Origin of the sequence: Streptomyces sp. NPDC006711, assembly GCF_042869775.1 — a bacterium.
In the GTDB taxonomy this organism is placed as follows: domain Bacteria; phylum Actinomycetota; class Actinomycetes; order Streptomycetales; family Streptomycetaceae; genus Streptomyces.
The window spans coordinates 115344-171036 of sequence record NZ_JBIAGO010000014.1; the positions used below are offsets into that span (position 1 = coordinate 115344).

The 55693-nt window shown below is 69.5% G+C and carries 53 protein-coding genes and 4 pseudogenes (2 of these 57 only partly in view); 27 read left to right on the forward strand and 30 right to left on the reverse strand.

The window, feature by feature from the left end:
* Together ACFYM2_RS25095 and ACFYM2_RS25100 are read left to right on the forward strand one after the other, a co-directional pair.
* Nucleotides 1-169 carry the 3' portion of an MbtH family NRPS accessory protein gene (locus ACFYM2_RS25095; RefSeq protein ID WP_358997061.1) on the forward strand. Its footprint begins 35 nt before the window's first position, so the window shows 169 of its 204 coding nt (coding positions 36-204); the start codon falls outside the window, past its left edge; its stop codon occupies nt 167-169.
* A gap of 141 nt (nt 170-310) precedes the next feature.
* Nucleotides 311-877, forward strand: a complete 567-nt coding sequence (locus tag ACFYM2_RS25100) for a GNAT family N-acetyltransferase (protein ID WP_388459873.1) — start codon at nt 311-313, stop codon at nt 875-877.
* 39 nt (nt 878-916) lie between these two features.
* Here the strand turns inward: ACFYM2_RS25100 and ACFYM2_RS25105 are convergent, their stop codons facing one another.
* The 3 genes from ACFYM2_RS25105 to ACFYM2_RS25115 form a co-directional block, all read right to left on the reverse strand.
* Complete coding sequence (locus tag ACFYM2_RS25105; RefSeq protein ID WP_388839246.1) at nt 917-1324, reverse strand: hypothetical protein; 408 nt, start codon at nt 1322-1324, stop codon at nt 917-919.
* Complete coding sequence (locus ACFYM2_RS25110; protein WP_358997052.1) at nt 1293-1505, reverse strand: helix-turn-helix transcriptional regulator; 213 nt, start codon at nt 1503-1505, stop codon at nt 1293-1295. The genes ACFYM2_RS25105 and ACFYM2_RS25110 overlap by 32 nt, the downstream gene beginning before the upstream one ends.
* A gap of 213 nt (nt 1506-1718) precedes the next feature.
* Nucleotides 1719-2966: a hypothetical protein gene (locus tag ACFYM2_RS25115; RefSeq protein ID WP_388839248.1), complete on the reverse strand. Its 1248-nt coding sequence runs from the start codon at nt 2964-2966 to the stop codon at nt 1719-1721.
* Nucleotides 2967-3529: 563 nt separating this feature from the next.
* Here ACFYM2_RS25115 and ACFYM2_RS25120 point away from each other — a divergent pair.
* On the forward strand, nt 3530-5050 hold the full coding sequence (locus tag ACFYM2_RS25120; RefSeq protein ID WP_388839251.1) for an MFS transporter: 1521 nt from the start codon (nt 3530-3532) through the stop codon (nt 5048-5050).
* An 8-nt stretch (nt 5051-5058) separates the two neighbouring features.
* Here the strand turns inward: ACFYM2_RS25120 and ACFYM2_RS25125 are convergent, their stop codons facing one another.
* Nucleotides 5059-6174 carry a glutamate--cysteine ligase gene (locus tag ACFYM2_RS25125; RefSeq protein WP_388839255.1) on the reverse strand — a complete coding sequence of 372 codons (1116 nt, stop codon included), beginning with the start codon at nt 6172-6174 and terminating at the stop codon, nt 5059-5061.
* A 340-nt stretch (nt 6175-6514) separates the two neighbouring features.
* Here ACFYM2_RS25125 and ACFYM2_RS25130 point away from each other — a divergent pair, with 340 nt between their 5' ends.
* The 3 genes from ACFYM2_RS25130 to ACFYM2_RS25140 all read left to right on the forward strand — a co-directional run bounded on the left by ACFYM2_RS25130 (nt 6515) and on the right by ACFYM2_RS25140 (nt 7968).
* The gene (locus ACFYM2_RS25130) at nt 6515-7009 is read left to right on the forward strand and encodes an SAM-dependent methyltransferase (protein ID WP_388839258.1); all 495 of its coding nucleotides are present in this window, start codon (nt 6515-6517) and stop codon (nt 7007-7009) included.
* 331 nt (nt 7010-7340) lie between these two features.
* A complete protein-coding gene (locus tag ACFYM2_RS25135; RefSeq protein ID WP_388839261.1) occupies nt 7341-7643 on the forward strand; it encodes a hypothetical protein in 303 nt (100 codons plus the stop codon).
* A gap of 103 nt (nt 7644-7746) precedes the next feature.
* Nucleotides 7747-7968, forward strand: a complete 222-nt coding sequence (locus ACFYM2_RS25140) for a hypothetical protein (protein ID WP_388839264.1) — start codon at nt 7747-7749, stop codon at nt 7966-7968.
* Nucleotides 7969-7984: 16 nt separating this feature from the next.
* Here the strand turns inward: ACFYM2_RS25140 and ACFYM2_RS25145 are convergent.
* Nucleotides 7985-8732, reverse strand: a pseudogene (locus tag ACFYM2_RS25145) (IS5 family transposase).
* A gap of 221 nt (nt 8733-8953) precedes the next feature.
* Between ACFYM2_RS25145 and ACFYM2_RS25150 the strand changes: the two are divergent.
* Nucleotides 8954-9478 (forward strand): hypothetical protein, encoded by a 525-nt coding sequence (locus tag ACFYM2_RS25150; protein WP_358997029.1) that lies wholly within the window; start codon nt 8954-8956, stop codon nt 9476-9478.
* 748 nt (nt 9479-10226) lie between these two features.
* Here ACFYM2_RS25150 and ACFYM2_RS25155 read toward each other — a convergent pair.
* Nucleotides 10227-10856 carry a TetR/AcrR family transcriptional regulator gene (locus tag ACFYM2_RS25155; protein WP_388459865.1) on the reverse strand — a complete coding sequence of 210 codons (630 nt, stop codon included), beginning with the start codon at nt 10854-10856 and terminating at the stop codon, nt 10227-10229.
* Nucleotides 10857-10960: 104 nt separating this feature from the next.
* Here ACFYM2_RS25155 and ACFYM2_RS25160 point away from each other — a divergent pair, with 104 nt between their 5' ends.
* Nucleotides 10961-12028: an aldo/keto reductase gene (locus tag ACFYM2_RS25160; RefSeq protein WP_388839267.1), complete on the forward strand. Its 1068-nt coding sequence runs from the start codon at nt 10961-10963 to the stop codon at nt 12026-12028.
* A 61-nt stretch (nt 12029-12089) separates the two neighbouring features.
* Here the strand turns inward: ACFYM2_RS25160 and ACFYM2_RS25165 are convergent, their stop codons facing one another.
* The 5 genes from ACFYM2_RS25165 to ACFYM2_RS25185 all read right to left on the reverse strand — a co-directional run bounded on the left by ACFYM2_RS25165 (nt 12090) and on the right by ACFYM2_RS25185 (nt 17206).
* Nucleotides 12090-13049, reverse strand: a complete 960-nt coding sequence (locus ACFYM2_RS25165) for a class I SAM-dependent methyltransferase (RefSeq protein ID WP_388839270.1) — start codon at nt 13047-13049, stop codon at nt 12090-12092.
* Between the two features lie 82 nt (nt 13050-13131).
* Nucleotides 13132-14238, reverse strand: coding sequence for an NAD(P)-dependent alcohol dehydrogenase (locus tag ACFYM2_RS25170; protein ID WP_388839273.1), 1107 nt, complete (start codon nt 14236-14238; stop codon nt 13132-13134).
* The gene (locus ACFYM2_RS25175) at nt 14235-15707 is read right to left on the reverse strand and encodes an aldehyde dehydrogenase family protein (protein WP_388839276.1); all 1473 of its coding nucleotides are present in this window, start codon (nt 15705-15707) and stop codon (nt 14235-14237) included. The genes ACFYM2_RS25170 and ACFYM2_RS25175 overlap by 4 nt, the downstream gene beginning before the upstream one ends.
* Nucleotides 15708-15813: 106 nt before the next feature.
* Nucleotides 15814-16569: a (5-formylfuran-3-yl)methyl phosphate synthase gene (locus tag ACFYM2_RS25180; RefSeq protein WP_388839279.1), complete on the reverse strand. Its 756-nt coding sequence runs from the start codon at nt 16567-16569 to the stop codon at nt 15814-15816.
* Nucleotides 16570-16864: 295 nt separating this feature from the next.
* Nucleotides 16865-17206 (reverse strand): SCO0607 family lipoprotein, encoded by a 342-nt coding sequence (locus tag ACFYM2_RS25185; protein WP_388839282.1) that lies wholly within the window; start codon nt 17204-17206, stop codon nt 16865-16867.
* A gap of 249 nt (nt 17207-17455) precedes the next feature.
* On the opposite strand from ACFYM2_RS25185, the gene ACFYM2_RS25190 reads away from it, so the two are divergent.
* Both ACFYM2_RS25190 and ACFYM2_RS25195 read left to right on the forward strand, forming a co-directional pair.
* Nucleotides 17456-17905 carry a hypothetical protein gene (locus ACFYM2_RS25190; RefSeq protein ID WP_358997009.1) on the forward strand — a complete coding sequence of 150 codons (450 nt, stop codon included), beginning with the start codon at nt 17456-17458 and terminating at the stop codon, nt 17903-17905.
* A 259-nt stretch (nt 17906-18164) separates the two neighbouring features.
* Complete coding sequence (locus ACFYM2_RS25195) at nt 18165-18545, forward strand: FKBP-type peptidyl-prolyl cis-trans isomerase (protein ID WP_358997006.1); 381 nt, start codon at nt 18165-18167, stop codon at nt 18543-18545.
* Between the two features lie 308 nt (nt 18546-18853).
* On the opposite strand, the gene ACFYM2_RS25200 is transcribed toward ACFYM2_RS25195, so the two are convergent.
* Nucleotides 18854-20140: a hypothetical protein gene (locus ACFYM2_RS25200; protein WP_388839286.1), complete on the reverse strand. Its 1287-nt coding sequence runs from the start codon at nt 20138-20140 to the stop codon at nt 18854-18856.
* 621 nt (nt 20141-20761) lie between these two features.
* Between ACFYM2_RS25200 and ACFYM2_RS25205 the strand changes: the two genes are divergently transcribed.
* The 3 genes from ACFYM2_RS25205 to ACFYM2_RS25215 are packed head-to-tail and all read left to right on the forward strand — an operon-like array spanning nt 20762 to nt 21769.
* Nucleotides 20762-21088 carry a PadR family transcriptional regulator gene (locus ACFYM2_RS25205; protein WP_358997002.1) on the forward strand — a complete coding sequence of 109 codons (327 nt, stop codon included), beginning with the start codon at nt 20762-20764 and terminating at the stop codon, nt 21086-21088.
* A complete protein-coding gene (locus ACFYM2_RS25210) occupies nt 21085-21441 on the forward strand; it encodes a DUF1048 domain-containing protein (RefSeq protein ID WP_358996999.1) in 357 nt (118 codons plus the stop codon). The genes ACFYM2_RS25205 and ACFYM2_RS25210 overlap by 4 nt, the downstream gene beginning before the upstream one ends.
* Nucleotide 21442: 1 nt before the next feature.
* Nucleotides 21443-21769, forward strand: coding sequence for a DUF1048 domain-containing protein (locus tag ACFYM2_RS25215; protein WP_388839290.1), 327 nt, complete (start codon nt 21443-21445; stop codon nt 21767-21769).
* A 186-nt stretch (nt 21770-21955) separates the two neighbouring features.
* On the opposite strand, the gene ACFYM2_RS25220 is transcribed toward ACFYM2_RS25215, so the two are convergent.
* The 11 genes from ACFYM2_RS25220 to leuA all read right to left on the reverse strand — a co-directional run bounded on the left by ACFYM2_RS25220 (nt 21956) and on the right by leuA (nt 32615).
* Nucleotides 21956-22651 carry a VC0807 family protein gene (locus tag ACFYM2_RS25220; RefSeq protein ID WP_388839293.1) on the reverse strand — a complete coding sequence of 232 codons (696 nt, stop codon included), beginning with the start codon at nt 22649-22651 and terminating at the stop codon, nt 21956-21958.
* On the reverse strand, nt 22648-23277 hold the full coding sequence (locus tag ACFYM2_RS25225) for a TetR/AcrR family transcriptional regulator (RefSeq protein ID WP_388839296.1): 630 nt from the start codon (nt 23275-23277) through the stop codon (nt 22648-22650). The genes ACFYM2_RS25220 and ACFYM2_RS25225 overlap by 4 nt, the downstream gene beginning before the upstream one ends.
* Before the next feature lie 200 nt (nt 23278-23477).
* Nucleotides 23478-24299 (reverse strand): PAS domain-containing protein, encoded by an 822-nt coding sequence (locus ACFYM2_RS25230; protein ID WP_388839299.1) that lies wholly within the window; start codon nt 24297-24299, stop codon nt 23478-23480.
* Between the two features lie 68 nt (nt 24300-24367).
* Nucleotides 24368-25108 (reverse strand): SDR family NAD(P)-dependent oxidoreductase, encoded by a 741-nt coding sequence (locus ACFYM2_RS25235; RefSeq protein WP_388839302.1) that lies wholly within the window; start codon nt 25106-25108, stop codon nt 24368-24370.
* A complete protein-coding gene (locus tag ACFYM2_RS25240; RefSeq protein ID WP_358996984.1) occupies nt 25108-25344 on the reverse strand; it encodes an acyl carrier protein in 237 nt (78 codons plus the stop codon). The genes ACFYM2_RS25235 and ACFYM2_RS25240 overlap by 1 nt, the downstream gene beginning before the upstream one ends.
* A gap of 95 nt (nt 25345-25439) precedes the next feature.
* Nucleotides 25440-26618 (reverse strand): cytochrome P450, encoded by a 1179-nt coding sequence (locus ACFYM2_RS25245; protein ID WP_388839305.1) that lies wholly within the window; start codon nt 26616-26618, stop codon nt 25440-25442.
* Nucleotides 26606-27037: a hypothetical protein gene (locus ACFYM2_RS25250; protein ID WP_388459852.1), complete on the reverse strand. Its 432-nt coding sequence runs from the start codon at nt 27035-27037 to the stop codon at nt 26606-26608. The genes ACFYM2_RS25245 and ACFYM2_RS25250 overlap by 13 nt, the downstream gene beginning before the upstream one ends.
* 74 nt (nt 27038-27111) lie before the next feature.
* Complete coding sequence (locus ACFYM2_RS25255; protein ID WP_388839308.1) at nt 27112-28647, reverse strand: amino acid adenylation domain-containing protein; 1536 nt, start codon at nt 28645-28647, stop codon at nt 27112-27114.
* Between the two features lie 43 nt (nt 28648-28690).
* The gene (locus ACFYM2_RS25260; RefSeq protein WP_388839311.1) at nt 28691-29059 is read right to left on the reverse strand and encodes a cupin domain-containing protein; all 369 of its coding nucleotides are present in this window, start codon (nt 29057-29059) and stop codon (nt 28691-28693) included.
* A 202-nt stretch (nt 29060-29261) separates the two neighbouring features.
* A complete protein-coding gene (locus tag ACFYM2_RS25265; protein ID WP_388839314.1) occupies nt 29262-30491 on the reverse strand; it encodes an MFS transporter in 1230 nt (409 codons plus the stop codon).
* 327 nt (nt 30492-30818) lie between these two features.
* Nucleotides 30819-32615, reverse strand: coding sequence for a 2-isopropylmalate synthase (gene leuA, locus ACFYM2_RS25270; RefSeq protein ID WP_388839317.1), 1797 nt, complete (start codon nt 32613-32615; stop codon nt 30819-30821).
* 189 nt (nt 32616-32804) lie between these two features.
* Between leuA and ACFYM2_RS25275 the strand changes: the two genes are divergently transcribed.
* The 3 genes from ACFYM2_RS25275 to ACFYM2_RS25285 all read left to right on the forward strand — a co-directional run bounded on the left by ACFYM2_RS25275 (nt 32805) and on the right by ACFYM2_RS25285 (nt 35100).
* On the forward strand, nt 32805-33494 hold the full coding sequence (locus tag ACFYM2_RS25275; protein WP_388839320.1) for a FadR/GntR family transcriptional regulator: 690 nt from the start codon (nt 32805-32807) through the stop codon (nt 33492-33494).
* A 241-nt stretch (nt 33495-33735) separates the two neighbouring features.
* Nucleotides 33736-34329 (forward strand): DUF4291 domain-containing protein, encoded by a 594-nt coding sequence (locus ACFYM2_RS25280; protein WP_388839323.1) that lies wholly within the window; start codon nt 33736-33738, stop codon nt 34327-34329.
* Between the two features lie 207 nt (nt 34330-34536).
* Nucleotides 34537-35100, forward strand: a complete 564-nt coding sequence (locus tag ACFYM2_RS25285) for a dihydrofolate reductase family protein (protein ID WP_388459848.1) — start codon at nt 34537-34539, stop codon at nt 35098-35100.
* Between the two features lie 362 nt (nt 35101-35462).
* On the opposite strand, the gene ACFYM2_RS25290 is transcribed toward ACFYM2_RS25285, so the two are convergent.
* Complete coding sequence (locus tag ACFYM2_RS25290) at nt 35463-35810, reverse strand: hypothetical protein (RefSeq protein WP_388839326.1); 348 nt, start codon at nt 35808-35810, stop codon at nt 35463-35465.
* Nucleotides 35811-36140: 330 nt separating this feature from the next.
* Here ACFYM2_RS25290 and ACFYM2_RS25295 point away from each other — a divergent pair, with 330 nt between their 5' ends.
* Nucleotides 36141-38102 (forward strand): hypothetical protein, encoded by a 1962-nt coding sequence (locus ACFYM2_RS25295; RefSeq protein ID WP_388839329.1) that lies wholly within the window; start codon nt 36141-36143, stop codon nt 38100-38102.
* A gap of 519 nt (nt 38103-38621) precedes the next feature.
* A pseudogene (locus tag ACFYM2_RS25300) lies at nt 38622-38759 on the forward strand (saccharopine dehydrogenase); the annotation flags it as partial.
* A 159-nt stretch (nt 38760-38918) separates the two neighbouring features.
* On the opposite strand, the gene ACFYM2_RS25305 reads toward ACFYM2_RS25300, so the two are convergent.
* Nucleotides 38919-39590 (reverse strand): TetR/AcrR family transcriptional regulator, encoded by a 672-nt coding sequence (locus tag ACFYM2_RS25305; RefSeq protein ID WP_388839332.1) that lies wholly within the window; start codon nt 39588-39590, stop codon nt 38919-38921.
* Nucleotides 39591-39692: 102 nt separating this feature from the next.
* On the opposite strand from ACFYM2_RS25305, the gene ACFYM2_RS25310 reads away from it, so the two are divergent.
* Together ACFYM2_RS25310 and ACFYM2_RS25315 are read left to right on the forward strand one after the other, a co-directional pair.
* Complete coding sequence (locus ACFYM2_RS25310) at nt 39693-40508, forward strand: alpha/beta fold hydrolase (RefSeq protein ID WP_358996950.1); 816 nt, start codon at nt 39693-39695, stop codon at nt 40506-40508.
* A 108-nt stretch (nt 40509-40616) separates the two neighbouring features.
* Nucleotides 40617-41549 (forward strand): NADP-dependent oxidoreductase, encoded by a 933-nt coding sequence (locus tag ACFYM2_RS25315; RefSeq protein WP_388839336.1) that lies wholly within the window; start codon nt 40617-40619, stop codon nt 41547-41549.
* A 249-nt stretch (nt 41550-41798) separates the two neighbouring features.
* Here the strand turns inward: ACFYM2_RS25315 and ACFYM2_RS25320 are convergent, their stop codons facing one another.
* Nucleotides 41799-43400, reverse strand: coding sequence for a M4 family metallopeptidase (locus tag ACFYM2_RS25320; protein ID WP_388839338.1), 1602 nt, complete (start codon nt 43398-43400; stop codon nt 41799-41801).
* Between the two features lie 1232 nt (nt 43401-44632).
* Nucleotides 44633-44956, reverse strand: a complete 324-nt coding sequence (locus ACFYM2_RS25325; RefSeq protein WP_388839341.1) for a PLD nuclease N-terminal domain-containing protein — start codon at nt 44954-44956, stop codon at nt 44633-44635.
* Between the two features lie 130 nt (nt 44957-45086).
* Here ACFYM2_RS25325 and ACFYM2_RS25330 point away from each other — a divergent pair.
* A pseudogene (locus ACFYM2_RS25330) lies at nt 45087-46011 on the forward strand (LysR family transcriptional regulator).
* 177 nt (nt 46012-46188) lie between these two features.
* Nucleotides 46189-46296 (forward strand): annotated as a pseudogene (locus ACFYM2_RS25335) (transposase); the annotation flags it as partial.
* A 46-nt stretch (nt 46297-46342) separates the two neighbouring features.
* Here ACFYM2_RS25335 and ACFYM2_RS25340 read toward each other — a convergent pair.
* The 3 genes from ACFYM2_RS25340 to ACFYM2_RS25350 form a co-directional block, all read right to left on the reverse strand.
* Nucleotides 46343-46807 carry a nuclear transport factor 2 family protein gene (locus ACFYM2_RS25340; RefSeq protein ID WP_388839344.1) on the reverse strand — a complete coding sequence of 155 codons (465 nt, stop codon included), beginning with the start codon at nt 46805-46807 and terminating at the stop codon, nt 46343-46345.
* Between the two features lie 338 nt (nt 46808-47145).
* Entirely contained in the window at nt 47146-48642 is a 1497-nt protein-coding gene (locus ACFYM2_RS25345; RefSeq protein ID WP_388839347.1) for an MFS transporter, read from the reverse strand.
* A 113-nt stretch (nt 48643-48755) separates the two neighbouring features.
* Nucleotides 48756-50675: an anthranilate synthase family protein gene (locus tag ACFYM2_RS25350; RefSeq protein WP_388839349.1), complete on the reverse strand. Its 1920-nt coding sequence runs from the start codon at nt 50673-50675 to the stop codon at nt 48756-48758.
* A gap of 404 nt (nt 50676-51079) precedes the next feature.
* Here ACFYM2_RS25350 and ACFYM2_RS25355 point away from each other — a divergent pair, with 404 nt between their 5' ends.
* The 5 genes in view from ACFYM2_RS25355 to ACFYM2_RS25375 are tightly spaced (at most 46 nt apart) and all read left to right on the forward strand, a layout consistent with a single transcriptional unit that may run on beyond the window.
* A complete protein-coding gene (locus tag ACFYM2_RS25355; RefSeq protein ID WP_388839352.1) occupies nt 51080-52288 on the forward strand; it encodes a 3-deoxy-7-phosphoheptulonate synthase in 1209 nt (402 codons plus the stop codon).
* A 46-nt stretch (nt 52289-52334) separates the two neighbouring features.
* Nucleotides 52335-52550 carry a phosphopantetheine-binding protein gene (locus ACFYM2_RS25360; RefSeq protein ID WP_358996927.1) on the forward strand — a complete coding sequence of 72 codons (216 nt, stop codon included), beginning with the start codon at nt 52335-52337 and terminating at the stop codon, nt 52548-52550.
* Nucleotides 52550-53785, forward strand: a complete 1236-nt coding sequence (locus ACFYM2_RS25365) for a beta-ketoacyl synthase N-terminal-like domain-containing protein (protein ID WP_388839355.1) — start codon at nt 52550-52552, stop codon at nt 53783-53785. Before ACFYM2_RS25360 ends, ACFYM2_RS25365 begins: the two co-directional genes overlap by 1 nt.
* On the forward strand, nt 53775-54737 hold the full coding sequence (locus ACFYM2_RS25370) for a beta-ketoacyl synthase N-terminal-like domain-containing protein (RefSeq protein WP_388839358.1): 963 nt from the start codon (nt 53775-53777) through the stop codon (nt 54735-54737). Before ACFYM2_RS25365 ends, ACFYM2_RS25370 begins: the two co-directional genes overlap by 11 nt.
* Nucleotides 54734-55693, forward strand: partial view of a class I adenylate-forming enzyme family protein gene (locus ACFYM2_RS25375; RefSeq protein WP_388839361.1) — the 5' portion only. Its footprint extends 585 nt past the window's final position; the window shows 960 of its 1545 coding nt (coding positions 1-960); the start codon lies at nt 54734-54736; its stop codon lies off the right edge, out of view. The genes ACFYM2_RS25370 and ACFYM2_RS25375 overlap by 4 nt, the downstream gene beginning before the upstream one ends.

Here is a 55693-nt window from a genome sequence, read left to right on the forward strand (position 1 = left end):
CGACGAGGAGCAGTACTCCCTCTGGCCGATCGACATCGAGGTCCCCGCCGGCTGGCAGCCCGTCGGCAAGGAGGGGACCGAGTCCGAGTGCACCGCGTACGTCGACGAGGTCTGGACCGACATGCGTCCCCGCAGCCTGCGCGAGCGCATGGAGAACACCGGAGCCTGACGCCCCGTCAGGCGGGGCGGCGCCGGACCGGTACGCCCGGTCCGGCCCCCACCCCGCCCTCCCCCCACGTGAGCTCTCACCCACGGCCTCGGCGCCCCACCGCCCCCGGCCTGCCCGCGCGCCGACACCGAGGAGCCCGCCATGACCCCCGAACTGCACACCGCCCGCTTGCACTTCCGCCCCTACCGGCCCCAGGACGAAGACCACTTCGTCGCCCTGCTGCGCGACGAGGAGGTGTGCAGGTGGATGGGGCAGGAGCTCGTGCCCGAACCCGACCTGCGCACGCTCTTCACCGGAATCCTGACCGAGGTGTACCCGAAGCGGAGGTTCGACGTCTGGGGTGTGTGGCAGGACGGCGAGTACGTGGGTCACGCCGAGGTGAAGAAGACGGGCAACGTCCCCGGCCATGAACTGGTGGCCGCACTCCTGCCCGCGTACTGGGGCCGGGGCCTGGGCGGAGAAGTGGTCACGGGACTACTGAGACACGCGGGCGAAAACCTCGGTCTGAGCGAAGTCTGGGGCATGGTCGGCGCGGAGAACACCGCGAGCCTGGCGATGTGCGAGCGGCTGGGCTTCCGCTACGTCCGCGACGTGGTCGGTGACGACGGATCGATGACCAAGATGGTGTCGATCCCCACGATACGTACGTCGTCGCCGGCAGCGGTACCAGCACCCCAGGACGCCGCTAGTGGGACCTCACCGCACTGACCCGGGGCCCTGCCCTGTGCCGCCAGAGGCGAGGGCTTCTCAGGTGCGCCGGGACAACAGGGCCACGAACGCGAGGTAGGAAAGGGCGGCAGTGGCCACGAACCAGAAGTACGGATCGCCGCTCCGCCCGGATGCCAACTCGCCCAGGAAGGCACTGAGATTGCCCACGGTCAGTACGATGCCCGTGCCGGCCCAGGCCAGCCCTACGATCCGGGCGAAGCGCTCGTCGGGAGACTTCTTGGTGAGGCCCTGATAGGTCTCGCTCCGGCGTCCCAGCAGCGCTAAGACGAGACTGCACGCCGCCAGAATCCCCAACGTCACCAGGCCGAGGGCGAGGTGGCCGCCGACAGCCGCAGCCACGAGACAGGCCACCCCTACGGCGAGGAAGAATCCGGGGACGGCCCGCCCGGCTGTGTCAGGCGCCATCCGCTGTGCTGTCTTCGACATGAAACATCTCCTCGACGCTGACCTTGAAGAACCTGGCCATGGATATGGCTAGCGGCAGGGACGGGGTGTACCGCTCGGTCTCGATGGCGTTGATCGTTTGCCGTGAGACCCCGAGGGCTGTGCCCAACTGACCTTGGGAGAGCCCTCGTGATGACCGCAGTTCTCTGACGCTGTTCCGCACATGTAAAGCCTACTTGTCACCCCACAGGGGATGTCAAGCTTGCTTTACAGGGCGACGGGCCTCGCAGGGCGGCCCCCGGGCATCACACCCACGCCGCGGCCACGGGTGCCGGCCGTCGCAAGGCCGGGCTCGGGACAGAGACGCGGAAGGCCCCGCACGGGACCGGGAAGCCGGGGATCCACGTGCGGGGCCACGCTCACGGGCAAGGGACCGTCAGACTCCGGTCAGGGTGTACGTACCCGTACCGTCCTGCCGGCCGCTTGAGTACTGGCGGATCAACTCCCCGTCCGCGTACCGGTCGTGACCCATCATGGAGCCGGTGTACTTGTTCTGCACGCCGATCTTCGAACTGCCGGGCACGTCACGGTAGATGTAGAACCGCTGGAGGTCGTCCTGCGCGCAGGTGGCCGTGGTCAGATACGCCTGCTCCTGGTTGGCGATGTCCGACGGGATGGTCGCGCATCCGCCGTTGCCCCAGTTCCACAGGGACGCCTCGATGACCCCGTTGCGCTCCGTCACATTGCACAGCCGCCAGTTGTCCAGGTGGGCGCTGAAGAAGTTGGATTCACGCAGGCGGACTCCGTCGTTGGCCAGGAGTGGTGCGCTCCAGTTCAGAGGCTTGCCGGGCACGTCGATCCGGTAGACGGCGGGCTGGCAGTCCAGTGCGGTGGCCCGCGCGGCCGGGGCCGGGCTCCCGACGGCCTTCACGCTCTTCTCGGCGTTGCCGGCTTTCGTGGCTTCCTGCCTGGCCTTGTCGGCCTTCGCCGAGGGGACCGGCCCGGCCGCGTGCTTCGCGGTCGCGGTGGCGGAGCCGCAGTCGAGGAGGTCCTGCGCCTTGCGCATGATGCTGTTGGCGGGGACCTTGTCCTCGCAGCGCACCGCGCCTTCTTCGAGGGTGGTGAAGGTGGTGTAACTGCCCGAGTCGGTCCCCTCGACCCACTTCAGCGCCCAGCTGCCGTCGCCCTGTTGGACGCGGTTGCAGTTGAGGCTGCCGTACGTACCGGTGACCTTCTTGGTGCCCTTGTAGAGGCCGTAATAGCCGGGGTTGGTGAAGTTCCACGTGACGGACGTCGAAGCGCTGCTGGTGGAGGTGTAGTTCACCTGCACGTTCAGGCCGAGGCTCGCGCCGACTTTGCCGAGGGTTTCGACGCCGAAGCCGCCTTCGACGTTGCCGGTGACGCCGACGGTGACCGAGATGGTCGTCTGCACGGAAGTGTTGACGGTCTGCGTGCCGGTCGAGCCGCTGGTGACGTACCAGCCCTTGAAGTGGGTGATCGTCGGGGTCACTTCGGAGGACTTGATGTACGGGTGCCGTGTGCCGAGGTCGGCAGCCGTGCAGGCGCCGCCGGGCTCGGCCTGTGCGGAGGCGGCGGGTGTGGTGGGTGGCGCGGTGGGTGCGGCGGCGGCCGGTGAGACGGCGAGTCCCACGGTGACCACGGCGGCGGAAGCCGCGCAGGCCATGAGCGCTTTACCTAAGTGACTGACGTGTCTTGTGGGGCGCATCGGTGCCCTTTCCCCCTGGCGGTGTGTGTTCGGTCAAAACCTGAACGTAGCGGCCACGGGGGTGGTGGTGTGAGCCCGCAACGGGCCAAGGCGGATCATGGAGGGGCTTATTCCGCCCCTGCGCGCGAAGCCGTCGACCGGACCATCGTCGGCGGCGGGCGGGCGATGCGGCCGAACGGTGTTCGTCAGGTGCGGCGGCCGCGTGGTCCTGCGTCGCAGTTCACCCCCAAAACGGGTTTCATCCCGTGGCGGGCGGTCAGTACGCTGGGCTGGTTCCCCTACTGCCCCGCGCGGGCGTGCGTGCCCTTCGAGGTGATGACGTATATCCCAGGCCCAGTAGCCGCTCTTCCCGGGCTCTGCCCGCGGACCCCCGCCTGTGCTGACAGGCGGCTGGTGATGTCCGCTGTGAAGACGGTGTTCCCGACGGCCTGGGCTCCGTGACATTCTCCTGTGCGCAGTAGGCGTACACGGGCCTTGGCCTGCCCGTTCTCCCTACCGCTCCGAACAGGAAACCCCTCTCCGTGTCTCATGACACCCGCGACGACCGGACCCGCTCCGGCCGCAACCCCACCGAACCTTCCGCACGGCGTGCCGGCCGGATCATCCTCGCCGTGGTACTGGCAGGCGAGTTCATGGCCGTACTGGACGCATCGGTGGTCGATACCGCCCTGCCTTCCATTCGGGCGGACACCGGCGCTTCTGCCGCCGGCCTGCAATGGATCCACGCGGCCTACGCGCTCGCCCTTGCCGTCGGGCTGATCAGCGGCGGCCGGCTGGGCGACCGCTACGGCCGCCGACGGACGTTCCTTCTCGGCGCCGGCGTTTTCACCGCCGCGTCCCTGCTGTGCGCCCTCGCGGTCGGCCCCGCCACGGTGATCGGCGCCCGCGCGGTGCAGGGTGCCGGCGCGGCGGTCATGCTGCCGCAGGTCCTTGCCACCGTGCACGTGGCCTTCGAAGGCAGGGCCCGCGCCAGGGCGTTCGGCCTGTACGGGACCGTCCTGTCCGTCGGTAGCGCCGTCGGGCCCGTGTTGGGCGGCGTCCTGACCCAAGCAGACGTGTTCGGCATGGGCTGGCGTTCCATCTTCCTGGTCAACGTCCCCATCGGCGCCGCCACGGTCCTGCTCGGCCACCGGTACCTGGTCGAGTCCCGTGTCGCGCGAGCCGCGCGCCTCGACCCCTCGGGCATGGGCCTCTCCGCGCTCGGGCTGCTGCTGATCGCCTTCCCCCTCAGCGCGGGCGGCTCCCGGCACTGGCCGTGGTGGACGTTCCCGGTCATGGCAGCGGGCCTGACCGTACTGGCGGTCCTGATCTTCCGGCAGCGGGTCAGGAACCGCGCGGAAGGTTCATCGCTGAGGACGCCGGCCCTGTTCTCCGGCCGCTCGCTCTCCAACCGTCCGCTCCCCGGTCGTCCGCTCCCCGGTCGTCCGCTCCCCGGTCCGTTCTCCGCAGGCCTGAGCGCCCAGTTCGTCCTCGGTCTGCTGTCGGGCCTGTTCTTCATGTGCTGGACGCTCTTCATGCAGCAGGGCCTCGGCATGAGCCCGTCGCGCGCGGCGATCGGCTTCCTCCTGCTCACGCTCGCCGAGATCACAGGTGCCTGGCTGGCCACCGCCGCCGTCGGGCGCCATCAACGCCGCGTACCCCAGGCCGGCGCCCTGCTCGCCGCTCTGGCCCTGAGCGGGTTCCACTCGCTGATCACCGTGTACGGCACCGGGCTGTCGATGACCGGCATGGCCCTGCCCGTCCTGGCGCTGGGTCTGGGGCTCGGCCTGGTCGGTACTCCGCTCACCGACCTCGCTCTGGGCCGTGTCGAGGATGAGCACGCGGGATCGGCATCCGGCCTGTTCAACACCGCCACCCACCTCGGCATCGCCCTGGGCGTCGTCCTCACCGGGGTGGTGTTCTTCCCCCACGATCCCGACGCCGCCGCCCGTGGCACCGTCGTCGCCCATGCCTTCGCCGCCACCCTCCCGTACGTGACCGGCGGCCTGCTGTCCATGTGGGCTCTGATGTTCCTGCTGCCCCGCCACCGTGGGAAGCAGTGAGCTCTCCGTCAGGGCCCCGTCGAACCAGCCTGCGTTCCCGAGCCGGGCGGGGCAACGGTCTGCGTGATGAGGGTGTCGACGACATCCTCGTAGGTGTGTCGACGGGCGTGGGCGGCGCGCTGTCGTTGGGCACCAGTCCCAGTTCGTTCGATCCGGCGGAGCTGGGCGTCGACGGTCCGGGCGTCCGAGGGGTGGGCCGCCAGTGCGGGGGCGACCCAGTCCCGCAGAGCGCGGAGTTGGGCACGCGCCGGTTCGAGACGGTGGTGGGTGAGGTTGAGGGCGGTCCCGGTGAGACCGTCGCGCGCGGCACGCCAGCAGGCCGCGCGCAGCAGCTGCGGGTCGGGCTGGGGCGCGGGACGGCCACTCCTGGCTTCCCGCAGGGCGGTGGCGGCGGCAGCCCGGATGAGCGCGGTGAGCAACACCGTGTCGTCCACGGTCGGTTGCGTGTCGGCGATCCTGATCTCCAGGGTGGGGTGCGTGTGGGAAGGGCGGATGTCCCAGTAGATGCCGCCAGTGTCGGGGCAGGTCTGGGTGGCGAGGAGAGCGGCGACCAGGTCCTCGTAATGTGAGAGCGAGGCGAACAGCGGTGGCGGTCCGCTCACCGGCCACCGGTGGCGGGTGACGCTGCGCCAGCTGGCGTGTCCGGTGTCGCGGCCGGCCCAGAAGGGGGAGTTCGCTGTGAGCGCGGTCAAGGCGGGCAGCCATGTGCGCAGGTGATTGCTGACCGCGAGTGCCTGGCCGCGGTCGCCCAGGCCGATGTGGACGTGGCAGGCGCAGGCGACTTCCTCGTCGTCCAGCGCGCCGTGCGCGGCCGAACTGCGGGCATAGCGCTCGCCCGCCGTGAGGGGCGGTGCGCCGGGGGGCGCCAGGACCGGGGCACCGCTGGCCACCAGCCGCACCCCGTGGCCGGCGGCGGCCCGTGCCGCGACGAGTCGCGTCGTGCGGAGCTGTTTGGCCAGCGCCGTGAGGTCGGTGTGCGGGTCGGTACGGGTCTCGACCTGATAGGCCGTCAGTTCCGGGCCGATGCGGGGACCCAGTTCCGCTCGGGCGGTCGCGATGACCGCTTCGGCGTCGGGGGCCAAGGTCCTGGTGCGGGGATCGACCAGTAGAAACTCCTCCTCCACCCCCACAGTCAAGAGCCCGTCGGCGGCAGGGACGGGAGACGCGGGAGACGCGGGATCACTGTCCGTTGCGGCGGCATGATGCACGGCAACACCCTGGCACATACCGACGGCCGTGGCTGTCCCAAATCCCGCCGTGCGGACGGGACGTCCGCGAGGGCTCCATCCGCCGCCGTCGGCGCAGTGCCGCGAGGGCTGCGGGGGCCGGTCGGCGATCGCGTCGCTCAGGCTGTGATCCGTCGTGCGCGCAGACGGTTCCGTACGGAAGTGGGAACGGGCCGGCGGGGTGTTGTTGGCTCGTATGGGGCGCGTCGGCCCGGCCGTCGTGGGGAAATCACCTGCCATGACCGATGGCGCCGTGACCGCCGGCAGCAGTAGCGCTCCGGACCACGACGAGTCCACGCGCCGTTGCTACGAGACCGGCGACGTGGATGCCTTCTACGACGCGGTGTGGGGTGGGGAGGACATCCACGTCGGGATGTACGCGCATGCGCGAGAGCCGATCGCGGAGGCCTCGCACCGCACGGTGCGGCACGCCGCGAACCGGATCGCGGACCTGCTCGGCCCCGACGCGACGGTGCTGGACCTCGGATCGGGGTACGGAGGCTCGGCCCGTGCGCTCGCCGAGCGCTTCGGCTGTCATGTGGTGGCCATCGACCTCAGTGAGGAACACAACCGGCGACACCGCGCCGCCAACGCCCGGCGCGGCCTGGACCACCTCATCGGGGTGCAAACACGCTCGCTCAACGACCTGCCCGGTCAACCTGCCCGCTTCGACGTCGTCTGGTCCCTGGAAGTCCCTGTGCCACGTGACCGACCGGGCAGGCCCCCTGCGTGAGGCGGTATGTGTGCTCAAACCGGGTGGAGCACTCGTCTTTTCGGACATCATGGCCGCCCCCGCGACCCCTGTTGAGGCCGTACGACCCGCCCTGTCCCGACTGGGCGTGGAGAGCCTGGCGACACCGTCCTTCTACCTGGAGCGACTGACCTAACTCGGCGTGAAGACGCCGCCCAGCTGCGCCCACCGGGGCTTCAAAGAGAAGCCGACATCGGCACCTGGTTGGTTGCACAGGACGCAACGGTTATTGCGGCACATGCGGTTGCCCTTTAGATCCCTTGCCGACGGCGTAACTACCGTGCGCCGTACGGTCATTGATCGGGAAGATTCCTTGAACGGAAAGCTCACGACGACCAGACTCGCCGCAGCCGCGGCGACCCTGCTGGCCGGGGTGGCACTGGCCGTCCCGGCGTCGGCCGCCACTGCCGCGCCGGTGCGGGCAGGGGTGGCGGCGGACTCGTCCACCTACTACGTCTACGTCACCGGGATCAGCAGTTCGCTGGACGCTGCCCGGGCGAACGCGGACTACAAGCTTCCGCACGGCTGTTACTACGGCGGGGTGGTGGCCAGTGGCACCACCCCCGACAACAACATTTGGGTGACCGTCCAGGGCATCTGCTCCGAGGCGCAGTGACCCGGGGGCCGGTACCCGCGCGATGCTGACCCGGTGTGACTTAGGCACTGTCCTGGCGATCACTTGTCTGTACCAGCCAGGGGCGGGTCTTACGATGAAGCCCATGACGAGCACTCCGGAGTTCTGGACCATTCGCCACTTCTCGCAGGCCAATCCTGCAGGCCCGGGCTGCGACAACTTGCCGGCACTCTTGCGGAGGCTGGCCGATTCGATCGAAGCGTTGGGTCATGTTGAAGTTCAGGATGTCGTCATCGAGTCGGAGATGACCGAACACGGACCTTGGCGGTCAGGGACGGTCTACTACCATCTGCCCGAAGACGGCTGAGCCCGGCATCCGGCGCTCACGAGCGGAGCCGGACCGCGAGGGCCGCTGCGGTGACTGTGCCGAGGTAGATGTAGGCACGTTGTCGTACCTGGTAGCGACGGCGTGAAAGTTCTTCACCTTTGTTGATGGCCCGCTCGACGGTGTTGCGTTTCTTGTACCGCTCTCAACCCAGTTCGAGGAGGTGATGCGACGGATCCACGTGCCGCGCCTGGTTACCGGAAGGCCCCGTACGAAGCCGGTCAGTGTCACCCGGACAACGTGCCGACTGCAAGCGCCGACAAGGGCTACAGCAACGTGTGATGACCAGCGACAGGATGCGGCAGCGGCCGTCCGTGCTCAGGTGGAGCTTGGTGAAGCCGCCGCGCGAGCGGCCGAGCGCCTCACCTCCCGCCTCACCTCCGCCAGCGGGTCGACCAGGTTCGCCCAGATCCGAGTGGTTCTGACCGTCTGAGCGGAGCCCCCTATGGCTGGAGGTGGCGTATGTCGGGCGCCGGCCGCGTGCTGGTGGGCTCGAACGGAGGTCGAGTCGACGGAGACATCCCAGTCGACCGTACCGGCCGCGTCAGCCTGGGTGTGGATGTGCTGAGCAGCCGTTCCCACGTCCCGTCTGCCGACCAGCAGCGGTGCCGCTCATGGAAGGTCTTCCATGGCCCGTAGCGTTCCGGCAGGTTGCGCCACTGGACGCCCGTCCGGACCCGGTACAACACCCCGTTGACCACCTGCCGATGGTCCCGCCACCGGCTGATCGGCGCCCCTTGGGGCACGGCACTGGAACTCGGCGGTGAGGCCCCGTACTGCCCTCCACGACCGGTGCTGGTCGGGGGCTGAAGTCTGTTCCCCCGCGCGGGGGAGGAGGCAGGCGTGAGAGGTCGCTCTCGAGCAGGAGCGGGCAGCGACCTGGTGTGGATGTGGTGGTCGGCGAACCTTTGGAACAGTGCGTCGTGAGCAACCAGTGCTCCAACGCATGTGCCAGGAGGCCCAGTTCATGTCCGAGGTCACCGCTCCCACAGGAACCGACATCGCACCGCCCCCGCAACGGGCCGTCCGGGCCGCCTACGCGTCCGCCCTCTCCGCGACTGTCGGATTCATCCCGCTGCACGCAGTGTGGGCACTGGGTATTCCGCTGTGGGCCGACAAGGACAAGTTCCGGGACTGGTACGCCGAGGGAGGCGGGCCCTACCTCCTCGTCCTCAGCGGACTGGCCCTGTTGGGCGGCGTCCTGGCGTTGAGCCTGGTCCGGTCGTGGGGGCTGGTGTTCCCGAGATGGGTGCCGCTCTTGGCGGGACGCAGGGTCCCGCCGCGCATGCTGGCCGGTACAGCCTTCGGGGCTTCGGCTTTCCTGCTCCTGTACACCGGCTGGGCCGCCATTCAGACCGTGGTTCAGTGGAATGACGACAGCGTCTTCAGCTCGTGGATCACCATTTATGGGATCCCGCAGTTTCTGGTGTGGGCGATCGGCCTGCTCGTAGCGGCACGCTCGTACCGCAGCCGAACGACACGAGGGCGCTGACCCGGACTGCGGGGCCCCGGTCCGGCGTTGATGGCTACATGGGGCAGGCGGGCGTCACCAGCGTCTCGCCACGCCCGTGGATCCGACAGCGCCCGGTCCGATCTCCGCCCGCCCGGCCAACTCCAGTGTCGTGGTCCCCGGCACTCTGCGCTGATAACCTTCCGGGCGCAGCGCACCGCGCCGGGAGCCCCCGCGACCCGGGATCCGGATTCGCCTGCGCTCCATTCGACATCGACCGCCACATCCTGCGTCCATACCCGGCTTCGGATCGCTACGGTTCGGCGCCCGGCCCACGCCACTTCGGGATCCAGAGGCGGGTCCGTCTCACAGCGAGGGGCGAACACGGCGTAAGCCAACCCGAAACCAGCCCTCCGCGACGCGCGCCCTCGCCCAGTCGTATCTGGCACCCGGGTTGCCTCCCGACCTCATGCGTATCGCTCCGGACGTGAGCTCAGCTGCGAAGTTCCCCTTGTGTTGCTTGCCAGTGGAGCCGTCCTCGATCCGACCGGGCCGCGACGGCCGCGCACGTCCCACTCCGTCTCGCCCCGCCGGCGTACAACCTCCCTGGCGGACAGCTCAGTTCCCACTCACACGGCCCCTGGCGTGCTGTTCCAGTGGCCTTCGGCGGGCGGCACCAAGGTCGATGTCGGCATCCGTCGCGCAGGCAGCTGAAGTGCCCGGGGCCACTCGCTCGTTCCGCCGCTGGGCCTGGCAGTCCCAGAACATGCCGAGATGCGGGAAGCCGGAGTCACGCGCGACCTTCGTCGCCCAACACGTACACGCCCGCGCGCGCTGCGGCCACCGCGGCCTCGGCGGCCCGGTCTGCGGCGGCTTCGTCCAGATGGTTGCTACTGGTCAGCAGGCGGTAGTAGAGGGGGGCGGAGACGGCACGGATCACCTCGTGGGCATTCGTGCCCTCGGGCACCTCGCCTCGGTCGATGGCCTGTTGGACGCAGGGTGCCCACTCCTTGACGCGGATCTCGTAGAACCGATGCAGGGCATCGGCTGTCTTTGCCTCGCAGATGGCTGCGGCGATCACTGCCCTGAACAGCGCCCCTTGCCGCGGATCAGCCAACGTGCTTTGCACGAGCCGGGCATTGGCCTGGAGATCACCGAGCAGCGAGCCGGTCTCGGTACGCGGCAGTGACTGTTCGGCCATGTCGAGCAGCAAGTCGGCCACCAGGGCGGTCACCGTCCCCCAACGGCGGTACACGGTGGTCTTACCCACCTCGGCACGGCGCGCGATGTCGGCGAGATCCAGGTGGGCAAAGCCATGCTCTGCCAAGGCGTCCCCAGCTGCCTGCAGCACCGACGCCCGCACCCGTGCCGTGCGCCCGCCAGGCCGGATGGTCCCCGGATCCGGACCCTCAAAACCCATAACGGAACTCCAGTTTCGTTAATGACTCGCACCTGCTACGTTGGGTTCCACACTAACGGAACTTCAGGACCGTTAGATTCGTCGACGTTGAGAGAGGGTCAGTCATGGAATACAGGCGGCTGGGCACGTCCGGCCTCAAGGTCCCCGCACTGAGCTTCGGGACCGGCACCTTTGGCGGTCAGGGGCCGCTGTTCGGCGCCTGGGGCACCAGTGATGGGCTGGAAGCGCGCCGTCTCGTGGACATCTGCCTCGACGCGGGCATCACGATGTTCGACACCGCGGATGTCTATTCCAACGGTGCCTCGGAGGAGGTGCTGGGCCAAGCCCTCAAGGGCCGCAGGGGCCAGGTGATCGTGTCCACCAAGACGGGTCTGCCGATGGGTGACGGCCCAGGCGATGCCGGCTCGTCTCGCACTCGCCTGATCGCCGCATGTGAGGACGCCCTGCGCCGGCTAGGCACCGACTACATCGACCTGTTCCAATTGCACGCCTTTGACGCCGGCACACCGATCGAGGAAGTCCTGTCCACACTCGACGATCTCGTACGGGCAGGCAAAGTCCGCTACGTCGGGATCTCCAACTTCTCCGGCTGGCAGGCGATGAAGTCCCTTGCGATCGCGGAGAGATCCGGCCACCCACGCTATGTCGCTCATCAGGTCTACTACTCCCTCATCGGACGCGACTACGAATGGGAGCTGATGCCCCTCGGGCTCGACCAGGGCCTCGGAGCCCTCGTATGGAGCCCGCTCGGCTGGGGACGGCTCACCGGCAAGGTCCGCCGTGGCCGGCAGCTACCGGCCAACAGCCGACTGCACCACACCGCGGAGTACGGGCCGCCGGTCGAGGACGAACACCTCTACCGCGTCGTCGACGCCCTTGACGAGATCGCGCAGGAGACCGGCAAAAGCATTCCGCAGATCGCCATCAACTGGCTGTTGCAGCGACCGACCGTGTCCTCCGTCATCATCGGCGCCCGCGACGAGAACCAGCTCCGCCAGAACCTCGGTGCTGTCGGGTGGAGGCTCACGCCCGACCAGGAGGCGAAGCTCGATGCGGCAAGCGGCAAGACGGCGCCGTACCCGTACTTCCCGTACCAGCGCCAGGAAGGCTTCGCCCGCCTCAACCCTCCGGTTGTCACGCCTACCCCGCTGCATGACGTCAGCGTCATGTAACTGACGCGCAGAATCGGGCACATTGCAAACTCGGACCGGAGGGCGTTGCCTCGCTCAACTCTCACGCCCGCCCTTTGTGCGCGAAGACCCAACGATTGCCCTCCAGCGCGTCGTTGGGCTGGGGGAGGGGGCCCCGGCCGTGTTGGTGGGTGAAGTCGAAGGGGGTGTGCGTCGAGGTCGACCAGCCCTTTTCGGACAGGTGGCCCGCTGAGTCGGGTCGGGGTCCCCTGGCGAAGAGGTCGAGCAGGTCGATGCCGATCTTCTCGCGTGTCGCCACGTACAGCGGGCTGTCGCGGTACCGCAGCAGGTCCTTCTCCAGCTTGGCCTCGAAAGCGAAAGCGCTGCCGTCAGCGGACAACTGATGCACCGTGTCGATGAGTTGAGTCTCGGCCGGGCCGGGCAGATAGAAGAGCAGTCCCTCCGCCAGCCAGACGGCCGGTGCCGACGCGTCGAACCCGCCGGCGGTCAGCGCGCCCGCCCAGTCCGCGCGCAGGTCGACCGGCACCGGCACGCGCTTCACCTTCGGACGGGCCCCGAGGTCCGCGAGCACTCGGTGCTTGAAGTCGAGCACACCCGCCCGGTCGACCTCGAAGACCACACAGTCCGTCGACGCCCAGTCGAGCCGCAGCGCGCGAGTGTCCAACCCGGCGCCCAGCAGCACCAGTTGACGCACGCCCGCTGCCGTGGACGCGAGGACGAAGTCGTCCAGGACCCTGGTCCGCAGCCCGAAGTATCGGGCGAACCGGCCCCACAGCGGATCCTCGTCGCCTTCGGGCACCTGCTGGATCCGTATCGGCCAACCGGAGCATGACGGAGCGGCGCGCACGAAGTGTTCCGCGTAGGGGTCTTGGGCCAGGCTGTCGTCGCGGTGGCTCTCGATCGCCCGTGCCGCCGCGACCAGCAGTGCGGTCAACCCCACGCCCCCGTCAACGCCCTCGGTGTCCGTACGCGCCGAAGCCGCTGACCGGGGCGTCGGGACCGCCGTGTCGTCGTCGCTCCGGTGCGTCGTCGGGCCGGCCATGTGTCCTCCAAAAGGCGATGCGTGCACGGCCCGGAGGGCCGGACGTGGCTCAGGGGTTGTCGGCGGGGCGCACGGTTGCGGTTCAGTGGTGTGTGCGCTCCGGGATCAGGACGGGTTTGACCACGCGCCCCTCCGTGCAGTCGCGTTCGGCCTCATTGATGTCGGCCAGCGGGTAGGTGCGAATGAGCTCGTCGAACGGGAATCTGCCGCTCTGCCACAGTCCCGTGAGGCGGGGTATCAGCAGCGATGGCACGGCGTCGCCCGCACAGATGTGGCGGATGCACCGGCCCCGGTCCAGCGTGCCCGGTTCGAGGGACAGCGCGGCGGGGAGCCGGGCCACGAGGCCAAGGCTCCCGGTGGGGCGCAGGGAGAGGAGCGCGTCGTTGATGAGCGCGGGCGTGGCCGTGGTGTCCAGCGCGTACCGCGCGCCGCCGTCGGTCAGCTTCCGGATACGCTCCGGCAGCCCGGCCGACCCGGCGGGCAGCGCGAGCGCGCCGTACCGTTCGGCCAGGGCCAAGCGTCCGGGATGGCGGTCCACGGCGACGGTGAGGGCACCCGCGGCGGTGGCCGCCATCACCGCGGCGAGGCCCACCCCACCCGCGCCGAGCACCAGCAAGGTGTCGCCGGGGCCGACGGCGAAGGTGTTGAGGACGGCTCCGGCGCCGGTGAGGAAGCCGCAGCCGAGGGGACCGAGCAGTTCGACGGGCAGGGCCGGGTCGACGCGGACGGCATTGCGGGCGGCCAGCAGCGCGTACTGGGCGAACGAGGACTGCCCGAACCACCTTGGGGCCAGGGCCCGTCCGGCCGTGTCGGTAAGTGCTGCCGGATCCTCGGCACGGCCGCCGAAGAGGTTGAGGGAGGCGAAGGAGTCACAGTAGGCGGGTGCGCCACCGAGGCAGTTGTGGCAGTGGCCGCAGGAGTCGAAGCTGAGTACGACGTGGTCACCGACACCGATCGTGGTGTCCGGCCCGCCGCCCGTGGCCACGACCACCCCGGCGCCCTCGTGGCCGAGGACGGCGGGCAGCGGGCTGCGGCCGGCGGAGCGTCGTACCGCGAGATCGGTACGGCACATTCCGCAGCCCGCGATCTCGACCAGGATCTCCCCGACGGCGGGTGCCGCGCGCAGGGTAACCTCCTCCACTGTGAACGGATCCTCGTAGGAACGCAGTACGGCCGCCCGGAACCTCACCGCGAAGCCTCCTCGTCGCGCCGGTGGTCGTCGCGCCGGTGGTCGTGGGAACGGTGTTCGTGGGGGCGGTGGACGACGAACGGCCGGAGGTTGCCGTAGAGCCCCCAGGGGCCGCCGGCGACTCCGAGTCCGCTGTCCTTGACGCCGGCGAAGGGCTGGGCGAGGGACAGTTCCGCATGGTGGTTGATCCACGCGGTGCCGCATTCGAGCCGTTCGGCCACCGCTTCCGCGCGGTCGAGGTCGGTGCCCCAGACCGAGCCGCCCAGTCCGAAGCCGGTGCCGTTGGCCGCGTCCAGGGCTTGATCGAGGCTGCGGTAGGGCAGCACGGGGAGGACGGGCCCGAACTGCTCGTCGGTCACCACCGGGCTGTCGGGCGGGACGTCGGTGAGGACGGTCGGGGCGAAGAAGTAACCCGGCCGCTCCAGGCGTCGGCCGCCCGCCGCGGCCCGGGCGCCGGCGGCCAGGGCCCGCTGGACGAGATCGTCGACTCGGGCGAGCTGGGGGGCGTTGTTCAGGGGGCCGATTCGGGTGTCGGGGTCGAGCCCGGGCCCGACACGCACGTCCCTCGCACGCTGGGCCAGCGCTTCGACGACCTGGGCGTGGAGCCGGACCGGGACGTAGACGCGTTTGACGGCCATGCAGACTTGCCCGCAGTTGCGGAACGCGGCCCAGAAGAGGCGGTCCGCGATCCGGTCCACCTCGACGTCGTCCAGCAGGATGGCCGCGTCGTTGCCGCCCAGTTCAAGGGTGACCCTGGTGAGGGAGGCCGCAGCCGACGCGGCGACGCTCCGTCCGGTGGCCACCGAACCGGTGAAGGTGACGTGGCGGATGCCGGGGTGGGAGGCCAGCTGGGCCCCGAGGGGTTCGCGGCCGGTGACGACGGTCAGGACGTCTCGCGGCAGGGCGGCGGCGAGGACCGAGCCGAGCAGGCGGGTCGCGAGGGGGGTGAAGGGGGACGGCTTGAGGACCACGGTGTTGCCGGCCGCCAGTGCGGGCGCGAACTTCGCGGCGGCGAGCTGCAGGGGAAAGTTCCAGGGGACGATCGCCGCGACCGGGCCGATCGAGCGCCAACGAACCTCGCTGGTCACCGGCCGCCCGTCGCGGATCGGTCTGCTGCCGGGGTCGGTGAGGCCGGCGAAGTACCGTAGCCGGGCGGCCGTACGGGCGATCTCCGCGTGCGACTCGGCGAGCGGCTTGCCCTGCTCCCGGCTGAGTAGTCGGGCGAGAGTGTCACCGGCGCCTTCGACGGCATCGGCGGCGGCCAGCAGCGCGGCGGCACGGGCGTCCGGGTCGGCCCGCCAGCCCCTCCAGGCCGAGGAGGCCCGTTCGACGGCGGCGTCCAGTTCCTCCGGACCCTGGGCGGGCGCCTCTTCGAAGGCCTCACCGGTGGCCGGATCGACGACGGCGAAACGCGGCGCGGCGGGCCCCGGCGAGCTGGATGGAGTGGCTGCGCGTGGGGGCGTGGACACGGGTGGGTGCGTCGGTGCGGGTGGGTGCGTGGATGCGGGTGGGTGCGGTGATACCGATGTCTGCGGGGGCGGGTGCATGCCGGTGTCGGACGTCGCCATGCGCGGGTCAGCCCGCCGTGGGGACGCCGGCGGCGTGCTCCCGGGCCTGCCGGTCCATCTCCGCGCGGAAGGCGGCCACCAAGTCGGGCCTGATGCGTCCGGCGACCCGGTCACCGCCTTCGCAGACGGCGCCGCGCACCCCCACGATGTCGGTGCCCATCCGGGTCAGCGCGGCCAGGTCGCCGCGCTGGACACTGCCGGCGAGGGCGGCGAGCAGCCCGGCGGCGTGGGCCCGGATGACGAACTCGGCGCAGACGTCCGGCGCGAGGTGGTCGAACAGCCGGGTCCCGTCCTTGACGGCGGTATCGAGCATGGCGGCATCGGCACCGGAACGAGCGGCGATGTCGGGCAGGGCGAGCGGATTGACACACCCGATCCGGTGGGCGTCGGCGTAACCGGAGGCGACGACGAGGGCGTCGGCACGGTGGTCCTTGACCGCCCGGACGACCGCGCGCATCACGTCGATGCCCTGCTCGGGCGTGGTGCAGCCGTAGAGCCCCACCTTGATGTAAGTGGCGCCGGAGACCACCGCGCCGAGGGCGGCCTGGGCCACCGTGCCGGGCTTGTACGGGACGTCCCCCACGGTCGCGGACACGGGTTTGTCGGCCGGGACCGCGTCCCTGATCTCCCTGATCACCCAAGGGAAGTTGGCGCCGAGCGAGCCCTCGTCGGGCTTCTTCACGTCGACGATGTCCAGGTGCTCTGCCGCCTTCGCGCAGTCGAGGGCTTCCTCGACGCTGTCCGGGGAAATGAGAAGTAACACCAACGGTCTCCTTCCGCCGCGCCATCCACGGCCAGAAGGCCAGGGGCGCGGATCACCTGGTTCACGCGGTGTGTTCATCATTTCCGGCATCGTGCGGGCTCGGTAGGGCGCGCACGGGGTTCTTGAGGGCGCGTTCCTGGTGCGGTGTGCGCTGCCTCCGTGCGGAGTGCGCCGCCTGGTCGCTCCCGTGTCGATCCGCCGCGTCGGACACCGCGACCGGGCCATCGAGCCGGACCTCGCGCGTCGCCCTGTTCATGTCTCCGGTGGCCGGGCCGATGAGCGCGTACGGGGCGTGTCATGAGCGGGGCGGCACTCCAGTGATCTTTCCGCTCCGGTCGATCGTGTGGGTCTCCCAGTACTTGTCCCACTTGTCGCCCACGTGTTCCGGCACCTTGCCCTGGGGATAGCGGACGTAACCCTGGGGCGGTTCCTGCTGTTCGTCCACGCAGGCCCTGCCCGCCGAGCCCACGTTCAGGACGGGGTACTCGCCGCCGCCGCAGATCGCGTCCTGCGTCGAGCAGCCGGTGACAGCCACGAACACGGCTGCCGCCGCCGCCACCCAGGCCGGCAACCGCTTGAGGCGCCATCGGCCGGACGAGGACTCGGCTGCGCGCGTCGCGTACGGGGGCTGGCGCACGGTGACCTCCCGGTGAGTAGTCGCTTGTACCGCCCCTGCCCGGAATGCGGCGGCCCGATCACAGTGGGACGCCGCCCTGGCTGAGGACTGGCCAGCGGTGGGCGCCCCCGGGACGGACCAGCACGGCGCCGCCCCGGGTGGCCAAATCGGGATTCACTCGAACGGCCCCATTTGGCTGGCGTACGCCTCCGGTGAAGCGGAACGTCGGGCACGTCACGACCGCCGACGCGCAGGCAGAAGGAGGCCGTCATGGCACAGACCGCGCCCCCGCCGGGGGGACCGTCACCCACTCCTCCCCGTACCGACACCAGGACGGGCGGATCACCCTGGGCGAGCGGCGGCGCCGTGTTCGCCGGGGTCCTGCTGTTCGTCGACGGTGTGCTGGCCGTGCTCAACGGCATCGCCGGTATCGCCAAGGACAACGTGTATGCGCGCGTCGGCGACTACACGTACGAGTTCAGCCTGACCGCCTGGGGCTGGATCCACCTGATCATCGGCGTACTCCTGGTGATCACCGGCTCGGGGATCCTGAAAGGCGCCGAGTGGGCCCGAGCGCTCGGCGTAGGCCTGGCGGCGCTGAGTATCGTCGCCAACTTCATCTGGCTGCCCTACCAGCCGATCTGGGCCGTCATCGCCGTCGCCATCGGTGTCTTCGTGATCTGGTCGCTGCTCACGGACCGACCGAGAACAGCACGCTGAGACCGACCTCATCAGAGACGCGGCGGACGGCCCGCTTTCGGCCGGTGCGCGCGGCCCGATGCTCCCCCGGAGGACACCGCACCAGCCGAGCGAGGCTGCTGCGGTGCCCTCGCCGGTCCGGCCGACGGCTCCACCGGGCGGTGGGTGCGAAGGCTGTGGCTAGAGGTCGGTAGCGTGGTGCCGGTCGTCGTGGACGACTCGTACGACGTGAGATGCGGCTCCGGCTGTCCGGGGCCCGGTTTGATGGGGAGTGTGGCCGATGAGCAGGGATCTGGAACGGCCCGTGATCGAAGTTCCGCGTGGCAGGGCGCCGCAGTTCCTGGAGATCAAGGACCTGTGGCTGGGGGACGGGGACGAGGCGGTCAAGGGGAGCCGGGTCTCCGTCCACTACGTCGGCGTCGCGCACTCGACAGGGCAGGAATTCGACGCCAGTTGGAACCGGGGGGAGCCCTTCGAGTTCGACCTGCTTGCCGGTCAGGTCATCAAGGGCTGGGACATGGGGGTGAAGGGAATGAAGGTCGGGGGCCGCCGTCGACTGGTCATCCCCGCGCACCTCGGCTATGGGGACCGGGGAGCGGGTCCGGCGATCAGGCCGGGCGAAACCCTCATCTTCGTCGTGGACCTGCTCGCGGTGAAGTAACCGCGACCGCGCCCGACCTCCTCGGACTGGATGCGGCAGGCTTGCGCCCTGGCGGGCCCGCTCGCGGCGGGGCCGGGCGCGCGTCGGCACGTGCCATGCGATGTCGGGACCGCACCCAGTCCCGGCGCACGTGCCTGCGGGTGTCCAAGACGTACCCCAGTCCCAGCGCGGCGGGTTGGGGCACTGCCCCGGACCGTGCATCGCAACTACGACACGTGGCGAGGCTGTCGGGCTCTCGCCGCGGACTCGCGCAGGTGCCGCCGACGCCGGACGCTTGGGGTCGGCCGCCCGGGGCAGGCCGGGGCAGGTCAGGTCTCCAGGCCGGGGACCCCGGCGGTGTCCTTCCTGGGCGCCAGGTACTCCTGCATGGCCCGGCGACGCCACCGCCTCGCGCGCTCCGTGTAGTGCGCGTCGCGCGGGTTCGTGGCCAGGTGCGTCATGGTCAGCTCGATCACCCAGTCGTCGACCCGGTGGTGGTTCTCCAGGGCATCCAGCGCCCCGCGCATCCGTATCCGCTCCTCGCTGCCCACTTCGGCGGCCAGCCGCTTCTCTCTGAGGACGTCCATGACGCAGACCTGCCCGACGCGCAGGAAGTCGCGGTATTCCCGCCCGCCGGCCGCGAGCCGCGCGGTGACGTGCTCGGCGGTCAGCGTGCCACCGCTGCGTTCGACGAGCGCGGCCACGAGGTCGGCTGCCTCTCGGCGGCGCACCTCGTCGTAGTGGGCGGTGCCCTCGACGTATGGCTCTTCAGGGTGCCAATCCAGCAACTCCCGTCCCTGCTCCGTCCAGTTGTAGTTGGAGTCGTCCGGCTTGTGCGGTCCCCACGTATCGGCGAACGTGAAGGGGCCGCCGGTGCCGACGCACAGCAGGCAGGCGCTGATGCCGGCCTGCGCGCGGCCGCCGACGATCCAGCCGAGTGTCATCCAGTCGCCGCCCGGCGTCCAGACCCGGAGGTCGCACGTCGGCGGGTGCTCCGCGTTCGTGAACCATCGTGGTTCGGGTGTCGGGTCGACGGAGGCCGGGCGGCCCTCGGGCCAGTGGTCGGGGGGCAGGCGGGGAACGGTCGGCCGGTCGGGGTGGGCGTCCGCGCGGTGTACCTGTACGGGCCGGGACCACGGCTCGGCGGTGGCGTGCTGCCAGACCTCGGCGCGCAGATCGCCGCAGTCACCGCCGGTCGGACGCTCCGGCACGCTCAGCCGATGGGCGACCGCCGTGTCCGCCAGGAGGACGGCGTTGTCTAGGCGGTCACACCACGCCCGGGTCCACCAGCTCGGGGCGCCACCACCACCATGGTCCTCGCCGAGAACACCGTCCGGCACGCTGTAGATCCGCACCTCGTACGGCAGTTCCGGGCTGGGGCACGCCGGATCGAGGGCAGGGGGGAAGGTGCCGGGCCGCTCCGCCGACCAGCCGTTGTGGACATAACGCCAATACGGCTGGTCGTCCGAGCGCCAGACGACCGGCCACAGCGCGGCGACCTCCACCCGGCCGTCGTCCAGCCGGTACGGCACGGCCACCCGCGTGCCCTGCGGCGCTGCCCCGACGCAGTCGTGGACCTCGCGAATGACGACGCCGTCGGCGTCCGCCTCCGCCACGCCCCACCGGACGCCCGTCGTCGCGATGGACCCCGCTGGTCGGCTGTGCGTCCTTGTGCTCGATCACCCTCACGCGTACGAAGCCGTGTTCGGCCACCATGCCGGACAGCGCCGCCACTACGCGATCGTCCCAAGTAGGGGACGCGGGCCCGGGGGAGATGCCGCGCAGCGCCCCAGTGGACTTCGCGTCCTGCCAAGCGGCGGCGCCGGCCTCACGGGCCGTGGGGTTCCACTCCTTCGGCGTCATGCACCCTCCCAACCAACGGTTTCTCACCCTCCCGCCAACCACATCCGTCAGGGCCGAACCAGGACAGAGCAGTCGCTGAACTGCCCGACCCCCGGGAGACGTTGACCGACGGCGTCCCGGGCGGCGTGAGCGCCGGAACGACGGTGCACGGCAGTACGACTCCAGCCGTACGAAAACGGTAACGCCCACCACTGACAGCCCGCCAGGGAATGTCGAGCGGCCCCCGCCCGGATGCCAAGCGGCCGCGCGCGGGACGCGGACAGCACGCGCCGACCTGTCGGGTGGGGCCGTACTGTCCCCTCACCCGCTACTCGGTGATACCGTATAGCGGTACTCGTTAATACGTAGTACCGAAAGACTGAAGGGCACCTGCCATGGACGACCTCACGGAGATGTTGAAGGGCACGCTCGAAGGGTGCGTACTCGAAATCATCGGCAGCGAGGAAACCTACGGGTACGCCATCACCCGCCAGTTGAACGAACTGGGCTTCGCCGACGTCGTCGAAGGGACGGTGTACACCATCTTGCTGCGGCTGGAGCGGAACAAGCTCGTTGAGGTGACGAAGCGGCCATCCGGGGTGGGCCCGCCGCGCAAGTTCTACGCGCTCAACGACGCCGGACGCCAGGAACTCGCGAAGTTCTGGGCGAAATGGCAGTACCTCTCATCACGCATCGACAGGCTCAAGGAAGGCGGAAGATGAACTTCTGGGAGAAGGTCACAGGCAGCGATCTCACCAGGGAATGGAAGGCGTTCGAAGCCCGGGCCGAGACCCTGCCGGACGACTACCGGGCGGCGTGGGGGCAGATCATCGCGCACCTCGTCCCTTACGGGGACGTAACCGGCCGCAACCTGATGCCGATTCTCGACTCCGCGCTGGGGCTGCTCGAAGCGGCAGCCGCAGACGGTCAGAGCGTGCACCAGGTGCTTGGCGAGGACATCCGGGGCTTCTGCACCGCGCTTGCCGGTGGAGAAGGGGCGCGGACCTACCGTGACCGGTGGCGCGAGCAGTTGAACAGGAACGTCGCACGAAAACTGAGCGGGCTGGGAGGCTGACGTGAGCATCCAAGACATCATCGAAGGCAAAAAACAGTGGCGACGCCACATGGCCCGGGTCAAGGAACTCCCCCCGGACTATCAGATCGTCTACAAGGAGATGCAGAAGTACCTGTTCAAGGTCGGACCGATCGGCCTGTCCGGCGGGCCCCTGCTTCCTGGGATCGTCGACTTCTTCGAGGAGGGAGTCGCCGCAGGCAAGGGAGTCCTGGAGCTCATCGGCACCGACGTCGCCGCGTTCTGCGACGACCTGATCAAGGACTCTCCTACCTACGCCGACGTCTACCAGGAATCCGTCAGCGCGGAAGTCGGCCCGGACAAGAAGTGACGCCCGTCGCCCGCTACCCCTGTCGCCATCGCCGCCTTCGACCCCAGAGCGCGTACCGGCCCCAGCGGGTTGGCGCCCCACCCGGTTCGGTGGAATCCGCGACAGCTTCAGCCGACTCCGCCGGTACGCGCCGGTACGTTGATCGTCCACCCGCTCCAGCGCGCGGGTGGACACCGTGGCCGACGTTCAGTCATCCACCCGCCGCACACCCGCCCCCGAGGTCAATCGCCAGAGCCCGGACACCTCGTAGTAGACGCCGTTCACCACCTGCAACAGCAGCAGCGTGACGGGCCACAGGAGCGCGCCGAGGCCGGGCACCGTGTCCACCGGCAGGGTGTAGGCCATCACGACCCGCGCGGCTGCGTCGAGCAGCATCGCCACGCCCCAGATCGCGGTCGAGACCCGCCAGATCCTGCGGAAGGCCGGCTCGCGTTCCCACAGCACGTCCCAGGAGGTGCCGTCGGAGCGGAACCGCCCCTCGAGCAGGGGGCGGCCGCCGTGGAAGAGCAGAGGGCGCCTGGCCCGGATGGAGATCAGGAACCACAGCCCGGCCGCGCCGGTCAGCCAGCCGTCCTTGGCCAGCAGGAAACGGGGGCTGCCGCCGATCAGTGCGGCCGCGACGCCGAGCATCATGGTCCCGGCGACGAGCCCCGCCATGCCCTCCACACTGCGGGTGCGCAGCCACTGCGCCGCCGTGGTGAGCGCGGGCAGGAGAGCACCGGCCAGCAGCGCGGCGAAGACGCTGACGCCGGCGGCGCGCAGGCCGTAGTACAGCGCGATCGGGACCACGATGTCCCCAAGGACGCCGAGCAGCACTCGCCGGCCGCTGGGCCGGGGCGGTGCCCCGGGGGCCGTCCCCACCGGGACGCCGCGTGGAGTCATGACGCTCTCCGGGTCACGAGGAGGGCCAGGGTGGTGATCTCGCGGACGCAGTCGTCCACGCACAGACGCGGTGGCTGTGTCATACGTACGATGGCGGCATCGATCGCGGACTTCAGGGTCAGTGCCATCAACGTGGTGTCGAACTCCCGGAATTCACCGCTCTCCTGACCGGCGCGCAGGATCGGTTCAAGTTCCGCGAGGTTGGACTGGGCCGACGCCTCGGGGCCGTAACGCAGCGCACCCTCCGCGTCCCTGGCGTTCACGCAGATCTCGTACATCGCCCGGACAGCGGCCAGGTTGTGCGCGATCCAGGTCAGCTCCGCCTCGATCCGGGCGGTGAGGCGCGCGGTGGCGGTCGGCGCGCCTTCGGTGCGGCGGGCGATGGCGTCCTGGGCCCGCAGGGCGATGTCGGTCAGCACCGCCTCCATCAGCTCGTCCCGGGTGCCGAAGTGGTAGGAGATGAGCCGGGTGCTGGATATTCCGGCCCGCTGCCGCACCCGCTCGAAGGTGGTCCGTCCATATCCGCTCTCGGCCAGAATCCGCACGGTGGCCGCGATGATCTGCTCGCGCCGCGCCGTCGCACTTGGCGACCGCCGCCCGCCCCGACTGCCCGGTATTACCTGCACAGGTAAATTCTTCCGTGCCGGACGACGATTGAAACCGAAGGCGACCGACCGGGCTCAAGGCGGGCCCCGGCCAGTCACCTTCGTCTCAACTCGCCCACCACAGTGCCTGGTTGCGCCCCCGCCCCCGCCCCCGACCTGGACGAGAGCGCGCTGGGCACTGCGGACGCCAGAAGCCACGCGCCCTGCTCCGGCCCTTCGGGTCAGAAGTTGAGGTCCAGCGCCTTGACCTTGTCCCGCTTGCGGTCCGGGTGGCTGTCCGGGAAGACGAAGCAGCGGGTGTTCTTGAGCTTGTTGTCCTCGACCTTCGCGGTGGAGAAGATCACGACAGGCACGCGCTCACCCTTATTGAGGAAGTCCGCACGGAAGTCGATGATCGGCGCGTCCTCGCCCCAGCGGCCGAGGAAGTCCTCCACGACCTCCTGGTCAGCGTAGATGTGGCGGATGTGGTGACCGACGTACGTGTCCGGCTGCTCGTCGGCGCCGACGATCGCGATGTCCTTCCAGTTGGCGTGGGCGACGGTGCCGTCCTCCTCGATGAGGTGGATGGCGACGGGGCAGGTGTCGTAGTACGCCTGGATGAACTTGACGGCGTCCGCACCCACCGGGGTGTATGCCGCGTCGGCCCGGTCGACCTGTCTGATCCAGGCCTGCGCGGTGGAGTTGCCCCGACCGGCCCCCGGCGAGGGCGTCGGATGCGTCGTCACCGGGCGCAGCGCCCAGAAACCGTACGTGCTGCCCCCCACCTCGCCGAAACCGACGTTGGCATAGCCGGACGGGAAGTCGGCGTTGGCGAAGCCGGCGTCCAGGTTCTCCACCGGCTCACCGGCCGCGAGGAGCGCGGCGTAGTCGTCGATGCCGAGGGCGTCGGCGAGCTGGGCACCGGGGGACGCATGGTGGGAAAGGAGCTCCGAGGCGGCCTTGTTAGCCAGTACGACGCGGCTGTCGGCGTCGGTCACCAGCATGGCGGGGGAGGCCCAGTTGAACAGGTCGAGAAGCTGCTCGGACGAAGGGTGACTGGACATGATGGCATGCCTTTCTCGAGTGACGCGGAATGTGGTTTCGCGGCGGGGAAGAACGTGGGGGAGCCCGGTCACAGCACCTTGCGGCTGTAGTTGAAGACCTGGCCCGTGGGTCCGTTCGAGGGGAACTCGGCGATGGAGACGATCCATTCGGCCACCGTGCGCGGCGCTTTGAGCCAGTCCGTGCCGAAGCCCTCGTTGATGGCGCGGATGATCTGGTCGCCGGCCTCACCGTCAAGTCCGGCCAACGTCATGGCCGTTGCGACCGGGCCGGGGCGCACCTCGTTCGCCACGACGCCGTCGTCGGCGAACTCGACCGAGCAGGCCCGCATCAGGGCCGTCATCGCGGCCTTGCTGGCCGCGTAGGCCCACCGGTCCGGCTGGTACCCGTTGGCCAGGCTCGCCCCGACGAAGGTGAGCGAGCCGTCCCCGCCCCGAGCGAGCAGGGGGGCCGTCGCCTGGATGAGGCTCAGGGCGGTGTGCACATTGTTCTCGTACGCGTCGGCCGCCACCTGCCAGTCGAGCTTGCGGAGGTCGACCGGGTCCGGCGAGACGCCGGAGTTGAGCACCACGGCCCGCACACCGACGGCCGTCGTGGACGACACCGAATCGAGCGCCGACCGCACGGCGGCATCGTCTCTGAGATCGGCCAGGCAGTCGACGTAGCCCGTCTCCCGCGCGAGCCGGGGGTTCCCCCGCCGGGACAGGCCGACAACGGTGTACTCCCGGTTCAGGAACTCCGTCGCGACGGCCGCGCCGATCCCGGACGAGGTCCCGGACACGACGGCGACACGCGCGTTCTGCGCACCCATCAGGCAGCCTGGAACACGGCCGTGTTGATGGCGTCGAGTGTGCGCATGGACTCGATGTTGATGACGCCCGGGTCCAGCTTCCGGCCGTGCAGACGCTCGATCTCGATCACCATTTGGACGAACTGGAGGCTGGTCACCACGCCCGACTCGACGAGGTCCGTGTCGTTCTGGATACTGACCGGCTCCTCGTGCAGGCCGCCGAGCCAGTCACGGAGCAGCGCTATCTTGCTTTCCACGGCTTCCTCTTTCTCTTGCTGGGAACGCGCCAACTTGGTGCCTACGTGCTTGCTGCCTACCTGCTTGGAATAGGCCAACTTGGCCTGGAATACGCCTACTTGGACCTGAAGTGCACGGCGAAGCCGGCCGGGTGGGCGAACGACTGGCTCGTCATGGTCGGTTGGTCCCGGGTGACGACCACCTCCGAGCAGCGCTCGGCGAGCGCCGCGATGAGCAGCGAGAACTCCGCCTTGGCGAGCATCGCCCCCGGGCAGGCGTGCGCGCCGACCGCGAAGGGGATCGAGCCCTTCAGGCTTCTGCCGACCCGGAACCGGTCGGGGTCGTCGAACATCCGCGGATCCCGGTTGGCCCCGGCGACCGAGGCGAGTATCGCCGAGTGCCGAGGGATGTCGACGCCTTGGACCGTCACATCCTCTGCCGCGAACCGGACGATCGTCTGCACCGGCGGATAGAGCCGCAGGGCCTCCTCGATGAACGCCTCCCGGGCCGTTTCGTCACTGAGTTCGTCCAGGCCGATGACGGACCGGCCCACGCAGTACACCAGCGAGGTGATGAACGCGCTGCTGGTCTCCGTGCCGGCCAGGAAGAACAGCAGGGCCGTCGAGCGCACCTCGCTGTCCGTGAGGGTGATGCCCTTGCGGTCGCGGGTCCGTTCAATGGTCTCCAGGAGGGAGCGTGAGTCAGCCGCCCCCAGGGCGCGCTGCTCCTCGATGAGCCTGAGCAGTGCGGCGACGTTGGCATGGGTCTGGGAGCTCTCCTCGGTGGGGTAGTCCAGGAGGCGGGCCAGCGGGCGGGTCAGCTCGTGGAAGCGTTCCTCAAGGGCCGGGTCGATACCGAGGATGGCGCACACGATGCCGTAAGGGACCTTGTGGGCATAGGAGTTGTAGAAGTCGTGCGTCTCGGTCCCGGCGACGGTGTCCACGAGCGCGTCGATGAGGCGGGGCATCAGGGTCCCCCGGTACTCCGCTATCCGTCCCGCCGACAGGACCGGAGCGAGCAGGGCGCGGAAGGCCTTGTGGGCGGGGCCGTCGGCGTCGAGCACATTGGGCCCGAAAGCTCGTGCGCTGGCCTTGAGCGGGTGCTCGGCCGCGATGCCGGGGTGGGTCAGCACATCGTGCACCGCGGCGTTCCCGGTGACGGTGAACAGTCCCTCGTCGAGCCGGTGCACATCGGTCCCCGGCGGCAATTCCCGGTACCAATAGGGCTTCGCGAGCAGGCTCGTGGGGCTTTCCGGCGGCCTGGTGGGGATTTCTTCCGTACTTACCCCGAGCACGTGACACGTCCTCCGACGCCCAAGCCGCTGATACCGGCCAGCAGGCGCATCGCATCGAGCCATTCGGAATCGGTGAGCCCCAGGGAACCGGGGGCTGTGTAAAATGCGGTGAGTGTTCCCGAACGCCCCTCGGCGCCGACGATGTCGACGCTGAATTCGATCTTTCCGCCGCTGCTTCCCCCTGGCGATTTGACGTCGGTTGCGAGGGAGAAGTTGCCGAAGGAAAGGGAGACTTCTTCGGCGAAATTGCGGCGAAGAAGTTCGAAGGTGAGACGCAGACGCTCCTCGGGATCGGACCGCTTCGCGTACCTCTCAAGGAGAGCGTTCGCCGCTTCCATGACCCGCTCGATGCGGCGCTTGCTCTGGATGGATTCCAGGGCTAAGGAAAACTTCTCTTCCGTGCGGCTTTGCGTACTCAAAACGAGAGTCCTTCCCTGGACGCGGGATCGCCAAAAGATGGGGAAAGGGCGGCGTGAGACGGATGAGGGCGACTTCAGGAGACGTAGCCGAAGCGTGCCGAAAGCTCGCGCTTGTTGATTTTGGTGTTCTCCATGAGCGGCATGGCGGAGACGAAGTGGACCTTGGCGGGCACCATGTAGGCGGGCAGTAGCTTCCTGAGCCGGCTCCGCATGTCCTGCTCCGTCATGGCGATGTCGGGCGTCTCGGCGAACAGGATGATGCGCGGGGTCCCGTTGCGGTCGGGGATCGGCAGCAGGACCGACCGCCTGCTGCCGAGCGAGCGGGCCGCCGCCTCGATCTCCGCGGGCTCGATCCGGTGTCCGGCGACTTTGAGCTGGGCATCCTTGCGGCCCACGATGCGCAGGCGGCCGGCGTCGTCGATCCAGCCCTGATCACCGGTCAGATACACCCGGCGCTCGTGCCCGTCGATCAGTTCGTTCGTGAACGCGGCCGCGGTCTGGTCGGGCGCGTCCAGGTAGCCGAGAGCGAGCCCGGCGCCGCCGATGGCGATCTCGCCGGTCTCGCCGTGGGATGCCAGGGAGCCGTCCCGTACGACATGAAGGTCCGTGCCCGGCACGGGCCGGCCGGCGGGAATGCCGGCCGCCGCCGCGCTGTCGGCCTTGGTGATGCGGTGGGTGGTGGCGAACACACACGATTCGACGGGACCGTACCCGTTGTACAACTCGATGCCGGGATGGGCCTCGTGGAGCCTGCGGCAGCCGGCGGGCGACGGCTTGTCTCCCCCGAGGAGCACCGCGCGCAGACCGGTAAGGCAGTCGATGTCGCCGTCCGCGATCACATCGAAGAGCGACGGAGTGAGAAAGAGATGGGTCGCGCCGAAGTCGCTGATGTACGCCCGGATCGCCGGCGGCAGCAACAGGTCGCCTTCGTGGACGACCGCCGTGCCGCCGGTGAGCAGCATGCCCCACAACTCCAGGGTGAAGGCGTCCCAGGCAACCGCCGACGCGTTGATCATCACCGGTTCCTCGCCGAAGTCCATGAAGGGCTCGGGCGTGAACAGCCGGGTGGTCGCCCGGTGCGGGGAGAGCACCGCCTTCGGGGTGCCGGTGCTTCCGGAGGTCCAGAAGACCGTGGCACACGCGTCGGGTCCGACCGTGGGCAGTGGCCGGGACGGGGTGCCGAGGCGCGCCGTAGGGTTGCGCAGCTCGCCGAAGGTGAGGTGGCCGATCGACGCCTGGTGGAGGCCTGCCGATCCCGCGGTGTCCGCCAGGACGACCTCGGCGCGCATGGCGTGCGAGAACTGGGCGATCCGCGCGGCCGGCCACCGCACATCGAGGATTCCATAGGCGCCGCCGGCCATCAGAATGCCGAGGATGACCGCGGCCAGCTCCGGAGATCTGCGGGCCACCACGGGAACGACGCTGCCGGGCCTGACCCCGAGGCCGCTCAGGTGGCGGGCGAGGCGACGGGCCTCGGCGGCCAGCTCCGCGTAGCTCGTCGCACCGGCCGCCGACACCACGGCCGTGCGCTCGGGGAACCGCTGGGCGACACGCGTGAACGCGTCATGGATGGTCGCTTCCCGGTTGGCCGGGCCGTACATGCTGCTCATGATCGATACCCCCGTTTCGACGCAGTTGCCGGCCGTCGCCGGGTCAGTCGAACTTCATCGACGACGGAACGATCGATCCGGGGGCGAGGTCGAGTCGCGGCGGGGCGGAGAACTCCAGGAGAACGGCTCCCTCTTCGCCGACGAAGGTGGCCGTGTGCCGCGAACGCGCGGGGAGGTAGGCCACGTCACCGGAATTGAGTTCGTACTCGGTGCCCTCGCAGACGAACCGAATCGTCCCCTCGGTGACCACGACCCACTGCTCGTTCTCGTGCCAGTGCGGCGGGAGGTTCAGGTCACCTGACTGGTCGGCGACCACCTTGAGACAGGAAATCTCCTGGCCGAATGCGAAACGCCGGGCCAATGCGATTCCCTCGGCCTTCAGTTCCTCGTGATCGTCCCAGTTGATCTTCATCGGTCCCCCTGCGATCGCATGCCGACTCGATGGTACGGAAAATTCTCGCGCCGGCCGTTCAGTTTCCTGCGGCGGCGAATCCCGTATCCGATTCGACCGTACGCGGTACTTCCGGCTGTCCTCAACGCCATTTCAAATGCTGGACAGTTGAGGGGGCGTAGGAGGCATAGCGAAGTGGAGGTTCTGGAAGGGAAAGGTCGTCTTATGCGTTTCGGGAAAACTCCGCGGTGTCGGTCGGCTCGGGGGACGGGTACTCGGGCGCGGCGGTCTTGTGGTCGGGGAGGCGGAGTGCCAGGACGACCGGAGCGACGAACACGGCGAGCAGCGCGTAGAACGTGGCACCCAGGCCGGCCCGGTCGGCCAGCCAGCCGAAGGCGGGGGAGCACAGGCCGCCCGCCGCCATGGCGAGCCCCAGGGTCAGTCCGCTGGCCGTCCCCGGCCGGTTGGGCAAGTAGTCCTGGGCGAGCGTGACTTGCGCGGCGAACGGCAGGAACATCGCGGTACCGAACACCACCGTGCTCACCACCAGGACGGGGAAGGCGGGAGCCCACGCGATGCCCAGCAGGGCGGGCAGCGCCACGAGATAGCCGATCCGGACCGAGGCCATCCGGCCATACCGGTCACCGATCCACCCGCCGAGCAGGGTGCCGACGGCGCCTGCCGCGGTGTAGCAGGTGAGCACGGTGGCGCCGGCCCCCGTGGACTGCCCCAAGTCGCGCTGGGCGTGCAGGGACACCAGCGAGGTGACCGTGACGAAGGGGATCGACCAGCCGATGATGACGACCACCAGGCGCGTGAAGGAACGCCAGTCGTCCGTGCGGCCGCCGCCCCGTGCACCCGCGCCGGCCGGGACACCGGTGACCAGCGGCGCCGCCGGTGTGTACCCGCGCCACCGCATCCACGGCCCCCGCAGCACCCAGAGCGCCATCATGACCAGGGCGGGGATCGCCAATAGGTAACTGCGCGAGAACCCCAGGGAGCCGATCACCAGGGTGACAAGCGCGGGAGCGAGCGAGCCGCCGACCGTGCCGCCGACGGAGAAGACGCTCATCGCCTTCTGCGACGAACCGCCGGCCGCGCGGGCCTGGCTGGTGGCCGGCGGGTGGTAGGCGGCTATGCCGATGCCCGCCAGCGCGACACACAGCCAGGTGAGGAGGTAATTTCCGGCGAGCCCGGCCGCCACCACGCCGAACGCCGCCGTCACGAACCCGACAGGCACCAGCCAGGACCGCGGCCTGCGGTCGGACAGCAGCCCGAACAGCGGCTGGAACAGACTGGACACGCCGCTGGCCGCGAACGCGAGACCGGAGACAGCGGCGTAGCTGTAGTGCCGCTGCGACATCAAGAGCGGCAGCATCGCGGGGATCGCGCCCTGGTAGAGGTCGTTGACCACATGCGTACCGGCGAGGAAGCCGAGTTGCCCTTTTTCCATCGTGAAACCGTTCATTCCGTCCGTAGGGATGCCGGTGGTCGACCTCAGGTCATCAGGATCGGGCCCTCAGGTCCTCTGAGGTGTCAGCTCAGCGACGGTGCGAGCCCAGGACGTTGCCGGTGGGGGAGCGGGGTCGGCGCCCCTACCGGCAACTCGCCGTCGTCAGCCGGGATTACGGCAGGGACGGGCGGCGGGCGCGCACACTCCACCGGCCGTCGGCGCGGTCGAGGTGGATCGGGTGGTGGAAGCACTTGCTGACCTGATCGCGGCGGCGCGCCGTTCTCTCAGGCCGAGCAGGTCGATGGGGCGCCCCGGTGCGGGCGCCGGTCACCGTCCGGCCTGTCCGGCCCGGTTGACGGCCGCGAGCACGGCCTGCACCGACGCGGCGAGAATGGAGGTGTCCCAGCCGGCGCCCCAGAAGGTGGCCCCGTCCACCCGGCACTCGGCGTACGCGACGGCGGGACTGCCGGGTCCCGCGCTGGTGGCGTGCTCGGCGTAGTTGAGGATGTCGACGGCGATGCCGGCGTCGGCGAGGACCTGGGTGAGGGCGGACAGCGGCCCGTTGCCGGTGCCCTCGTAGGAGCGTTCCTGACCGTTCGCGCTCAGGACACAGCTGAACCGGTGCTCGCCGGGCCCTGTTTCGGTCGTGCTCCACGAGCTCAGGACGACAGGACCGTCCTGTGCCGGGGAGATGTAGTGCGTGCGGAACAGGTCCCACAGATCCTTGTGCGAGAGCTCCTGCCCGCTCGCGTCGGTGGCTCGCTGCACCGTGCCGGAGAAGTCCGGGCGCATTGCTTTGGGAAGGTCAAGGCCGTGGTGGGTGTGGAGCAGATGGGCGATTCCGCCCTTGCCGGACTGGGAGTTGATGCGGATGACTTCCTCGTAGGTCCGCCCGATGTCACCCGGGTCGATCGGCAGGTAGGGAACCTCCCAGGGTGCCTCCTCGGCCGGCACGCCCAGCTCGGCCGCCCGCTTCGTGTGGTGGGCCATCCCCTTGGCGATGGCGTCCTGGTGGGTTCCGGAGAATGCCGTGTGGACGAGCTCGCCGACGTAGGGGTGGCGCGGGTGGATGGGCAGCCGGTTGCAGTGTTCCACCACGTCGCGCACGGCGTCGATGTCGGAGAAGTCGACCATGGGGTTCACGCCCTGCGCGTACAGGTTCAGCGCCAGCGTGACGAGGTCGACGTTGCCGGTCCGCTCGCCGTTGCCGAAGAGGCAGCCCTCCACCCGCTGCGCCCCCGCCAGCACGGCGAGTTCGGCGCAGGCGACGCCGGTGCCGCGGTCGTTGTGGGGATGCACGGAGAGGATCACCGCGTCGCGTCGCGCCAGGTGACGGTCCATGTATTCGATCTGGTCCGCGTACACGTTGGGGGTGGCGATCTCCACCGTGGCCGGGAGGTTGTGGATCACCGGCCGGTCCGGGGAGGCGTCCCACAGCTCGGTGACACTGTTGCAGACGTCCAGAACGAAGTCCGGCTCGGTGAGGTTGAAGACCTCGGGGGAGAACTCGAACCGGATGTCACCCCCCGACCGCTCGTCGGCGCGCCGCAGCAGATAGCCGGCGGCATCCAGGATCATCCCGTGGAGCTCGGTGCGGGAGCGGCCCAGGACCACATCGCGCCACGTCGGCGCGGTGGCGGTGTAGAGGTGCACGACGGTGCGGGGAAGCCCCTCGATGGAGGCGATGGTGCGGTCGATCAGGTCGTTGCGGGCGGCGGTGAAGACGGAGATGGTGACGTCGTCGGGGACGGCGCCGCTGGTGGCGAGGTGGCGTACGAAGTCGAAGTCGGTCTGGCTGGCGGAGGGGTAGCCGACCTCGATCTCCTTGTAGCCCATGGTGACCATCAGGTCGAACATCCGGCGCTTTCGCTCGGTGTCCATGGGCTCGGCCAGCGCCTGGTTGCCGTCGCGCAGATCGACCGGAACCCACAGCGGGGCCCGCTCCAGCCGGCGCGAGGGCCAGGTCCGGTCGGTGAGCGGCAGCGCGACCCGGTCGTGTGCGGGCCGGTACCGTTCGTGCGGCATCGCGCTCGGCCGCTGGGGGTTCCACGCCGGAGCGTCCACGGGAACCGGTCCGGACGGGGTGCGCAGGGTGGTGGAAGCCTGGGTCTGGGAGGAAGTCATGAGGCGGAACTTCTTTCAGTCAGCCATCTGGTGACCGGCACGTCCCGATACCCGCTGCGAGGTGCCGGTCGGATCAGGCCCCGCAGCGGCGACCGAGAAGAAGAAGCTCGCACAGCGACATGCCGGGTACAGTAACCACAACTGAACACCTCAGACAACCCGAGAAGTGAAAGTGACGGTGAGCGACGAATGCCTCTGGGTGCACTGCGGCCAACTCCCTTGGTCGAACAGGCCACTGAGCGGCTGCGCGAGCAGATCATCCAGGGGGAGTGGACCGTCGGAACGAAACTCCCCGGTGAGAACTCGCTCGCCCGGATCCTCGGCGTGGGGCGCTCGACCGTACGCGAGGCCCTGCGCGCGCTCGCCGGCGCGGGCCTCGTGCAGCCGCGCCAGGGCGCCGGGGTCTTCGTCATCGCCACCAAATCCCAGGAGGACTGGCCAACCAGCCTGCGGCGCGCGGCCGTTACCGATGTCTACGAAGTGCGCATGCTCATCGAGGTCGAAGCCGCGCAGATGGCCGCGCAGCGCCGCACCGATGACGACCTCGCCGCCCTCCACCAGGCGCTGGCCGCGCGCCGCGACGCCGCGGGCGCGGGCAACGCCGAGTTCGTCGACGCGGACATCGCCCTGCACTCGGCCGTGGTCGCCGCGGCGCACAACCCTGTACTCACCGCGCTGTTCGCCGAGTTCGTACCCGTTCTGCGCCAAGGGCTGATCGACCTGGTGGAGCTGCTGAACCTGCGCTCCGGGGACCCCAACCACGGCGACGACGGTCACGCCCTGCTCGTGGAGGCCATCGCGCGGGAGGACGCCGAATCCGCCGGGCACACCTTGCGCGACGAGCTGAAGCAGACCCTCGAACGCCTCCAGGCGATCTGACCCCGCGTCCGGCTTCGCGCTGCCGGTGCGCCTTTTCCACGGGCGCGGTATCCGCCGCCGGAGTCCGGGAGGCGGCGGCCGTCCCGCCTCCTGGGCCACCCTGTTCTCCCGCGTCGGCGCCTTCCCCCCCCTGTGCCGAGCCCAAGTTGCCGGGCGCCGCACGGAGTTGGGGCCTCCGCCACCACTCCTACCTTCGATAATTCGTTGGCGCGGAGCCCGCCCACCATCGACTCTGGTCACCGTGTCAGAGCCCAAGCATCGGATCCGCGCCCTCCATACGGCCACCACGGTGACGGTCTACCAGGCGTACGCGCCGGAGATCGGCCTGCCCGCAGCGCTCGACGGGCGCTTTCCGGCGACGTGGCGGCGGGACCGAATGACGTGGATCAAGCCGTCATTCCTCTGGATGATGTATCGCTGCGGCTGGGCAGCCAAAGAGGGCCAGGAGACCGTCCTCGCAGTCGAAATCACCCGTGACGGATTCGAATGGGCCTTGGCCAACGCCTGCCTGGCGCGCTACGAGCACGGGCTGCATCCCGACCGGGCCACCTGGAAGCGCCGGCTCAAACGAGCCCCGGCCCGGGTGCAGTGGGACCCCGAACGCGACCTGCGCCTACAGCCGCTTGCGCACCGCTCCCTGCAACTCGGCCTCGCTGGTGAAGCCAGCGGGCGCTATGCGGAGGACTGGATCGTCTCGATCCGCGACGTCACCACGCTCGCGCGTACGATCCATGCCCACGTCAGGGAGGGCGCTCTGGACGCCGCCCAGCGACTCCTCCCCGCGGAAAGCCCTTACCCGGCGAGCGACCGGCTCACGGCCCATCTGCGCGGCTGAGCCCGCGACCCCGATTACGTGCTGAACCCCGCCGGCCCGCTGGGGGTGGCGCTTCCCACTTGAGCACCGTTCGCAGGGGAAGGTGCTGCTGGACGTGCTGCTTCAACCAGTGTCGCGTCCCGCAGGCGAGTTCAGATCGGTTACCGATGAGCTTCCCCCGGCGCGCCGGTCTGTAGGCATGAGACCAACACCCGGAAGGCTGGCCCCATGCGGAAACTGATCTACGGCATGAACGTGACCCTGGACGGATACATCGCCGCGCCGGGCGACGACATCGGCTGGAGCGCGCCGAGCGATGAGCTGTTCCAGTTCTGGTCCGACCAGTTGCTGGAGACCGACTTGTCGCTGTACGGCGGCAAGTTGTGGAAGACGATGAGCTCCTACTGGCCGACCGGCGACCAGCAGCCCAACGCCACCCCGGCGGAGATCGAGTTCGCTCGCCGCTGGCGGGACATGGCGAAGGTGGTGTTCTCCTCGACCATCGACACGGTCGACTGGAACACCCGCCTGGTCCCTGGCGACGCGGTCGCCGAGATCACCCGCCTCAAGGCCGAGGACGGCGGCCCGATGGACATCGGCGGCGCGACGCTCGCGGGGGCGGCCATGCGGGCCGGACTGATCGACGAGTACGTGCTGGCCACCGCGCCCGTCCTGGTAGGCGGCGGCACGCCGTTCTTCACGGTGCTGGACAACTGGGTGAACCTCAACCTCGTGGAGACGCGAACGCTTCCCTGCGGTGTGATCCTGACCAGGTACGAGAGGAGGCGCTGAGCGCCCGTTGCGGACGCGCTGATGGGCGGAGCGCGCCGGCGTCCGCCGCGACGCGGTGAGACCTCCGATCCGTGAGTCTCACGAAGCGTGCCGAGCGCGATCCGTCGGCGCGTAGAGGAGCCGGTCGCCCCGTCGCGGAGGCGGAGAGCGTGTCGGTGACGGCCCCGATGCCGGCCTCACCCGCGAGCGCCCGACGTCCCCCGGCATCCCGGCGCCCAGCTCGCCCTTGCGTCGATGAACCGGCGTGAACATGGCTGGGTCCGGAGCCAGTTGGCCCCGGACCCAGCCCCGATCGCCGATCACCGACCCCCCGTCACCGGTCGGCGTTCGGCTGTCAGGAACGGCCTGCTGTGCCGCTCGGCTCAGGCCTGCTCGTACACCCAGCTGGAGGTCGCCCCGCCGCCGACCCTCGCCCGCCAGGCGAGGGAGTTTCCGTCGCGGATGCCGGTCTCGTTGGAGCCGACGTCGCGCCAGGTCCCGTTGCCGTTGTGGTTCCCGAACGTCTGCACGGGACCACCGTTGACGCTGACGTCCAGGTACGGGGTACGGCCGTCGGGCTCGGTGTCGCCGATACCGAACATGTTCTTGGCGGGGTCGAAATACACGTACGCCCCCTTGATGACGCGGGTGTCGGCGCTGGCGGGGCTCCCGACGGTCACCACGGTGACCGCCGCTGTGGCGATGGCGAGCAGAGCGAGCTTCTTTCGCATGTGTTCGTCCCTCTCAGCAAAGTTCTCCGGTAGTCCCGGCCGCTGGTTCGAACCGGTGACCCCAGCTTTGGGACGACCCGGTTGTCCGTCCACGAAAGGCAGCGAAATCCCAGGTCAGCCGCGGACAATCGACATTGTCCGGCGGACAGGGAGGGGTTCACACCTGTCCCGCCCCCTTCGCCGCCGGATGAGTCGCGTGGAATCCCGCCACGGACCACCAGGTTGTCCGACAACTGCTGGAACGCCCGACGCATGACTGATCTGCTGGGACGTCAGTCGAAGCGGGGCAGCCGGAGTCCCCGGAGCCCCGCGGGCAGGGAGGAGCTCAGGATGGGCAGAGCGGGACGTCCGCAGAGTGAACCGAAAGGGGAGACCACCCAGGCGAATGCGCTGGCGGTGTTCCTGCGGAGCCTGACGGAGGGGCGTACGGTCCGGGAGCTGGCCAAGACGTATGGGGTGGGCAAGACCAGTTGGAGTGACTATCGCTCGGGAGTGAAGATCATTCCCCTGGGCCTCTTGAAGAGGGTCATCTCCGGCCAGGTCCGCGATGAGCGAGGCCGCGCCGCACTGTGGACCCGGGCCAGGGGACTGCATGCCGCCGCCTGTGCTGCCGAGGAGGGCAGGGCGCGATCGGACGGTAGGGGGGACAGCACTCCTGAGACGTGGGCGATGCTCCAGCGCGCTCAGCGCCGAGCCGACGCCGAACTCGCCCAGTCGCAGGACGCGTTACGCACCCTGATGCGGCTGACCGCCAGGTTGCAGAAGGAACTCGACGACGCCATCGGCCGGGCCGGCACCGGACCGGAGACCGGCGCGGGACCTGAAGCCGATGCGTCCTTGGGCAAGGCGCGGCGGGAGGACGGGGCCTCGGCGGAGCCCGGGGACTCCGGAGGTCTCGGGGACTCCGAGCGGCGTGTGCCGGGCAAGGAGCTCGTTCGGTGGGTACCGCGCTCTCCCGCCCTGTACGACCTGGCGGACACCGTGGTGGCCGTGGGCGCCGAGTTCGAGGTCGGTATGCGGACCATCGGCCGCCTGCGTGACGACGTCCGGCACCTCCGGGAGCCTTGCCCCGCGCGGATCGGTGGCGCTTTGGTACGGAGGGAAGCCAGCACACCGGCGGTGCGGGAGCGCCGAAAGCCGCCGAGCCTGCCGGGGCGCTCCCGCTTCCTCGCGGGCACCCGCGACCCACGACGGCTGTGGCGGGTGCTGCTGCTCACCGCGATCGCCCTGGCTCTCTCCATACCTGCCACCTCCCTGGAACACTTCCGGCAGTGGGCCGCGCCCTCGGTGCCGGAGCCGATGACCACTTTCTCCCCGAAGGCCGGCCCGCCGGAATCCGCGGCGGCTTCGCCACTCGAAGCCGGCCCCACGGTGCCGGGAAGCGCCGGCGCTCCGCTGCGGGGATCGACGAGCACCCCCGCCCCCACCCCCGCGCCGGCTTCCGCCTCCCCGGGCCCGCCGAAGTCCGAAGTCTCGAACCCGGCGCCCACACCCCGGGGCGGACCCGTGGACGTGCCGGCCCCCACTGGCAGCGGCGTCTACGCGATATCGCAGGACGGCGCCGAGGTCGTCCAATGGGGCGGCACCGGATGGGAACGTATCGGTGGCCCCGCATCCGAGCTTTACGCCGGCCCCGCCGGAGTCTTCGCCACCGACCCCACAACGGGTGACCTGCGCGGCTACAGCGGCATTCCCGGACGCTGGAGCACGATCAGTGATCGCGCCACCGGCTTCGCGATCAGCGGCCGGGACCTGTACCGGCTGGCCCGGGATCGCAGCGCCGTCCACCGCTGGGACCGGACCCGGGGCGCCTGGACTCGGGTCGGTGGCCCAGCGGGACGTCTCTACGGCGGGGGAGCGGGGCTGTTCGCCACCGACCCGGTGGACGGCCGGATCTTCGCGTACGGGGGGAAGGGCGAAGCCTGGTCGTACGCGGGGGCCGCGGGAGCCGACTTCGTCGTGACCGACCAGCATCTGTACGGACTGAACCCCGAGCGGAGCGCTGTGTTCCGGTGGAGTGGTGAAGCGGGCGTATGGAGCGCGGTCGGCGGCCCGGCGCTCGCCCTGTACGCGAGCGCTTCCGAGCTGTACGCCAGCAACGAGGCGGACAGCGGCCTGTGGCGTTACCGCGCGGGCGCGTGGACTCGCGTCGGAGACGCGGGAACGTCGTTCGGCGCGCGAGGCGAGCGCCTGTACCGCCTCGACAAGGACCACTCGGCGGTCTGGGAAGGAAACGGCGCGGCCTGGGTGCGGATCGGCGGTCCTGTCCGCGCGCTGGCGGTCGCGGGCTGACGCGAGTTGGACGGCGATTCCGGCGGGGGCCTTCCGGCGGGGGCATTCCGGCCTGGTTCGCCATCGGCCGCAACTCCCTTAACGAATGGGCCAGTTGCGCGTCGTCGAGCGGGTGTGCCGTATCGGGGCGAGCGGGACCTGCCCTCCTGCGCCGGGAAAGGGAGCTGAGTGCCGGACTCGCAGGACTGTGGGCGCGGGTGTGGTGCCTGTTGTTCCCCCCCCGCCCAAGTCGACTGGTCTCACCCGCTGTTGTCGTGTTCGAACCCGGGCCGGTGCGGGCGTGGAAGGTGGTGCCCGAGGGATGCCGACGGCCCGGTGGAAAGGCCGGTGGCGGTGGCGATGGTGTCGATGGTGTGGTCGGTGATTTCCAGGAGTTGCTGGGCGTGGCGGATGCGTTGGGTGTGAAGCCAATGGAGCTCGGCGGGGGTGTGGGCCCGCCGCGTGGGCCGCGCGCACCGCGGCGCGCAGGTCCACGGGCGGGTCCGCGTCCGGGTCGGCCCAGCCGGGGACGATCACGGTGTCGTCGTCGAGGCCCTTGACCGCGTCCTCAGCGGTCGCACTCACGCGGTCGGCGTCGCTGCCACGGGCGAGGTGTTCGATGCCCCGGACTTCCTTCGCGGGCTGCCCCCGCACGTCACCCTGGAGCCGCACCCCTGAGGACGGCCGGAGCGGACGGCCCGCAGGAGCCGGCCCACTTCCTGAAGAGTCCTGGCCTCTGTTCACCGCCAACACGCGCTCCAGGGAGGGAAGTTGGCGCGCCGGTCGCGGTGGCGTTCCGGGGCGCTCCTCGACGGCCGGCCTGCGACCCCTTCGAGGTCAGGGGGCATCGGTCGCCGCGTCGATCGCATCGGTCGCGTGTGGGGTGTCGCGGTGGGATTCGGCGTCGTCCGGTGTGTCCGTGGGCCAGGCTTTGAGCGCGGTTTCGACCACGTGCTCGAGCTTTTCGCGACCGACCCCGTCGCATGCCTGAGTGGACATGCCCTGGATGACGGCGGCGTAGAACGTCGCCAGCGCGCCGGCGTCGGTTCCTTCGGGCAGGCGGCCCGCGGCGATGTCCGCGTCGATCTTCTCCTCCAGCGCCTGTTTGGTCCCCTCGCGGAAAGCGCGCAGCTCGGCCTTGACGTCCTCGGCTGCCGGCGTGCAGTTGGTCGCGCCGCTGATGACCAGGCAGCCGGGCGGGTGGCTGGGGTCGGTGAAGTCGGCGGCCGCCAGGCGGAGCATGGTTTCGATGGCGCCGCGCGCGGTGGGTTGCGCCAGGGCGCGGGCCCCGTAACTGCCGTAGGTGGCCGCGTAGTGCTGGACGACCTCGGTGAACAACTGCCGCTTGTCCCCGAAGGCCGCGTACAGGCTCGGCGGATTGATGCCCATCGCCCGGGTGAGCGAGGCGACAGAGGTCGTCTCGTAGCCGTGCAGCCAGAACTCCCTCAGTGCGACCTCCAGTGCCTCGTCCCGGTCGAAAGCTCGTCGTTGCGTCCGTGCGGTGCTCATGGAATGAGTCTATAGCGATCGCTAAAGCTGTGCTACGTTTTCCCGCTGTTCCTGCTGTAGCGATCACTAAAGCCACTGCGCCGAACCAAGGAGTGTCCTGTCATGCCCGTGCTCACCCCGGCCTCACCCGCCCTGCCCAAGCCCGTCCTGGCCCGCACCGTGCGCGGGTCCGGCCCTGGACTCCTCCTGGCGCACGGCGCGGGTGGCAGCGTCGAGGGCAACTACGGACCGATCCTCGACGGGCTCGCCGCGCGCCACACGGTCGTCGGGGCCGACTATCCGGGCACCGGGCGGACCCCGAGGTCCAAGACCCCGCTGGACGCGGACGAGCTGGCCGACCAGTTGGTGGCCGCGGCGGACGCCGAGGGCCTTGACACCTTCGCGATCGCCGGGTTCTCACTCGGCGGCCCCCTCGCGATCCGCGCCGCCGTACGTCACCCCGAGCGCGTCACCGCTCTGGTGCTGACCGCGACCTTCGCCCACCGTGACAACAAGCTGGATCTGGCCGCCGCGCTCTGGCAGCGGCTGTACGAGACCGGTGACCGCTCGCAGCTGGCCGAGTATCTGACGCTGGTGGCGTTCAGCACCCCCGCTCTGAACGCACTCGCGCCCGACCAGCTGCGGGCCGGCGCCGACCTCCTCGCCGAGGCCATTCCGCCCGGTACCCCGGACCACACCGACCTGGTGCGACGCATCGACGTCCGTGACGACCTCGCTCGTATCACCGTTCCCACACTGGTGATCTCCACGACCGGCGACCCGCTGGTCCCGCCCGCTCTGCACCGCCGGCTCGCCGACGAGATACCCGGAGCGCGCCTGGCCGAAATCGCCACCGGCCACCTGCCGTTCGCCGAGCGGCCTGAGGAATGGCTGGAACTGATCACCGCCTTCCTCGACGAGCAGACCCCCCAGGCCTGACCCTCGCGCCTGCCCTCCCGCCTGGGTCACCCATGCCGGACCCGGGCCCCCTCACCTGCCCACTTCCCCATGTGCGCCCGCTTAGATCCGACTGCCAGGAGTAGCGACATGCACGCGATCACCCAGCACTCTTTCGGTGGCCCCGAAGTCCTCGAACTCACCGACGTGGACCGGCCGCAACCGTTGCCCTCCGAAGTCCTTGTGAGGGTCCGCGCGGCCGGCGTCAATCCGGTTGACGCGATGGTCCGTTCCGGGGCCTTCCCTCTGCTCGGCGAGCCCCCGTTCGTCCTGGGCTGGGACATCTCCGGCGTCGTGGAAGAGGTCGTCCCCGGCGTCACGCGCTTCGACGTGGGTGACGAGGTCTACGGCATGCCCTTCTTCCCGCGCCCCGGCAACGCCTTTGCCGAGTACGTCGCCGTGCCGTCGCGCCAACTCGCCCGCAAACCCAGGGCCCTTGACCACGCCCACGCGGCGGCCCTGCCCCTCGCGGGACTCACCGCCTGGCAGAGCATCGTCGACGCCGGAGAAGTCCAAGCCGGCCAGCGCGTCCTGATCCACGGCGGCGGCGGTGGCGTCGGCCACCTCGCCGTCCAGATCGCCAAGGCGCGCGGGGCCCACGTCATCGCCACCGCCAGCGGAGCCAAACATGACTTCGTCCGCGCTCTGGGCGCGGACGAAGTCATCGACTACCGCACGGTCGACTTCACCGACGCGGTCACCGACGCCGACCTCGTCCTGGACACCGTGGGTGGCGACTACGGCAGACGATCACTGCGCGCCCTGCGCCCCGGCGGCCTGCTCGTCACGGTGGTGGACCGCGCCGACACCGAACTGCGCCAGGCAGCCATCGAGGCCGGAAGACGGTTCGCGGGCGTCACCGTGGAGCCCGATCACGTAGGGCTCCAGGACATGGCCGAGCTGGTCGACACCGGCAAGTTGCGCCCCTACGTCGAGCACACCCTTCCGCTCACCGACGCCGCCAAGGCCCACCACCTCATCGAATCCGGCCGCACCCGGGGAAAGATCGTGCTCACCCTGTGATGTGACTGGATACGCGATCACCTGGTCCTTGCCGCCAAAGGCGGGAGTAGCACGTCGTGCCTCGGCCGGAGGGCTTCGCTGCCCACGGGGTATGGGGCCGGCCGCCGTGTGCAGCGGCGGCCGACCGGTGACGTGCTCCTCCCTTGGGCTCTCCGCTCGGCGCGCGGGTGGCCACGGGGCAAATGATGAGGTGTCAGACACGGCCTTGTGCCGAAAGGGACGTTGTGAGTGCCAGGTGCTCCCTGGGCGTCAGCCCTTGACGTTGACGGCTGTCCAGGCGGCCTTCACTGCGGCGACCTCGGAGCTGTTCGCGCCATAAAGGTCGGAGGCCGCGTTCACCGTGCCCGCACGGGCAGCCTTGTAGTCGGTCGTGGAGGTGAAGTAGGCACTGAGCGCCTTGTACCAGATCTTGACGGCCTTGTCCCGTCCTATGCCCGTGAGCGTGGAGCCGTCCTTGGTGGCGCTCTCGTGCCGTACGCCGTTGATGGTCTTGCTCCCGCTGCCCTCGGCGAGTAGGTAGAAGAAGTGGTTGGCCACTCCGGAGGAATAATGGGGGTCCTTGTTCTTGGTGGTGGCGTCCCAGAAGTCCTGGGACAGCCCGTCGCGACTGGGGGTGTCCTGGTAACGGAGCGGCTTTCCGGCGCTGAAGTGGTTGGTCTTCTCTGCCAGGAAGTAGTCGCCAGGGTCGGCAGGGTTGGCGGCGTTGAACTCGATCGCAGTGCCGAAGATGTCTGAGGTGGCCTCGTTGAGTCCACCCGACTCGCCCGCGTACACCAGACGGGCGGTGGCGGCGGTGACGCCGTGGGAGAACTCGTGCCCGACAGTGTCGAGTTGAGTCCAAGGGTTGTTGCCCGAGTCGCCGTCTCCGTACTGGATGGAGTAGCTCTCGTCGTCGTAGAAGGCGTTGTCCAGCTTGTTGCCGTAATGGACGTACGAGGTCGGAGCCGAGCCGTCGTTGCGGATGCCGTCGCGCCCAAGGACGTTCTTGTAGAAGTCGTTGGTCTGGGCGAAGCCATAGGCGGCATCGACCGCGGCGGTCTGGCGGTTGGACGGAGTTCCGTCTCCCCAGGTGTCGTCGGCATCGGTGAAGAGGGTGCCGTCCCTGCCCTCAGCGTTGCGCGCGTCGATGACGCGGTGATTGCCGCGCGACTTGTCGATGAGCTGGTAGCCGGCGCCAGCACGCGTGGTGACGAGATCGACCTTGCCGTTGTACTGGCTGGTGTCGTCGGCGATGTTGTCGATCGCCTGGTACTCGAAGAGCGTTGCCCCGGTGGTCGCGTCCGTGATGACGTGCAGGCGGCTCGGTGCGCCGCCCTTCTGGGAGCCGTGGACAACGGTCTCGTAGGCGAGAACGGGGGTGCTGCCGGCGGCCCAGATCACCTTGCGAGGCTCCTGGTCGGTGCCGCCGGTGGTGGGCCGGTCCACGCCGGCGGCGAGAGCCGCCTTCACCGCGGCCCTGTCGACAGCGGTCGACGTCACTTTCGCGGAGAGCGAGCTGATGCGTATGGGCTGGGCGGCGGCGTGAGTGACGCTCTTGATCGTGCCGCTGGCGTTGCGGTGGACGATGAAATCGCCGCCGAGCACGGGGAGTCCGGCGTACGTGCGGTCGTAACGGGTGTGCGTCGTGCCGTCTGCGTCCTTGACGACGTCGCGGACGATCAGCCTCTCCTTGTCGTCCAAGCCGAGCGCGGCGGCTGTGCCGGCGTCAGAAGTGGCCGGAGCCGGGGTCGAGGGGCCGGCCTCGGCGGAGGCTACGCCCGCGGCCGTCAGCAGGGTCGCCGCGACGACGGAGGCAGTGGAAGCAGCGATAAGGCGCCGCGATATGGAGGAAGCCACAGAGTTCTCCTGCATGGGGGATGTTTGGTGGCGTCAAAGACGCCTGCATTCGGGCTGGTTCACTCGAAGCAATAGCGAACATAGCCAGATGCGCGTCAGCACGTCACCCCCGTCGACATGATTTGGGGGACATGCGGCAAGAATGAAAGAAGCTCTTCACGTGCATGCAAAAGAACAGCAATGAAACCGGAAGTGCACGGCTAGGGTTTCTCGTGTTTCCGCAGCTGATTACGGTGTGAAGGATTTTCCTTCCATGAGGGTGCGACCCGGCGGGAGTTGGCCGTCGGACACCGAGTCGCTTCCAACCTGACCGCGCTGGTTGCGTGTTGGGCGGATCTGCGGAAAAGCGAGCTTCTGGGAGACGGGTTCACGGCCAAGATCTACCCCCCCCGCCCGGGGCTTCGTGCGCTCATTCGCCCGTCATCGAGCGACCTGCCCAGTCGCACCCCGCAGTACCTGACCGGACGACTTGCCGCGAGCCCAGCAGCTATCTGCACTCCACTTGTCAGCCGCATGGTTGAATGGGTGTCATATCGCGTTGAAGGGAATGCCGATGCTGCATTGTGAGCTGCTTCACGGTGCGCTCGCGGGGTCCGTGATCAAGTAACATCAATGGGCGTGAAGTGGCCACGTTCCGTCAAAGACAGGGCCGCCGCACGTCGCGTTCAAGACGCAAGGAGAGGGAACGTGAAGTGCCAATACCCTGCGGGTGAGTTCGGCCACCGCGTTGGCCGCAATCGTCTTCGGTGTGGCGGCGCCGACCGCCTCGGCTGTTTCCACGTCACCGTACGGAGTCCCCGGCGCGTAGCCAGGTGCGGGGCATGACCGACATCAATGCTCCCACAAGCTGCCGGGGCGAAGTCCGTGACCGGGTGAACGCGGTCGAGGGCTGTTGCTCGTCCGCGAACTCAGCTCGTCGGCCGGCCGCAGGACCACAGAGCCGGGCAAACCCCGTGTAGTTCACTCTCCTGCGGACACCTGCGACCGAACTCGCGTGACTTCGCCAGGCCCGCGCGCAAGAAAATCGACTGAGTCGCAAGCAGGATGCGTGGGGTGGGGCGAATGCCTGCGCGCGGTGGTTCGGACAACCCTGTCGGCAATGCGCCGCCGACGGCTACGCCGAAAAGCGTCCGCTTCGTCCGAGCCGCACCGGACGGGAAGAAGCCCGGCCCGGGGCGGCTTCACCGCCGCAGAGAGCGCACTGCCCTGCGAGGAAAACGCCTGAGTGAATCGCGGGCGTCACGGGATCAAAAAGTGGTCGGTGACCGCAGAACGTTCCGTCGACCGACGAGAAACCACAACAGACTACCGACGACGGGCGCAATGAAGCAAAATATGATCCAGGCGAACTTCATCCCGTTTCCGGCACGGGAAGAAATGATGCTGATTAAGGCGCTGACGTACAGGGCTATGGCAACGAGGATGATGAACGGGACTAGGACAGCGAGTGGACGGCTGATATTTTGAACATCTGCGGCCAATGCAGTCAGGTGACTGCTTGATGGATGCATGTGTTTCTCTTTCGTTCCAGGGAGGCGGCTAAGCCCGCAGGGACGAAGATAGTCTGCCACGTCTGGATCCCGAGGAGAGCCTGTAGCCAGCACTGTAACGAAACTCCGATGCCGCGATAGGGGGACCCTCTCATCGCTTCATCACCCGAGAATGCGTGCCGACTTAGGATGGCTTCGGAGGTAATTCGGTATGCGCATGGAACAGTTGGAATATTTTGCGGCGGTCACCAGGTTGGGGTCGTTGCGTCGTGCTGCGGAGGAGCTGCACTTGTCGCAACCGGCGCTGAGCGAGACACTCCGCAATCTGGAGCGGGAACTGGGAGTGGAACTCCTGGAACGCAAGCGTTCCGGAGCGAAGATCAGTGATGAAGGCCGCGAACTGCTGCCGCACATCGCCGACGTGCTGGACGCGGTCGACCGACTGCGTCGGGCAGCCGACGAACATCACCTGAACAGCCGCCGACTGCGCCTGGGCACCGTCAACGCGGCCACCGTCACGCTTCTCGCACCCGCCATCCGTGAGTTCCGTGCCGTGCATCCATCGACGCAAGTAGAAGTGATAACGGACCGGCAGGACGGAATCCAACGACACCTCACGGAGGGCAGCTTCGACCTCGGGCTGGTCAGCTACCTCCGGGACGACGACCTTCCCCCCGGCCTCCACACCACCGAACTTCTACGCGGCCGTCCAGTCGTCTGCGTCCGCCCGGACAGCCCACTGGCCACACTCAACGCAGTCACTGTCACAGACCTGCTGGCCCAGCCCTTGATCGTCATGCGAACCGGATATGCGATGCACCGCTACGTACACCGGCTTCTCAGAGGTTCTGTGCCGTCCTTCTCGTACTCCGCGGACGGGGCCCGAGATGTGCAAGCTGATGGTCGCTGAGGGACTCGGGGTTAGCGTGCTACCGGATTACAGCGTGCTCGACGACCCACTGGAACGCAACGGCACGATCGTCCACCGCCCGCTGGCTGACGACGCCACCGAACTGCGTGTCATGATCCAGCGGCGCCACGCACGCCCAGTACCCACGGCGGAACGAGACCTGCACGCCATACTCGTGCGCCGAGCCGCGGAACGGCGACGGGGCCTGCACGTTCCACACACGTAGGTTGCGGCCGAGGTGGGTGCCATCCCAGAACCGGCGATGCCCCCCTCGCGGTCTCACGTCACCGGGCGCCGCTTGACGTTCTCAGCGGCACGTGAACCACACGGACACCGCCTGGGCCCCGGCGGGCAGGTCACGGGGCGGGTAGCGCCACTTCGGCTTCCGGGCCGGCGCATTCGCGCTGGTGCTCCCTGGCGGGACATGCCTGAGCGGTATGGCCCGTGGGAGACGGTCTACGGACTGTTCCGGCGTTGGCAGCGGGACGGAACCTGGTCCCGCATCTTCGAGCCGCCCTCGCACCCGGCCGGGCAACGAGTGGCTGTGACCAGCATCCTCATGCTCGCCCTGGTGGATTTCGCTGGTCTTCGGTGTCGAATGCCTGGGCAACGGCGAGGCTGTCCTCGTAGATATGGTGCCGGGTGACCAAGCCGTCTTCAAAGGTCAGGTGCATAGCGAATCGCGCGCGATACGCACGTCCGGTGGACCGAGCAGTCTGGCGAATCTCGCCGATCACGACCGCGTCGTTTCCGTCGATGAGGATGCGCTCGACCTCAGTGGCCACCTGCTCCGGCACGTGGTGCTCGGCGAGTTCGCGATAGTGGGCGGCCGCGTCGGCCCGGGTGGACCGATGACGGATCCAGGGCGTGGAAGTATGACCGTGCTCGGCCTCCGGCCAGCTCAGCTTCCAATCGCCTCGCTCGGCGTACAACTTGGCGATGCGCTCGGGGTCGCCCTCACCGATCGTACGCAGTAACTGCTCAACCGCGGTCCGTGTGTTCGTAGGTGTGGCTATGGACATGATTGGCCTCTCTCCGTATGGTCCGCTTCCTGCTCACGCGGCGAGACCATCAACCTAGCCCGCACCGTCCGGCCGAGACGATTACCTCCGAAGTAAGGCAAACGCAACATCAAGATCCACTTTCGAAACGCACCCTGGAGCACATACGCGCCAACTCGCCCGCGCCAACGCGGAGATGACCCAACTCGCAGCATTGGCCCGCGTGCCCCTCCCAAGGCCACGCAAAAGGTCGCACAAGCTCAATCAGCTCAGCACAGAACCTCTCGTCGAGCTTGCGAACCGCTCCCAGGACGCGTCCTCCACACCCGCCCACCCCCCTCGGACGCAGCGGAAATCCCTCAACCGCCCGGCCTTGAGGGAACTTCAGTGGCGTACGCGCCAGCGGGTGGGACGATCACGTGGTGCGGGGCGGGTTTGATCCGCAGGCCGGTCAGGGCGATGAGGGCGACGAGTGCGAAGGCGCAGGCGCCGAGAGTGAAGGAAAGCGTGTACTGGCCTTCGCCGGGCAGCGGATGCGTTCCGGGCGGAAGGCCTGTCAGCAGGTGGGCGCTCAGTATCGCGGTGATCACGGCGCTGCCCAGGGAACTGCCGAGCGACCGGGCGATCGAGTTGATGCCGTTCGCGATGCCGCTCTGATGGGCGGGGACGCCCGCCACGATGAACGCGGGAAGGGTCGCGAAGCCGAAGCTGACCGCGACGCCGGTGAGCAGGCCCGCTGCCACGACACCCCCGGGACTGGCGTGGCTGAGGGCAAGCCAGCCGAAGCCCAGGACACCCGATCCGGCTCCGGCGGCCAGGGTGATGCGGGCGCCGATCCGGCGGACCAGTACGCCGCCGAACTGCGCGGCGATCAGCGACGCGATGGTGCCGGGCAGCAGGTAGACCACGGCGGCGTCCAGCACCGAGGCCGAGAAGCCGTACCCCGCCACGCTGTGGGGTGTCTGCACCAGATACGAGATTCCTATGAACTGGGTGAACATGCCGAATCCCAGGAGGACGCCGGCGAGGTTGGTGAAGACCACCGGCCGCAGCACGAACATCCGCATGTCCACCAGCGGTTGGCGCACCCGGCGTTCGATGAGTACCCACACGACCGTGAGCAGCACCGCGCCCCCGAGCAGGCCCAGGCAGCGCGCCGATGTCCAACCCCACGCGCCGCCCTGCGAGATGGGCAGGAGGAGCAGGATCATCGCGCCGGCGAGCGTCGTCACTCCCAGCCAGTCCGTACGGCCGCCGACGGAGGAGGGGGACGGCGGGACGGCGATCGCGGCGGTGGCCAGGGCGATCAGGGACAGGACGGTCGCCAGCCAGAAGACCCGGTGGTAGTCCGGGTGCGGGCCCTGGCTGAGCAGTCCCGCGCCGACAAGGGCGAGGCCGCTGCCGAACGCGAGGGTTCCGCTGACCAGCCCCATCGCCCCCGGCAGGCGCCGCGCGGGCAGTTCGTCGCGCAGCACCGACAGCGCCAGCGGGAAGATCGCCGTGGAGGCTCCCTGCATCACGCGGGCGAGGAGGAGCAGCGGTAGCGAGCTGGTGCAGGCGGCCAGTACGGATCCGGCGACGGTCACCCCGAGCACACCCAGGAGTACGGGTCGCTTTCCGTGCATGTCGCCGAGGCGGCCGAGCACGGGCGTGAACACGGCGGCCGACAGCAGCGTCGATGTGGCCAGCCAGCTCGTCGTGGAGGAAGACAGCGACAGATCCTTCTGAACCACGGTCAGGATCGGGACGATCAGGGTCTGCATCATTGAAACGATCATGGCCGAGAGGCCCAGTGCGAAAACGAGACCGCGTCCCGCGGACTCCCTCGCGGCCGGACGCCTGTGACTGCCTGGCATCAAGTGCGCTTTCCGTTGAGGTCGGAGGCGGGAGTGGAAGGGCGGGATGCCCTCGCGTCGGTGTGCGCCGCTCAATGGGCGGGCCACCCGTCCCGCGCTGAGACGTTCTGCGTTCAGCCCGTCACGCCGACGGGCGCGGGCAGCAGCGTCGACAAGTCGTCGGCGAGGATGCGCAGGCCGTCCTCGGACAACAGGGATTCCGGATGGAACTGGGTCGAGCGCAGCCGTTCGCCGCGCAGCGCGTGGACCTCGCCGCTGTCCGGGTCCCGGCTCACGTCGATGCCCTCGGGGACGTGCGGGCCGCTGAAGCGGTCGGTGGGGCACAGGGCCGCGTAGGTGTTGTAGAAGCCGAGCCTGGCCGTGCGGCCGAACAGGTCGATCTCTCGCTGCACCCCCTGGTTGGGCGGGTTCTTGCGGACCAGATCGAGCCCGAGCTCCGCGCAGAGCACCTGGTGTCCGAGGCAGACCGCCAGGAAGGGCCGCCGCGCGGCCAGGAGCCCGCGGACGGTGCGGCGCAGGGCGGCGATCTTCGGATGGTTCCCGTCGCGCGGATCGCCGGGGCCCGGGCCCACGATCACGAGGTCGTGGTCGGCCGGTTCGTACGGTTCGTCGAAGCGCCGGACGGTGACGTGCAGGCCCAGGGAGATGAGTTGGTGGTTGAGCATCGCGGTGAAGGTGTCCTCGCCGTCGATGAGCAGGATCCGCCTGCCGTTCAGCACCTCGCGGTTCTCCCGGTACGCCTGCTCGTCGAACGGGTCCAGCCAGAACCGGGCCAGGGTCTTGTTGCGGTCCGCCAGGGAGTCGAGGATCGCGCTGTCCTCGGTGAGTACGGGGCGCTTGGCTCCCTGGAGCACGTCGCCGTGCAGGGCCTGGAGCACCGCCGCCGCCTTGGCGCGGGTTTCGGCCACCTCGGAGGCGGGGTCGGAGTGGCGCACCAGGGTGGCGCCGACTCCGATCCGCAGCCGGGAATCCGCGTCGATGTCGGCGCAGCGGATGAGCACCGCGGAGTCCATGCGTCGCGCGCCGGCGCCGTCCCGGCCGATCAGGGCGAGGACCCCGCTGTAGTAGGCGCGTCCGTCGCTCTCGTACCGGTTGATGACCCGGCAGGCGTTCTCCAGCGGGCTGCCCGTGACGGTGGGCACGAACATCGTCTCGCGCAGGATGTCGCCCGGCTCGCGCGTGGTGCGCCCGCTGAGGTGGTACTCGGTGTGGGCCAGCCGTGTCATCTCCCGCAGGTACGGGCCCTCGGCCCGGATTCCGGGTTCGCAGATGCGCGCCATCATCTTCAGCTCTTCGTCGACGACCATGTACAGCTCGTCCGTCTCCTTGGGATCGGCGAGGAAGCGCAGCGTCTCGGGGACGGTGGGTCCGCCGGCCGGGTAGCGGTAGGTGCCGCTGATCGGCGTCATGGTGACGGTGTCGTCGTTCAGCGCGACGTGCCGCTCGGGGCTGGCGCCCACCAGCGTGCGTGTGCCCGTGTGTATGAGGAAGGTCCAGTACGCGCCGGCCTCACCGGCGAGCAGGCGGCGGAACACCGTCAGCGCGGCCTCGGTGGGCGGCCCTTGGACGGTGGCGACGAAGGAGCGCTTGATGACGAAGTTCGCCCCTTCGCCGCGCCCGATCTCCTCGCTCATGATCTCGCGGACGATTCGCTCGTACTCGGCGTCGTCGGTGTCGAAGCCGGCGTCCGCCAGCTCGAAGGGCCGGGCGGGGAACGCCGCCAGGGTCTCCTTGACGCTCAGCCTGGTCTGCTCGTCCACCGTCATGGCGAGCAGCGGTGTGCCGTCGTCCTGGTGCGCATAACCGCGCTCCGCTATCTGCCGGTACGGAACCAGGACCACCAGATCGTGACGGTTCCCGGCCCCGCCCTGCGGCGGGTCGCAGGGCAGCGGAAGGTCGCTCAGCCGCGCCACCTCCGTGACGTTTCCGAGCAGGAGCTCGACGTCCTGATGACCTGCGGAGTGCGGTCGGTGGAGCAGGACGAACGGTGGTGCGTCGGGTCCCCAGAGGGTTTGCAGACGTGCTGTGTTCATCTCATTCACGAGAACTCCCCGAAAACTCGCACGGCAACAGGATGGCCGCCGCCTCTGGCTCTTGTTTCTGCGCACTCGCCTTCTCCTGCGTTGCGAACCAGAGTCTCGCAGTCGGGCCGGGTGGGGGCCACTACTCACATACGCTGCGCGCTGCGGTGGGCGAGTAGGTTGTCAACTGCTTCCGACTACTCGTACGGGTAGCCCGCAGAGGCTTCCGTACGGCTAGATTCGAAATCGGCTGACCGCGACGGATCCGGCTTGCACGTCGGCTGTTCAGCCCGAATAGCTCGTTCAATCTCAGCGTCATTCGGCTGTAACCCGCCGAACACCGACGATTCGATTGTGTGCCTCATTGATGTGCTCGTGCCGAGGCAGCCGACAGGGGATACGGGGATCGAACCTTCATGAATGTCGCCATCAACTGGGCCGGACTCGCCGAATCCCACTACGCGCTGACCGAGGACGAGATGCGGTCCTGGCGGCTGCTGCCCTCCCATCAGCAGCCCGTCTGGAACGACGACTGGCTCGTCACGGGGATCAGGCGAGACCTCGCTCTTCTGCCGGAACTGGTGGACGCCGACGAGGTCAACGCACTGCGCTTGGCTCTGGCCGACGTCGCGGAAGGCCGCAGGCAGGTCGTCCAGGCGGGCGACTGCGCCGAAGACCCGGCCGAATGCACGCCCGCCCATCTGGGGCGCAAGACCGGTCTGCTGGACGCTCTCGCAGGTGTGATGCAGATGGGTTCCGGACTGCCGGTGCTTCGAGTGGGCCGCTTCGCCGGTCAGTTCGCCAAGCCCAGGTCCGCCCTGACGGAGTTCGTCGACGGAGTCGAACTGCCCGTATACCGCGGTCACTTGGTCAACGGGCCGATGGGGACGGAGAGGGACCGCAGGTCCGATCCGCTGCGCATGCTCGCCTGCCACGAGGCCGCGACCACCGCCATGACGTACCTGCGCAGGCAGCAGGAGATCACCAGGGTGCCGGTGTGGGCCAGCCACGAGGCATTGGTGCTGGACTACGAACTGCCGCAACTGCGCCGCGGCGGCGAGGGCGACACGCTGCTGACGTCCACGCACTGGCCCTGGATCGGCGACCGCACCCGGCAGATCGACGGCGCGCACGTACGCATGCTGGCTCTGGTCTCGAACCCGGTCGCCTGCAAGGTCGGTCCCAGCATGACGGAGCACGAACTCCTGCGCCTGTGCGCGCTCCTGGATCCGCAGCGCAGCCCCGGGCGGCTGACGCTCATTTCACGCATGGGAGCCGGAGAGGCGGCCCGTCGGCTGCCGGCGCTGGCCGCCCAAGTACGCGAGGCCGGGCACCCGGTGGTCTGGCTGTGCGACCCGATGCACGGCAACACCGTCAGGGCCGCCAGCGGCCGCAAGACGCGGCTGTTGACCTCCGTCGTGCAAGAGATCGTCGAATTCCAGGGCGCTCTGCGTGAAATCGGGCTGTTTCCGGGCGGACTGCATCTGGAGACCACCCCCGACGAGGTCTCCGAATGTGTCGCCGACGCGTCGGAACTCGCCGGCCGCGACGGGCGCTCCACCACGCTGTGCGATCCCCGACTCAATGCGGAACAGGCGATTTCTGTCGCTGCGAACTGGAATTGAGGAACGGTCGATGCCCGAAGTTGAGAATGTTGCCGCTCTCGATCGTGTGCGCACTATCGTCGCCGAAGTCCTCGAAGTCGAAAGCGTGGAGGCTGACGCCGGTTTCTACGACGACCTGGCGGCGGACTCCCTGGAGAAGGTCGAGATCATCGTGCGGGTGGGGCGCGAGTTCGACCTCGAGATCAGCCCCGACGAGGCCGCCGAAGTGACGTCGTCCTCCAGCATGGTGGCGCTGCTGCGCGCCAAGGGGAAGGCGGCCTGATGGCGACGCCCATGGAACGGGCCCCCGTGCGTTCCGGCGTGGTGGTGACGGGAATCGGCGCCGTGTCGCCGGCCGGGCTGGGGCGCCGGGCGCTGTGGGAGGCGGTCCGCACGGGCCGGGTGACGACAGGTCCCGTCACCCGCTTCGACACCTCCCGCCACCCCTCGGACCGCGCCGGGGAGGTCCCGCCGGCCGCGCTGTCACAGCTCGACTCCCTCGTGCCGCCGCACCGTTCGCTCGCGGCGCGCTTCCTGGCCGCCGCCGCGGCCGAGGCGGCGCACGTCGCAGGACTTTCCGACGACGGTCACCGCACCGGGGTCTTCGCCGGGACGGTCATGGCCACCAGGCCGGTCCTCGACCACGGCATCACCCCTGAGGGGCTGACACCCGAAGGCACCGACTGGGCCGAACCGGAACGGCTGCTCGATCTGCTGCCCCAGGCGGTGGCCTTCGACGGGCCCGTGGTGCAGCTGGCCTCCGGCTGCTCCGTCGGCGGCGACGCCGTGGCCTGCGGGGCCGACGCGATCGCCGACGGAGAGGTGGACGTCGCGATCTGCGGCGGAGCCGAGGAGCTTTCCCAGGAGGTGTTCGCCATGTTCACCACGTTGCGGGCGCTCGCCCCCGACGTGCCCCGCCCCTTCGACGCGGACCGGCTCGGCATGCAGCCCGCCGAGGGCGCCGCCGTCCTGATTTTGGAAAGCGCTGCGCACTGCGCCGCACGAGGCGCTGTGCCGCTGGCCGTGCTTTTGGCGCACGGCGCCGCCGCCGACGCCTACCACCTCACCCGGCCGCGGCCGACCGGTGACGCTCTGGTCCGGGCGATCGGCACCTGCCTGGCGGACGCGGGCCGCTCGCCGGAGAGCGTGGACTGGGTGTGCGCTCACGGCACCGGTACCCCCGCGAGCGACGGCGTCGAGGCACGGGCGATCGCCTCCGCCCTCGGTGGGCCCGGGCGGCGCAAGCCCGCCGTGTCCTCCCTCAAGGGTGTGCTCGGCCACACCCAGGGCGCGGCAGGAGTCCTCGAAGCGGTGGTGGCGGTGATGGCGCTGGCCGCGGGCCACCTCCCGGGCAACGCCACCCTCCGCGACGCCGATCCGGCCTGCGCGGGCCTCGACCTGGTGCCGCCCTCGGGCCGCCCGGCCTCCCTAGCCACCGTGCTCAGTCTCGCCTTCGGACTTGGTGGCGGAGTGTCGGCACTTCTGCTCGGCGCGGTCGGGAGTGACGATGCGGCCTGACACCGTCGTACGGACCGCCCCGGGCGCCCCCGCACGCCGGACGACGGCAGCCGTGGCAGGGATCGGAGTCCGGCTGCCGGGTGCGACACGTCTCACCGGTCTGCTCCTACCCTCCTCTCTCCGCGCCTTCGCGCACGAGGCACCCGAGCACAAGCAGGCGCTCGCCGCGGCCACCGCCGCCGTATCAGCCGCGTCGCCCCGCACCCCGGGGACCGCTGGTGCGACCGCCACTGTCTGGGCCTCGTCCACCGCGGGTCTGGCCGCCTACGCGGAGACCTGCGCGGACATCCCCAAGGCGGGGCCCGGCCGGGTCTCCCCGCGGCGCACCGCGCATTCCGCGTTCACCGCGCCCGCGACGGCGATCTCCGTGGGGCTCGGCCTTGACGGGCCGTACCTGAACCTGACCGGCCGCCAGGACGCGGGCGCCCACGCCGTCACCGAAGCGGTCCGGATGCTGAGGCGCGACCGGTGCGTGCGCGTCGTGGTCGGAGGGTCCGCCGCCACGTCCGTCTGGCGGACCGGCCCCGACGGTGACCCGGCGGAGGCGGCCCTGTGCATGGTGCTCCAGCGGAACGCCCCGGGCGGGCGGGAAACAGCTATCAGGCCGGTGCACAGGGCCCGTTGGGCCCGGCACGGCATCAATGCGTTCGTCCATTCCTGCCTGGCACGCATGGACGGGCCGGCGGACCGGCTGGTCCTGTCCGCGTCGGCCGCCGACGCCCCTGCCCCGGATGTCCTGGCCCCGCTGTGCGCCGCGCCGCCGCTGCGCGTCGAGGAACGGTTCGGCGACTTGGGGGCCGCCGGCGGCGTCGCCGCCGTCATCGCCGCTGTCGCCCTGACGGCGGACCACAGCTGCGCGGAACAACCGGGCTCGCGCGTCCTCGCGCTGGCCCTCGGCAGCGGCAACGCCGTTGCCGTGGAAGTGACGTCCCCGAGGAAGGGTCCGCGATGAAACTGGTGGAACTACTGGTGGGCAAGCACGTGCGGGCAGGTGCGGGGGACCGCGTCAGCCATGTGGACCCCGACGTCGGCGAGGTGACCTACGCGCGGCTCCACGACGCCGTGACCGGCTACGCGGGCGCGCTGCGCGAGCGGGGCGTGCCCGTGGGCACCCGGGCGCTGGTGGTGGCCGACGACTCGGTGGCGACCACCGCGGCGATCCTGGGCCTGTGGTGGCACGGGTGTGTGCCCGTGCCGGTCAGCCCCGCGCTGTCCGACCCCGAGCTGCGCTTCATGGCCGCCGACTGCGAGGCCGGGTTCGCGCACTTCGACTTCCCGAACGCCTCCCGGCGCGAGCTGGGCGACCACATAAATGGCCTGCCCCGCAGCACAGGTGACGAAGTCCGTACGGTCTTCGGAGGCGCCCCCGACACCAAGGTGTACGCCCCCGAGGCGGCGGCCGACGAGGCCGACTGGGCCGCCCGGCAGCCCGCGCTGATCCAGTACACCTCGGGCAGCACCGGCTCGCCCAAGGGTGTGCTGCACGCCGCCACCGGCATCGAGGCCGTCGCCGCTTCGGTCGGCTCGCTGGCCGGGCTCGGCCCCGAGGACGTGGTGCTCTCCACCGCCAAGGTGTCCTTCGGCTACGGCTTCGGGAACTCCGTCATCCTGCCGCTCGCCGCGGGCGCCCGCACCGTGGTGCTGCGCGGCGGCGTCGACGCGCACGCGGTCCACAGCGCGCTGCGCCGCCACCGGCCGACCGTGCTGTTCTCCGTACCCAGGATGTACGTCGCGCTGCTCGCGCTCACCGCCGCCCACGGCACCGATGCGATCGCCTCGCTGCGGCTCGCGGTCACCGCGGGTGAGCACTGCCCGGCCGCGCTCGCCGAACAGGTGCGCGAGAAGTTGGGGGTGCCGCTGATCAACGGTCTGGGCGCCACCGAGGCCCTGCACATCGTCGTCGCCACC

Coding starts and splice junctions, on each gene's coding strand:
- ACFYM2_RS25100 (WP_388459873.1), top strand. CDS start 311: ATGACCCCCGAACTGCACACCGCCCGCTTGCACTTCCGCCCCTACCGG.
- ACFYM2_RS25105 (WP_388839246.1), bottom strand. CDS start 1,324: ATGTCGAAGACAGCACAGCGGATGGCGCCTGACACAGCCGGGCGGGCC.
- ACFYM2_RS25115 (WP_388839248.1), bottom strand. CDS start 2,966: ATGGCCTGCGCGGCTTCCGCCGCCGTGGTCACCGTGGGACTCGCCGTC.
- ACFYM2_RS25130 (WP_388839258.1), top strand. CDS start 6,515: ATGACCGATGGCGCCGTGACCGCCGGCAGCAGTAGCGCTCCGGACCAC.
- ACFYM2_RS25140 (WP_388839264.1), top strand. CDS start 7,747: ATGACGAGCACTCCGGAGTTCTGGACCATTCGCCACTTCTCGCAGGCC.
- ACFYM2_RS25150 (WP_358997029.1), top strand. CDS start 8,954: ATGTCCGAGGTCACCGCTCCCACAGGAACCGACATCGCACCGCCCCCG.
- ACFYM2_RS25155 (WP_388459865.1), bottom strand. CDS start 10,856: ATGGGTTTTGAGGGTCCGGATCCGGGGACCATCCGGCCTGGCGGGCGC.
- ACFYM2_RS25160 (WP_388839267.1), top strand. CDS start 10,961: ATGGAATACAGGCGGCTGGGCACGTCCGGCCTCAAGGTCCCCGCACTG.
- ACFYM2_RS25165 (WP_388839270.1), bottom strand. CDS start 13,049: ATGGCCGGCCCGACGACGCACCGGAGCGACGACGACACGGCGGTCCCG.
- ACFYM2_RS25190 (WP_358997009.1), top strand. CDS start 17,456: ATGGCACAGACCGCGCCCCCGCCGGGGGGACCGTCACCCACTCCTCCC.
- ACFYM2_RS25195 (WP_358997006.1), top strand. CDS start 18,165: ATGAGCAGGGATCTGGAACGGCCCGTGATCGAAGTTCCGCGTGGCAGG.
- ACFYM2_RS25205 (WP_358997002.1), top strand. CDS start 20,762: ATGGACGACCTCACGGAGATGTTGAAGGGCACGCTCGAAGGGTGCGTA.
- ACFYM2_RS25210 (WP_358996999.1), top strand. CDS start 21,085: ATGAACTTCTGGGAGAAGGTCACAGGCAGCGATCTCACCAGGGAATGG.
- ACFYM2_RS25220 (WP_388839293.1), bottom strand. CDS start 22,651: ATGACTCCACGCGGCGTCCCGGTGGGGACGGCCCCCGGGGCACCGCCC.
- ACFYM2_RS25230 (WP_388839299.1), bottom strand. CDS start 24,299: ATGTCCAGTCACCCTTCGTCCGAGCAGCTTCTCGACCTGTTCAACTGG.
- ACFYM2_RS25235 (WP_388839302.1), bottom strand. CDS start 25,108: ATGGGTGCGCAGAACGCGCGTGTCGCCGTCGTGTCCGGGACCTCGTCC.
- ACFYM2_RS25255 (WP_388839308.1), bottom strand. CDS start 28,647: ATGAGCAGCATGTACGGCCCGGCCAACCGGGAAGCGACCATCCATGAC.
- ACFYM2_RS25260 (WP_388839311.1), bottom strand. CDS start 29,059: ATGAAGATCAACTGGGACGATCACGAGGAACTGAAGGCCGAGGGAATC.
- ACFYM2_RS25265 (WP_388839314.1), bottom strand. CDS start 30,491: ATGGAAAAAGGGCAACTCGGCTTCCTCGCCGGTACGCATGTGGTCAAC.
- leuA (WP_388839317.1), bottom strand. CDS start 32,615: ATGACTTCCTCCCAGACCCAGGCTTCCACCACCCTGCGCACCCCGTCC.
- ACFYM2_RS25275 (WP_388839320.1), top strand. CDS start 32,805: ATGCCTCTGGGTGCACTGCGGCCAACTCCCTTGGTCGAACAGGCCACT.
- ACFYM2_RS25285 (WP_388459848.1), top strand. CDS start 34,537: ATGCGGAAACTGATCTACGGCATGAACGTGACCCTGGACGGATACATC.
- ACFYM2_RS25290 (WP_388839326.1), bottom strand. CDS start 35,810: ATGCGAAAGAAGCTCGCTCTGCTCGCCATCGCCACAGCGGCGGTCACC.
- ACFYM2_RS25295 (WP_388839329.1), top strand. CDS start 36,141: ATGGGCAGAGCGGGACGTCCGCAGAGTGAACCGAAAGGGGAGACCACC.
- ACFYM2_RS25305 (WP_388839332.1), bottom strand. CDS start 39,590: ATGAGCACCGCACGGACGCAACGACGAGCTTTCGACCGGGACGAGGCA.
- ACFYM2_RS25310 (WP_358996950.1), top strand. CDS start 39,693: ATGCCCGTGCTCACCCCGGCCTCACCCGCCCTGCCCAAGCCCGTCCTG.
- ACFYM2_RS25315 (WP_388839336.1), top strand. CDS start 40,617: ATGCACGCGATCACCCAGCACTCTTTCGGTGGCCCCGAAGTCCTCGAA.
- ACFYM2_RS25320 (WP_388839338.1), bottom strand. CDS start 43,400: ATGCAGGAGAACTCTGTGGCTTCCTCCATATCGCGGCGCCTTATCGCT.
- ACFYM2_RS25340 (WP_388839344.1), bottom strand. CDS start 46,807: ATGTCCATAGCCACACCTACGAACACACGGACCGCGGTTGAGCAGTTA.
- ACFYM2_RS25345 (WP_388839347.1), bottom strand. CDS start 48,642: ATGCCAGGCAGTCACAGGCGTCCGGCCGCGAGGGAGTCCGCGGGACGC.
- ACFYM2_RS25350 (WP_388839349.1), bottom strand. CDS start 50,675: ATGAACACAGCACGTCTGCAAACCCTCTGGGGACCCGACGCACCACCG.
- ACFYM2_RS25355 (WP_388839352.1), top strand. CDS start 51,080: ATGAATGTCGCCATCAACTGGGCCGGACTCGCCGAATCCCACTACGCG.
- ACFYM2_RS25365 (WP_388839355.1), top strand. CDS start 52,550: ATGGCGACGCCCATGGAACGGGCCCCCGTGCGTTCCGGCGTGGTGGTG.
- ACFYM2_RS25370 (WP_388839358.1), top strand. CDS start 53,775: ATGCGGCCTGACACCGTCGTACGGACCGCCCCGGGCGCCCCCGCACGC.